Origin of the sequence: Methylobacterium tardum, from assembly GCF_023546765.1 — a bacterium.
GTDB classification, from domain to species: domain Bacteria; phylum Pseudomonadota; class Alphaproteobacteria; order Rhizobiales; family Beijerinckiaceae; genus Methylobacterium; species Methylobacterium tardum.
This window is the reverse complement of the sequence record NZ_CP097484.1, coordinates 1,516,703-1,571,304: the sequence shown is the minus strand read 5'-3', so window position 1 is coordinate 1,571,304 and position 54,602 is coordinate 1,516,703. Positions and strand designations below refer to the sequence as shown.

57 protein-coding genes and 4 pseudogenes (1 of these 61 cut by a window edge) are annotated in these 54,602 nt (G+C 68.3%); 33 read left to right on the top strand and 28 right to left on the bottom strand.

Going from position 1 to position 54,602, the window contains the following annotated elements:
- Nucleotides 1-216: 216 nt before the first annotated feature.
- The 3 genes from M6G65_RS07455 to M6G65_RS34190 form a co-directional block, all read right to left on the bottom strand.
- The gene (locus M6G65_RS07455) at nt 217-399 is read right to left on the bottom strand and encodes a hypothetical protein (protein WP_238199699.1); all 183 of its coding nucleotides are present in this window, start codon (nt 397-399) and stop codon (nt 217-219) included.
- 2 nt (nt 400-401) lie between these two features.
- Nucleotides 402-596 (bottom strand): hypothetical protein, encoded by a 195-nt coding sequence (locus tag M6G65_RS07450; protein WP_238199698.1) that lies wholly within the window; start codon nt 594-596, stop codon nt 402-404.
- A gap of 285 nt (nt 597-881) precedes the next feature.
- Entirely contained in the window at nt 882-1,142 is a 261-nt protein-coding gene (locus M6G65_RS34190; RefSeq protein WP_488600464.1) for a hypothetical protein, read from the bottom strand.
- A 354-nt stretch (nt 1,143-1,496) separates the two neighbouring features.
- Here M6G65_RS34190 and M6G65_RS07445 point away from each other — a divergent pair, with 354 nt between their 5' ends.
- From M6G65_RS07445 to M6G65_RS07435, 3 genes are all read left to right on the top strand, one after another.
- Complete coding sequence (locus M6G65_RS07445) at nt 1,497-1,871, top strand: phospholipase A2 family protein (RefSeq protein WP_373323911.1); 375 nt, start codon at nt 1,497-1,499, stop codon at nt 1,869-1,871.
- Between the two features lie 1,224 nt (nt 1,872-3,095).
- Nucleotides 3,096-3,443, top strand: a complete 348-nt coding sequence (locus M6G65_RS07440) for an ATPase inhibitor subunit zeta (RefSeq protein WP_238199695.1) — start codon at nt 3,096-3,098, stop codon at nt 3,441-3,443.
- Nucleotides 3,444-3,793: 350 nt separating this feature from the next.
- Nucleotides 3,794-4,009, top strand: a complete 216-nt coding sequence (locus M6G65_RS07435; protein ID WP_250103766.1) for a hypothetical protein — start codon at nt 3,794-3,796, stop codon at nt 4,007-4,009.
- A gap of 110 nt (nt 4,010-4,119) precedes the next feature.
- Here M6G65_RS07435 and M6G65_RS07430 read toward each other — a convergent pair whose 3' ends face one another.
- The 4 genes from M6G65_RS07430 to M6G65_RS07415 all read right to left on the bottom strand — a co-directional run bounded on the left by M6G65_RS07430 (nt 4,120) and on the right by M6G65_RS07415 (nt 7,047).
- A complete protein-coding gene (locus M6G65_RS07430) occupies nt 4,120-4,332 on the bottom strand; it encodes a hypothetical protein (protein ID WP_250103765.1) in 213 nt (70 codons plus the stop codon).
- A gap of 179 nt (nt 4,333-4,511) precedes the next feature.
- On the bottom strand, nt 4,512-4,754 hold the full coding sequence (locus tag M6G65_RS07425) for a hypothetical protein (RefSeq protein ID WP_238199691.1): 243 nt from the start codon (nt 4,752-4,754) through the stop codon (nt 4,512-4,514).
- Between the two features lie 237 nt (nt 4,755-4,991).
- Complete coding sequence (locus M6G65_RS07420) at nt 4,992-5,552, bottom strand: tellurite resistance TerB family protein (RefSeq protein ID WP_238199690.1); 561 nt, start codon at nt 5,550-5,552, stop codon at nt 4,992-4,994.
- A gap of 433 nt (nt 5,553-5,985) precedes the next feature.
- Nucleotides 5,986-7,047, bottom strand: coding sequence for an ion channel (locus M6G65_RS07415; RefSeq protein ID WP_250103764.1), 1,062 nt, complete (start codon nt 7,045-7,047; stop codon nt 5,986-5,988).
- 326 nt (nt 7,048-7,373) lie between these two features.
- On the opposite strand from M6G65_RS07415, the gene M6G65_RS07410 reads away from it, so the two are divergent.
- Nucleotides 7,374-7,589, top strand: coding sequence for a hypothetical protein (locus tag M6G65_RS07410; RefSeq protein WP_308445238.1), 216 nt, complete (start codon nt 7,374-7,376; stop codon nt 7,587-7,589).
- Nucleotides 7,590-8,015: 426 nt separating this feature from the next.
- The gene (locus M6G65_RS07405; RefSeq protein ID WP_238199688.1) at nt 8,016-8,342 is read left to right on the top strand and encodes a hypothetical protein; all 327 of its coding nucleotides are present in this window, start codon (nt 8,016-8,018) and stop codon (nt 8,340-8,342) included.
- A gap of 362 nt (nt 8,343-8,704) precedes the next feature.
- Here M6G65_RS07405 and M6G65_RS07400 read toward each other — a convergent pair whose 3' ends face one another.
- Nucleotides 8,705-9,067, bottom strand: a complete 363-nt coding sequence (locus M6G65_RS07400; RefSeq protein WP_238199687.1) for a response regulator — start codon at nt 9,065-9,067, stop codon at nt 8,705-8,707.
- 358 nt (nt 9,068-9,425) lie between these two features.
- Between M6G65_RS07400 and M6G65_RS07395 the strand changes: the two genes are divergently transcribed.
- From M6G65_RS07395 to M6G65_RS07365, 7 genes are all read left to right on the top strand, one after another.
- Complete coding sequence (locus M6G65_RS07395; RefSeq protein ID WP_238199686.1) at nt 9,426-9,614, top strand: hypothetical protein; 189 nt, start codon at nt 9,426-9,428, stop codon at nt 9,612-9,614.
- A gap of 1,730 nt (nt 9,615-11,344) precedes the next feature.
- Nucleotides 11,345-12,007 (top strand): hypothetical protein, encoded by a 663-nt coding sequence (locus M6G65_RS07390; RefSeq protein ID WP_250103763.1) that lies wholly within the window; start codon nt 11,345-11,347, stop codon nt 12,005-12,007.
- A 178-nt stretch (nt 12,008-12,185) separates the two neighbouring features.
- Nucleotides 12,186-13,508: a glycosyltransferase gene (locus tag M6G65_RS07385; RefSeq protein ID WP_250103762.1), complete on the top strand. Its 1,323-nt coding sequence runs from the start codon at nt 12,186-12,188 to the stop codon at nt 13,506-13,508.
- 75 nt (nt 13,509-13,583) lie between these two features.
- On the top strand, nt 13,584-14,402 hold the full coding sequence (locus tag M6G65_RS07380; protein WP_238199683.1) for a GNAT family N-acetyltransferase: 819 nt from the start codon (nt 13,584-13,586) through the stop codon (nt 14,400-14,402).
- Nucleotides 14,403-14,635: 233 nt separating this feature from the next.
- Nucleotides 14,636-15,037: a hypothetical protein gene (locus M6G65_RS07375; RefSeq protein WP_238199681.1), complete on the top strand. Its 402-nt coding sequence runs from the start codon at nt 14,636-14,638 to the stop codon at nt 15,035-15,037.
- Nucleotides 15,038-15,179: 142 nt separating this feature from the next.
- Nucleotides 15,180-16,628: a cytochrome P450 gene (locus M6G65_RS07370; RefSeq protein WP_238199680.1), complete on the top strand. Its 1,449-nt coding sequence runs from the start codon at nt 15,180-15,182 to the stop codon at nt 16,626-16,628.
- Between the two features lie 144 nt (nt 16,629-16,772).
- Nucleotides 16,773-16,952 (top strand): ComEA family DNA-binding protein, encoded by a 180-nt coding sequence (locus M6G65_RS07365; protein WP_238199679.1) that lies wholly within the window; start codon nt 16,773-16,775, stop codon nt 16,950-16,952.
- 1,009 nt (nt 16,953-17,961) lie between these two features.
- Here the strand turns inward: M6G65_RS07365 and M6G65_RS07355 are convergent.
- The 3 genes and pseudogenes from M6G65_RS07355 to M6G65_RS07345 all read right to left on the bottom strand — a co-directional run bounded on the left by M6G65_RS07355 (nt 17,962) and on the right by M6G65_RS07345 (nt 20,434).
- Nucleotides 17,962-19,126, bottom strand: a pseudogene (locus M6G65_RS07355) (glutathionylspermidine synthase family protein).
- Complete coding sequence (locus tag M6G65_RS07350; RefSeq protein WP_347710495.1) at nt 19,126-19,425, bottom strand: DUF1190 domain-containing protein; 300 nt, start codon at nt 19,423-19,425, stop codon at nt 19,126-19,128. The pseudogene M6G65_RS07355 and the gene M6G65_RS07350 overlap by 1 nt, the downstream one beginning before the upstream one ends.
- A gap of 70 nt (nt 19,426-19,495) precedes the next feature.
- Nucleotides 19,496-20,434, bottom strand: coding sequence for a pirin family protein (locus tag M6G65_RS07345; RefSeq protein ID WP_238199677.1), 939 nt, complete (start codon nt 20,432-20,434; stop codon nt 19,496-19,498).
- Between the two features lie 357 nt (nt 20,435-20,791).
- On the opposite strand from M6G65_RS07345, the gene M6G65_RS07340 reads away from it, so the two are divergent.
- From M6G65_RS07340 to M6G65_RS07315, 5 genes are all read left to right on the top strand, one after another.
- Nucleotides 20,792-21,538 (top strand): transporter substrate-binding domain-containing protein, encoded by a 747-nt coding sequence (locus M6G65_RS07340; RefSeq protein WP_238199676.1) that lies wholly within the window; start codon nt 20,792-20,794, stop codon nt 21,536-21,538.
- Nucleotides 21,539-21,994: 456 nt separating this feature from the next.
- Nucleotides 21,995-23,206, top strand: a complete 1,212-nt coding sequence (locus M6G65_RS07330; RefSeq protein WP_238199675.1) for an ABC transporter substrate-binding protein — start codon at nt 21,995-21,997, stop codon at nt 23,204-23,206.
- Between the two features lie 134 nt (nt 23,207-23,340).
- Nucleotides 23,341-24,213 (top strand): branched-chain amino acid ABC transporter permease, encoded by an 873-nt coding sequence (locus tag M6G65_RS07325; protein ID WP_238199674.1) that lies wholly within the window; start codon nt 23,341-23,343, stop codon nt 24,211-24,213.
- 38 nt (nt 24,214-24,251) lie between these two features.
- Entirely contained in the window at nt 24,252-26,300 is a 2,049-nt protein-coding gene (locus M6G65_RS07320) for a branched-chain amino acid ABC transporter ATP-binding protein/permease (protein WP_238199673.1), read from the top strand.
- Complete coding sequence (locus tag M6G65_RS07315; RefSeq protein WP_238199672.1) at nt 26,293-27,015, top strand: ABC transporter ATP-binding protein; 723 nt, start codon at nt 26,293-26,295, stop codon at nt 27,013-27,015. The genes M6G65_RS07320 and M6G65_RS07315 overlap by 8 nt, the downstream gene beginning before the upstream one ends.
- A gap of 168 nt (nt 27,016-27,183) precedes the next feature.
- Here M6G65_RS07315 and M6G65_RS07310 read toward each other — a convergent pair whose 3' ends face one another.
- Complete coding sequence (locus M6G65_RS07310) at nt 27,184-28,011, bottom strand: alpha/beta fold hydrolase (protein ID WP_250103761.1); 828 nt, start codon at nt 28,009-28,011, stop codon at nt 27,184-27,186.
- A gap of 167 nt (nt 28,012-28,178) precedes the next feature.
- Between M6G65_RS07310 and M6G65_RS07305 the strand changes: the two genes are divergently transcribed.
- On the top strand, nt 28,179-28,610 hold the full coding sequence (locus M6G65_RS07305; protein WP_238199669.1) for a hypothetical protein: 432 nt from the start codon (nt 28,179-28,181) through the stop codon (nt 28,608-28,610).
- A gap of 253 nt (nt 28,611-28,863) precedes the next feature.
- Here M6G65_RS07305 and M6G65_RS07300 read toward each other — a convergent pair whose 3' ends face one another.
- Nucleotides 28,864-29,697 carry an outer membrane protein gene (locus M6G65_RS07300; RefSeq protein ID WP_250103760.1) on the bottom strand — a complete coding sequence of 278 codons (834 nt, stop codon included), beginning with the start codon at nt 29,695-29,697 and terminating at the stop codon, nt 28,864-28,866.
- 500 nt (nt 29,698-30,197) lie between these two features.
- Between M6G65_RS07300 and M6G65_RS07295 the strand changes: the two genes are divergently transcribed.
- Genes M6G65_RS07295 through M6G65_RS33405 form a run of 3 tightly spaced genes read left to right on the top strand, consistent with a single transcriptional unit; the run spans nt 30,198 to nt 30,861 of the window.
- Nucleotides 30,198-30,449, top strand: a complete 252-nt coding sequence (locus M6G65_RS07295) for a hypothetical protein (RefSeq protein ID WP_238197342.1) — start codon at nt 30,198-30,200, stop codon at nt 30,447-30,449.
- Nucleotides 30,450-30,487: 38 nt separating this feature from the next.
- Nucleotides 30,488-30,730, top strand: coding sequence for a hypothetical protein (locus M6G65_RS07290; RefSeq protein ID WP_238197341.1), 243 nt, complete (start codon nt 30,488-30,490; stop codon nt 30,728-30,730).
- Nucleotides 30,730-30,861, top strand: coding sequence for a hypothetical protein (locus M6G65_RS33405; RefSeq protein WP_283214881.1), 132 nt, complete (start codon nt 30,730-30,732; stop codon nt 30,859-30,861). The genes M6G65_RS07290 and M6G65_RS33405 overlap by 1 nt, the downstream gene beginning before the upstream one ends.
- 82 nt (nt 30,862-30,943) lie before the next feature.
- Here M6G65_RS33405 and M6G65_RS07285 read toward each other — a convergent pair whose 3' ends face one another.
- A complete protein-coding gene (locus M6G65_RS07285) occupies nt 30,944-31,225 on the bottom strand; it encodes a thioredoxin domain-containing protein (RefSeq protein ID WP_238197340.1) in 282 nt (93 codons plus the stop codon).
- Between the two features lie 255 nt (nt 31,226-31,480).
- On the opposite strand from M6G65_RS07285, the gene M6G65_RS07280 reads away from it, so the two are divergent.
- Complete coding sequence (locus tag M6G65_RS07280) at nt 31,481-32,770, top strand: cystathionine gamma-synthase family protein (RefSeq protein WP_250103759.1); 1,290 nt, start codon at nt 31,481-31,483, stop codon at nt 32,768-32,770.
- A gap of 69 nt (nt 32,771-32,839) precedes the next feature.
- Here the strand turns inward: M6G65_RS07280 and M6G65_RS07275 are convergent, their stop codons facing one another.
- Nucleotides 32,840-33,727, bottom strand: coding sequence for an alpha/beta fold hydrolase (locus M6G65_RS07275; RefSeq protein ID WP_250103758.1), 888 nt, complete (start codon nt 33,725-33,727; stop codon nt 32,840-32,842).
- Nucleotides 33,728-33,827: 100 nt separating this feature from the next.
- Here M6G65_RS07275 and M6G65_RS07270 point away from each other — a divergent pair, with 100 nt between their 5' ends.
- Both M6G65_RS07270 and M6G65_RS07265 read left to right on the top strand, forming a co-directional pair.
- Nucleotides 33,828-34,847, top strand: a complete 1,020-nt coding sequence (locus M6G65_RS07270; protein WP_238197337.1) for a LysR family transcriptional regulator — start codon at nt 33,828-33,830, stop codon at nt 34,845-34,847.
- 456 nt (nt 34,848-35,303) lie between these two features.
- Nucleotides 35,304-37,118, top strand: a complete 1,815-nt coding sequence (locus tag M6G65_RS07265) for a cation:proton antiporter (protein ID WP_238197336.1) — start codon at nt 35,304-35,306, stop codon at nt 37,116-37,118.
- Between the two features lie 215 nt (nt 37,119-37,333).
- On the opposite strand, the gene M6G65_RS07260 is transcribed toward M6G65_RS07265, so the two are convergent.
- From M6G65_RS07260 to M6G65_RS07245, 4 genes are all read right to left on the bottom strand, one after another.
- Nucleotides 37,334-38,281 (bottom strand): PDR/VanB family oxidoreductase, encoded by a 948-nt coding sequence (locus tag M6G65_RS07260; protein WP_238197335.1) that lies wholly within the window; start codon nt 38,279-38,281, stop codon nt 37,334-37,336.
- 4 nt (nt 38,282-38,285) lie between these two features.
- A complete protein-coding gene (locus tag M6G65_RS07255; protein ID WP_238197334.1) occupies nt 38,286-38,855 on the bottom strand; it encodes an MOSC domain-containing protein in 570 nt (189 codons plus the stop codon).
- A complete protein-coding gene (locus tag M6G65_RS07250) occupies nt 38,852-39,244 on the bottom strand; it encodes a RidA family protein (protein ID WP_238197333.1) in 393 nt (130 codons plus the stop codon). Before M6G65_RS07250 ends, M6G65_RS07255 begins: the two co-directional genes overlap by 4 nt.
- 96 nt (nt 39,245-39,340) lie before the next feature.
- Nucleotides 39,341-40,654 carry an MFS transporter gene (locus tag M6G65_RS07245; protein ID WP_373323811.1) on the bottom strand — a complete coding sequence of 438 codons (1,314 nt, stop codon included), beginning with the start codon at nt 40,652-40,654 and terminating at the stop codon, nt 39,341-39,343.
- A gap of 187 nt (nt 40,655-40,841) precedes the next feature.
- Here M6G65_RS07245 and M6G65_RS07240 point away from each other — a divergent pair, with 187 nt between their 5' ends.
- Both M6G65_RS07240 and M6G65_RS07235 read left to right on the top strand, forming a co-directional pair.
- Nucleotides 40,842-41,453 carry a helix-turn-helix domain-containing protein gene (locus M6G65_RS07240; RefSeq protein WP_238197332.1) on the top strand — a complete coding sequence of 204 codons (612 nt, stop codon included), beginning with the start codon at nt 40,842-40,844 and terminating at the stop codon, nt 41,451-41,453.
- Nucleotides 41,454-41,659: 206 nt separating this feature from the next.
- Nucleotides 41,660-41,932: pseudogene (locus M6G65_RS07235) on the top strand (EscU/YscU/HrcU family type III secretion system export apparatus switch protein); the annotation flags it as partial.
- Nucleotides 41,933-42,013: 81 nt separating this feature from the next.
- Here M6G65_RS07235 and M6G65_RS07230 read toward each other — a convergent pair.
- A pseudogene (locus M6G65_RS07230) lies at nt 42,014-44,160 on the bottom strand (malate synthase G).
- Nucleotides 44,161-44,305: 145 nt separating this feature from the next.
- On the opposite strand from M6G65_RS07230, the gene M6G65_RS07225 reads away from it, so the two are divergent.
- Complete coding sequence (locus tag M6G65_RS07225) at nt 44,306-45,205, top strand: LysR family transcriptional regulator (protein WP_238197330.1); 900 nt, start codon at nt 44,306-44,308, stop codon at nt 45,203-45,205.
- 227 nt (nt 45,206-45,432) lie between these two features.
- Here the strand turns inward: M6G65_RS07225 and M6G65_RS07220 are convergent.
- From M6G65_RS07220 to M6G65_RS07200, 5 genes and pseudogenes are all read right to left on the bottom strand, one after another.
- A pseudogene (locus tag M6G65_RS07220) lies at nt 45,433-46,235 on the bottom strand (class II aldolase/adducin family protein).
- Between the two features lie 207 nt (nt 46,236-46,442).
- Nucleotides 46,443-47,726, bottom strand: coding sequence for an amidase (locus tag M6G65_RS07215; RefSeq protein ID WP_238197328.1), 1,284 nt, complete (start codon nt 47,724-47,726; stop codon nt 46,443-46,445).
- A 51-nt stretch (nt 47,727-47,777) separates the two neighbouring features.
- Nucleotides 47,778-48,557, bottom strand: a complete 780-nt coding sequence (locus M6G65_RS07210) for an SDR family oxidoreductase (protein WP_238197327.1) — start codon at nt 48,555-48,557, stop codon at nt 47,778-47,780.
- A gap of 90 nt (nt 48,558-48,647) precedes the next feature.
- Nucleotides 48,648-48,842, bottom strand: coding sequence for a hypothetical protein (locus M6G65_RS07205; RefSeq protein WP_238197326.1), 195 nt, complete (start codon nt 48,840-48,842; stop codon nt 48,648-48,650).
- 220 nt (nt 48,843-49,062) lie between these two features.
- Nucleotides 49,063-49,200, bottom strand: coding sequence for a hypothetical protein (locus M6G65_RS07200; RefSeq protein WP_238197348.1), 138 nt, complete (start codon nt 49,198-49,200; stop codon nt 49,063-49,065).
- Between the two features lie 221 nt (nt 49,201-49,421).
- Here M6G65_RS07200 and M6G65_RS07195 point away from each other — a divergent pair, with 221 nt between their 5' ends.
- Nucleotides 49,422-49,676 (top strand): hypothetical protein, encoded by a 255-nt coding sequence (locus tag M6G65_RS07195; RefSeq protein WP_250103757.1) that lies wholly within the window; start codon nt 49,422-49,424, stop codon nt 49,674-49,676.
- Nucleotides 49,677-49,733: 57 nt separating this feature from the next.
- On the opposite strand, the gene M6G65_RS07190 is transcribed toward M6G65_RS07195, so the two are convergent.
- The gene (locus M6G65_RS07190; RefSeq protein WP_238197324.1) at nt 49,734-50,204 is read right to left on the bottom strand and encodes a hypothetical protein; all 471 of its coding nucleotides are present in this window, start codon (nt 50,202-50,204) and stop codon (nt 49,734-49,736) included.
- Nucleotides 50,201-50,710: a hypothetical protein gene (locus M6G65_RS07185; RefSeq protein WP_238197323.1), complete on the bottom strand. Its 510-nt coding sequence runs from the start codon at nt 50,708-50,710 to the stop codon at nt 50,201-50,203. The genes M6G65_RS07190 and M6G65_RS07185 overlap by 4 nt, the downstream gene beginning before the upstream one ends.
- A gap of 1,084 nt (nt 50,711-51,794) precedes the next feature.
- Between M6G65_RS07185 and M6G65_RS07180 the strand changes: the two genes are divergently transcribed.
- The 5 genes from M6G65_RS07180 to M6G65_RS33400 all read left to right on the top strand — a co-directional run bounded on the left by M6G65_RS07180 (nt 51,795) and on the right by M6G65_RS33400 (nt 54,195).
- Nucleotides 51,795-52,007, top strand: a complete 213-nt coding sequence (locus M6G65_RS07180) for a hypothetical protein (protein WP_250103756.1) — start codon at nt 51,795-51,797, stop codon at nt 52,005-52,007.
- A 132-nt stretch (nt 52,008-52,139) separates the two neighbouring features.
- Nucleotides 52,140-52,406 carry a PilZ domain-containing protein gene (locus M6G65_RS07175; RefSeq protein WP_192711157.1) on the top strand — a complete coding sequence of 89 codons (267 nt, stop codon included), beginning with the start codon at nt 52,140-52,142 and terminating at the stop codon, nt 52,404-52,406.
- Between the two features lie 321 nt (nt 52,407-52,727).
- Entirely contained in the window at nt 52,728-53,069 is a 342-nt protein-coding gene (locus tag M6G65_RS07170; RefSeq protein WP_238197321.1) for a hypothetical protein, read from the top strand.
- Nucleotides 53,070-53,637: 568 nt separating this feature from the next.
- Nucleotides 53,638-53,904 carry a hypothetical protein gene (locus M6G65_RS07165; protein ID WP_238197320.1) on the top strand — a complete coding sequence of 89 codons (267 nt, stop codon included), beginning with the start codon at nt 53,638-53,640 and terminating at the stop codon, nt 53,902-53,904.
- 159 nt (nt 53,905-54,063) lie between these two features.
- Nucleotides 54,064-54,195 (top strand): hypothetical protein, encoded by a 132-nt coding sequence (locus M6G65_RS33400; RefSeq protein WP_283214880.1) that lies wholly within the window; start codon nt 54,064-54,066, stop codon nt 54,193-54,195.
- 125 nt (nt 54,196-54,320) lie between these two features.
- On the opposite strand, the gene M6G65_RS07160 is transcribed toward M6G65_RS33400, so the two are convergent.
- A protein-coding gene (locus M6G65_RS07160; protein ID WP_238197319.1) for a hypothetical protein crosses the window boundary here: on the bottom strand, nt 54,321-54,602 show its 3' portion. Its footprint extends 21 nt past the window's final position; 282 of the gene's 303 nt are visible here — the last part of the coding sequence; its start codon lies beyond the right edge, outside the window — the gene reads right to left on this strand; its stop codon occupies nt 54,321-54,323.

Sequence of the window (54,602 nt, the reverse complement as noted above, 5' to 3'; positions counted from 1 at the left end):
GAGCCTGCGGCGTCCCGCTCCTCATCGCAAAGCCGTCCGCCTCCGGGCGCACGAGCGCCCGGCGTGCAATGCCTGCTCTCGGCCGGGCAGGCCGGCACGTTCGGCAATCTCGGTGGCGGTGGGCGGCTCGGGCGTGAGCGCCGCCAGGACGCGCGGGCGGACGTCTAGGCGCGGGCGGGCGCAGCGGGGCGATGGGGCCTTCGGCATGGCGCCGGGCTACCGTGACTCGCCGTTCCCGACCAGCCCGCGTCTGAGGGCGAGGCGCCACAGGCCGGCATCCGAGAACGTCAGGTCTCTGACCTGCCAGCGGTCGAGCTCGTTGCCGATCGGCGCCACCGCGACGCCGGCGGCCCGCAACGCTGCTACAGCCTCGAGGACCAGGTCGGCGATGTCGCTCATCGCTAAGCCAACGCAATGGCATCCAGGCGCGCTTTCGTCGCGATGTCATACGCCGGCGACCACGGATCCCCGGCGACGACGCGATTCATGATCTGCCGAGCGTCCTGGCTGGTCATGCCGATGCCCTGGATGAAGCCGCTCAGGCGCTCCATCACGCGGTTGCCGACGAGCTCGTGTTTCGCGGTTTCGTCGCTCATCCCTGGACCGGACAACCCAAGATCACGGTCGTCTTCACCATCATCAGATTGGGCGGTGGGGTCATCAACTTGGCGAGGCAATCGACCGGCGGTAACGATCGGTTAACCATAAAGGTCGAGGTAGCTGTCAGCGATCGGCTGGGGGCTGAGCGTCGGAAGAGCAGCACCGAGACCCGGATGTACGGTCTCGCGGTGCGGCCTCGCCGGCGCAGTCGCAACAAGCCCGCACCTGGAACACCAGGGCGGGCTTTTCTCATTGGATCGGGCGGCGGGGCAGATGCAGGGCTATGTCAAAGCCTGCGGATGTAAGGATGGCTGGCCGGTGTACGTGTCAGGCTTGAGCGGACAGCCATTGCGCGCCTTGCGGTGATAGAGGCTGCGGCGAACGCTCGGTCCGCTGTACGTCCCGTTGAGCGCCACACGCCCGTTACAGGCCGGACAGCGTTTGACGGCCATGATGTGCTGGGACGCGGCTTCGTCCAGACTGACGGCAATCCAGGCGCACCCGATCTTCACTTCACAAGTCTGCGGATCAGGGTTCGGCATAGTCCTGACCTGCCATGCCGGAGCGCGGGTCGCCAGCGCCTCGGCGCCACACTGCTGTTCGCCTCCCTGTAACCTGGGCAACCCCGCTTGCGGGGTGCGGCAGGCCGCCAATATTCACGCTCATCAGAGCCTGGCGGGTAAGAGTAGAACAAGCGCTCGCACCGAACAGGGTGGCCGTTAGGGCTCAGGTGCCTCTCTGGGAGGCCACGACGATGAAGCTGCTGCGAGAGCTTGGGTGGCCCTGGGTCTGTGATCTTTATCACAGCGCATAGTGAGGCGCCGTGCTCTTCTGCTCCGAGCACATCGTCACCGTGTGACTTCGCGTGGCGTCGGTGCTGGAGGATCATCACCATGATGTCTCGCGCTGTCTTCGTGGCGGCGGCTACCCTCGCCGCCGTATGCGCCGGTCCGGCACTCGCTCAGCCTGCCGCCAACGGCGGACCGAAGTTCCTCCTTCACGGCAATTACTGCGGCCCAGGCAACAACGCTCCGCTACCACCGATCGACGCTCTGGACGCTGCGTGTGCCCGTCACGACGACTGCACGCCGGATGTCGGCCTACCCTCGAAGGCCTGCAATCTCCGGCTGGAGCGGGAAGCAGCGGCAGTCGCTCGCGATCCACGCCAGCCAGAGGATGTGCGTTCCTTGGCAGGCCTCGTAGCCTCTTTCGCGGCTTCTGCTGCGTCGAGCACGGCCCCGTCAGTGCTCCCGGCAAGGCTGGCCCGCTGAAGGATTGGGCGTCGGAGTCCCCGTCTACCCTCGGCTCAGGACCTCCCCATCAAACGGGCTGCCGCCGGCGAAGGCTGAGCCACGCTCGCGCCGTGCGCACAGCCCTCGCCGCCCTGGCTCTCGTCGTCGCTGCCGGTGGGGCGGAGTCGAGCGGTGTCTGAAGGTCGGCCGGCCGCCAAGTGAGGCGGCCCGCCGAAGCCAAGGCGATGCAACGGGGGGAGCTGGCGGCCAGCCTTGCTGACGTGGCACGCTCGGAGCAGAGCATCGCCGGTGCGAAAGCCCAGGTGAGCGCATCAGAGGATGCGCTGACGCAATCTCTTGGACTTCTGATCGGGACCAGGCCGGGCAGGCCTGCCGGCTGTCGATCGCCATCCCGAAGGCGCGGCAACATCGAAAGCTGTCGTAACGACCACGGGCCCGACTATCGTGGTAGCCCGTGCACGAACGCTGCAACAATCTCGGCTTCCCATACGTGAACCTGAGGCATCAGCAGAGTTTGTCCGGCGACAGCCACCGCGGCAGTGCCTGCTACGAAGATGGCAATATCGGCGATGTGGCTGATCCGGGGCATGGCGCAGGCCTCGCAGTGTCGCGCTTGGCTTCACGGCACTGCGGAGACCTATTCTGATTTCGTTGGATCCGATGTGCCCGGCGTCACATCAGTGTTCTTGCTTGAGCGCCGATTTCAGTCGCCGCGAAGGAGCGAGGACTGTCTCGACACCGACACCGCGATGGCTATCTTGCGGATATGCGCGGCACCATCGCTGCTGGGAGGCGCGCTCTGCACGAGGCGGAGTGATCATGAAAAGCGCCGTGGTCAGATGCCTCATTGTGGCGCTTGCAGGCCTCGGCAGCACTGAGGCTGTTGCCCAACGCAGTCGAGCCCACAGATCGCTTCCTCGCGAAAGACCCGAGGGGCCAAAGCCGTTCGCCTTCCCGCGCGTGCCGGCCACGACGTTGCGGCCCGCGGACGACGGCATCATCCACTGGAATACACCGAACAAGGACGGCAATCTCGGCGGCCCCGGGACGGGTGGAAGTGGCGGTGGCGGAGGCTGACCGACCCCGCTTTCCATCGACCGCCCGTGGTTCTGCCCGATGGCGCGGAAGAGGCTCCCCCACTCACGCCTGCCCGTTGTCTATAGATCTTGCTAAGATTTCCAGTATTGCGGCGCTTCAAAATAGGCGTATGAGTACCGGCTGTAACTCAATGAGGGCCTGGCCATGCTGAGGTCATTTGAGGACCGCGAGCGCGCGGCTGAGTTCATCTACATTCATGGCGAGGAGATGCGGTTCGTAAACCACATCTCGGGCATCCGAGCCGTCGCAGGCTTGGCGATACGGATGCTGGGTCTCGATGGAATGACATCGGAGGCCTATGCCCAGACGCTGATTGCCGCGAGGATCGACGGTTTGAAACCTGATGCCCTGCTGGAGCGCGTCCAAGCGGATCTCGCTGCCAACGGTGTAGAGGTCACCCTTGCGGAACTGCGGGCCGAGTTGGACCGGACCTCTGCGCAGCACAGCTTCGGGGACAGCCGGATGCCGGACCGCGCGCCTGCACACGGCTAGCGACGACCGAGAAGGAGCAGCGAAGCTTCCTCGCCGCCGACTCCTGCCCGTGGTTCTGCACGATGTCGCGACAGAAGCGACGCGCCCCGCCAGGAGCGCGCCGCAAAGCCGCTCGCTGTTCAACTGACGCGTCTGAGGCCTTTTGGCGAGGCGCAGGCAAAGCCACCGGGCGGCAACCGCGTCAGCGGCGCCGAATCCGGGGATGAAGCGTCGCGTAGACCCGATGATCTGCCCTGCGTTGTCCCAGAGCATCGCGGACCCCGTACGGTCGCATCGTCCCTGCGCTGCATTGTGGCGGCCTGCGCTTCGCGGATCTAAGGTCGATGACATCTCGAACCGGGGTGCACGCCATGCGCACGTTCCTCGTCACCTTCCACAAGACCGTTTCGGATGGTCGCGGCCACGACCACCGGGTGCTGCAGCAACAGACCGTCGTGCCCGCCAGCTATGGGGAAGCCGCAGCCGACGCCGCCAAGGCGCTGTTCTGTCAGGCCGCCAGCATCGCCGACTGGCGACTGCGAGCCGACACCTGCGAGGTTGTCGAACTGGCCGAACTGGCCGTCTGAGCGCATGTAAAAACCCGCCCGGATCGGCCGGGCGGGCATCTCACGCATCACATCTCGTCAGGGTCGTTCTCGTGATGCGGAAGGCGGCCGAACGGTTCCCGGGACAAGGCTCATCGATCGGCGACGTAAGCTGCCAGCTCAGCGAGCCCATGCAAGCAGGATCGGTCATGCTTGCCGCTGCTTGAACCCAGTCCTGCGGCCAGCATTTCGAGCTGGGTCTGGAGTATGCCGATGCTCTTCCGGGACAGGTCGGCCGGAAGCAGTATGGTCACGTCGCCTTCGCCGAGCCTGATCGTTTGTCGGGTCGCTGGAGCGTAGGACATCTGACCCTCCGCCGGATGTGTTGGTTGCTCTATCCGGAGCATAACATCTCATGAAACATAGACGCCCGCGGTGCCCCCGCGCACGCGATTGAGAACTGATTAACCCAGCCCGACACTAGAAAACCCGCCACGGCGAACCGGGCGGGATCTGGAAGATCGGAGATCCGCGCGGGAAGCGACTAGAAGCCCCCGCGGCGCCCGTACCCGTAACCATGGCCATATCCGCGACCGTAGCCGCGGCCATACCCACGGCCATAGCCGTAGCCGCGCCCGCGGAAGTGCGGGCCGCCATAACCCCGACGACCGTAACCGAAGCGCGGGCCGCCATAGCCATACTGCACGTCCTGCACCGAAGAGGCGGCCTCAGGGACCGCCCCGATGCCGATCTGAGCTGCAGATGCCTGGACAGGCGCGAGAAACATGCTGGCTGCGAACAGCCCAGCCGTCAGTGCCGGTGCTTTGAACAAACGCTCTCTCCTGGCCACGTTCGCGGGCGTGCGGCAGTGGCTTAGGCAAACCCGACAGGTTCTCGCACCGTTCCGGGCTACGCACCCGCCGGAGCCATCGTCCTCTCCGGAGCAGGACATCCCTGGAGCGGTTGCCGGAAGCGGGACAGCGAGGGCGCGTGCGCCGCTCGAAGGACCTCATGCGGTCGGATCCTAGCCGCCAAGTTCTTGTTCCAGCCGCGCTGTGGCCTCACCCGGCAAGTCGAGCGCCTCGGCGAGCATCTTGAGGAATTGCCTTTCCTGCAACGTATCCGGATCGATCGCGAGCCGGGCTGCAGCATAGATGCGAGCGGCTTGCTCCGGGCCGCTCACCCTGGCGGCGAGTTCATCGACGCCGGCTGGCTCGGTCAGTTCCTTGTCCAGCCAGGCGCGGCCAGCATCGCCGATCTGGGCAGCAGCAAGGGCGCCGTAGAGCCGCTCCCGTTCCGCGGCATCCATGAGTCCGTCCGCCAGCGTGGCAGCGACCATGGCCCGCAACATGGTTCGGGCCTCGTCCTCGCTGACCTCTGTGTGATCGAACGGCGTGCGAGGCGCCGCAGGCGGGCTTGTGTCGTGAGATGGACCTGCCGAGTCCTGCACGGGCCCACGCCGCGGGAGCGCCCGCAATGCCAGACCGACGATCAGCGCAACGCCGCCCAGTGCGGCTGTCGCGGCGATGGTGCTGCCCTCCCGGCCGCGAACCAGCGCGTCGACCATTTGCTTTGCCTCAGCCACGGTGACCTCCTGGTGCCGCACGATCTTTCGTGCTGCAACGGCTCAACCGCGAGGGTGGTTCAGCAACCGTGTCAGGCCCATGGTTGACGCCCTCTTCGCTTCGGTCCGGGCTGAGGGCGCGTTTTCTGGGGCCGGGTCAGGTAAGGTCAGCGTTCAGCGGCACCAAGCAGCAGCTCCACACCACCGGATCGGCGCTTGGTTGATCGCGCCAGTCACCGTGGGATCAGCAGATGGCAGACGCGCGACCGCTGGTTCGGCGGGCCGATTGGCCTCCACCAGCATCGCGGCCGAGAAACAGCAGAGCGCGAGGGCAGCGATCCAGAGAGCGCCTCTCAGGGTTCGGATCGTTCGCTTTGACATACCCGCGACGGTGACGGCCGTCGGTTACCGAACCCTTGCACCGTCCGTGACGCCCTGGCTCGGATCCTTGCCCTCATGCTGTTCTGCGATGCGCCAGCTCGCCGAGCAGCTTCTGGAGCGCCGCACTCGTGGGCCGTTGCGTCTCGCCGACAAGCACGAACAGCGCCCCGGCGACGACAGCGGTGTGCGGGGGCGGGTTGCTGTGTGGTGTCCCCTGCGCATCCGCATAGCCGACTGGCGTGCCGAAGTTCTGGATCAAGACGGCCGTCACAATGTCGGCCCAGGCGACGCCATCGACCTTCACGTCGAAGCGAAGGCACTCGTCACCCTCGCTGGAGAACAATCGCTCGATGATCCACTCCGTACCGGGCGCGACAATGGCGCGGACGATCATCTCAGGGTAGCCGCGCAGGGGCCTGACGATGGCCGACGCGCCTGCCTTCCTGAGGCGCTCGCGGTTCAGGTCATCGACGCACTCAGCGATGATGCGGGCTTTGATCCCACGTTCGCGCAAGCGATGGATGATGTCGAACGTGCGGCTGTCGGACAGGCGCTCACCTTCCTGCTCCGCGAGGATGACGAGCACGCGGGCGTCGTCAACGCCGGCGGCTTCGAGGGCGGCAGGATCGCCGAAGCGGCCCTTCAACTGGACGATGAGCGGATCGTCCTCAAGATCGGGCGGTAGGCCGTCCGGAAAGGCTTCGGTCAGGATCAAGGAAGGCACGGTGGCAAAGTTGGCGTGGGACCGGTGCAACTGGTCGAGGAGGCGCCGCAGATAGTCGCCGGGCTCATCAGCGGGCGCGTTCACGAAAACGATGTGGTCGCGCATGCCCCACCTCCATTCGCCTCGACGCTTGCGCTCGCGCCGGAGGATCCGAAATTCGAAGAACGCGCCCCCGGCCTGGGTGAGTAGGAAGATGCCGGACAGGTAGATCAGTACGATGGTTGCTGCTCGACCTGCGGGCGTCTTGGCGGAAAGGTCGCCGTAGCCCGTGGTGGTAATGGTGGTGAAGGTCAGCCACACCGCTTCACCCAAGCTGAGGCCCTCGAAGGCCATCATGGCGGCGACGTGCAGGCCGATCAGGATCAGCAGTCCGACGAGAGCGAAGCGGATGCGGTTCCGCAGGTCGCGCACGACGCTGCGGCGAAAGCGGAGTGGCCTGCTTCGAGCCCGTGCTGGGCGCATCACCGTCGAGACCTTCATCCCTGGGGAAGCTGGATCGCCTGCCGAGCCGTTCGGCATACCGTCCGGGCTCGGACCGTCACCGCAGGGCCGCCCGCTGCCCCTCGGCAGCTGTTCGACGGCTTCGCTGAAGGCCGGCGGATGATAAGCTGTTCTCCGAGCGCGACCGCGCCGGAAAGGCTCATGTCGGCCGGGCGGCACGGACAAGTCAACGTGGATGGGAAGCGTCCGACCTGCGGAGCGAAGAGCAGCGCCCTCAATCAAGGACAGCGTTGGCTGTGTGCGTTGCCCTTGCCATCGCGCTGGCCGGCATCGGTACGATCGGCTGGCGCTGGTATAGCTATGTGACAGCCGGTCCGTCGCCCTACGACGAGGTCGGGATCGAGGTGAACCGGCGCTTGCCCGAGCCAATGCGCGCCTGGGGCTGCATGCGCATCAAGGAGCGGTTTCCGCGCGCTGTGCCACCCTATGGGTGCCAGCCCGGACAGGTCTGAGCCGGCTCTCTGAGACCCCGCTCCTCCATACCCGCCAATCCGGTGCGGCCGAGCTTGCTGACGGATCGGTGGCACATGGCCAAGCACGTGAAGCAGCCGCCTCAGGATCGCGGCACTGTCTTGTTCGCTGTCATCGCCGAGGAATGCAGTCGCGCCTCCAACCGGCGTGGGCCTGTGGAGCGCTGAGCAAGCCGAGGCGCGGACCGCGGACGCACGCGCATGGCTGCGGCGCAGGCATGACTGCGTGGTCAGCGCGTTTGGTGCACTGAACGTCGAGGCGACTGCGTCGAGGACACCGTGGGGGATTGCTTCGTGGCTGCGGCCGTGACGACAATGCTGACGCACCCTGGCAACCTTCATGACCGCCGGGCGGCAGCCCAGCCCCGAGAGGCGGGGTGCCAGCAGGCCGCGGCGGAGGGATCAGACATGACCGTCCAACCTCCCTCCCCTGAACAGCTGTCCGAGGTCCTGCGCCTCTGCACCGTGCTGTCCGACCGTGCGCTCGACGCGAAGATCATGGGGCGCGAAATGCCCGCGGATCAGATGACCGCCTTGGCGAAGGCCGCACGCCTGCTGCAGGATCATGGCGTGGAGTGGCCGCCTCTCCTGACGCAAGTGCTGCATGAGGCGGCAGACAGGGCCGATCACCAAGCGTCAGAGACGCGGGCTCAGGCCGAGCTGCCAGCAGATATCGACGCGCAAGGGCTGACCCGTTTCTTCGCCGCTCTCTGGAAAGAGAAGAGCCATAAATGATCCCCGAGACCGGCGACGGGGTCGGCATCCGGCAGCTGCAAAACCGGTCGAAGGACACCGAACAGACCGCGTCTGAGCCATCGTCCGGCCGATGTCTTCGTGCTGCACGCGCTGAACACATCACCCGGGGACCTCGATTCTCGTGACGACGTCGGTCGGTTCCTCTGCAGCAATCCGCCAGTGCCCGCAGCATCACGAACTGCTTCGCCTGATCGGGGTGTTGATCGAAGTGCATCGGCCTGCAGCGACGATGGGCGGCCCGGCACCAGAGGCGGGCGCAGCCGCTGCTGAACCGATTGCAAGCGAAACCCGCCGAGCGAAACCCGCCAAGCGAAAACCGCCTCGAGCATGCGACGACAGCTTCAATGCAGCTGAAGCGACGTGAGCGCTTCGCGGACTACCCATTCTGCGCACGGCTTGCCGATGAAGAAGGCGCCGCGCGGCAGTAGCGCGGCATCCTCAGCCGATCGTGCAGAGCAGACGATGATCGCTGTCGACGGCCAGCGTGCGACGACCTCGTGCGCCAGCTGACGGCCGTTGATGCGGCCCGGCATGTCGATGTCCGTGTAGAGAAGGGCGGTGCCGTTGAGCGCTTCGAGGAGCAGAAGCGCGTCACTGGCGGTGCTGGCCTGCAGCACGTCGAATCCGAATTCACCGAGCATGTCGGCGGCTTCCAAACGGATCAAGGGCTCGTCCTCAGCGAGCACTGCAACGGGGCGGGACATGGCGATAAGCCTCTGAGCGGCGGGCTTGCCGCAGGTCACAGGCTGAACCCGGACCGCCAGGAGGATCTGTGTCGGGCCGCACGACCGACCGGGTGCCGTGGCTCGCGACAGTGCGTTGGCGCACCGTTGACGTGGGTTCCGGGCAACCTCGCGGCACTCTGCCGGCGATGCCGCATGATCCACGACCGGCCCGAGCATCCGTGGCGGCGCTGGCGCACGCTGTTTCGCCGGAAGGCATCAGGAGACCGCTTCGACGGACGTTACGCGTACGAGATCCTCTCAGCAGGGTCATATGCGTGACGGAACGAAGCGACGCGCACCGCCGTTTCGACGGCCTGGATGGGTTTGGGAGACTGCTATGCGGATGCTGACGCTCTCGGCAGCTTTGGCTGCTCTGGTTCTCGCAGGTGCTGGCGCGGCGGAGGCAAAGGGCTGCCTCAAAGGCGCCGTCGTGGGTGGCTTAGGCGGTAAGATGGTCGGCCACGGCAAAGCAGGCGCCGCCGCTGGCTGTGCCGTCGGCCACCACCGCGCCAATAAGAAAAGCTGATTGTCATCTAGCACCGCGGCCGGCCACGTCCTGCAAGCCGAGGAGCCGGTCGCACATCAGCGTTGGGCGGTAGAAGCCGCCTGCTGATGAACCGCCCTCGTGCTTGGGTTAGGTGCCCGGCCCGCCGCGGAAACGATGAGTACGCCTGATGGAACACTTCCCCGGTTGATTTCATTAGCCATTCAGCTTGGGATAAAACAAGGCTCGCGGGCGGGCTGTTGTGGCTCATAGGGATGCGAATCCCGATCGTTGTTCTTCTTGTTCTGTTCTTGTGCAGCAGGCGGTGGAGCTCGGTGCTATAGCCAGGACAGTCCACGCGGGTCGTTTATGTTGGCGGCAAGGCCGGTCGTGTCGTGGGCATCTTGCCGCGGCGGACCGCGGGCGCCGATAAGGCTCCACGCTGCGCTGCTCTGTTTGGTTCTCGACATCAAGGGCTTCACGGTCGCATCGCGTACCGAGCAATTGGCCGAGGCCGGATGAGAAGGCCATGAGCCGGCGCTTGCGGTATCCAGTTCCCCACCGCGCCGACCTGGCAACTGACGGTCTTAGTCTTCGCTGTGTGGTTGTCGCGTGCGGCCCGTGACACCACCTGCCGTCCCTGGGAGGTAGTCCATGGCCGCGTCAACGAGGTTCCTGTCCGCTGTCGCCGTCGCCTTCGTAGCCGGTATGGCGAGCACGGGCGCGTACATGTCCCGCGGCGACGCTCACAGGGACACTCCGGGAGCACCTCACGGAGCCACGCCCTCTCTCTCCGAACGCCTGCGGGCTGAAGCTCACGGGCAGTCGCTGCCCTGGTCGGAACCGGTGAGGGCCAAGCCGGCGCCGTCGAAGCTGACATTCACCCCCGAGCCGGCTGACGCGCGAGCCAAGGAGGGTGTGCGCGTGGCGGATCAAGGCCGGGCTCCCGGACCGCAGGCCAGCCCGGTTGCCCCGCCTGTCGTCCAATTGCCGGATGACGTGGGTCGGGTCGGCGACCGGCTCGCGCAATCCGACGGGCAGACCCCTTCCCCGGACGGGGATGAGGCTGATCTGGCGCCGGCCATCAAGCGTGCCCATTCATCCGAGGAGCGTGTCGCCGAAGCGCCCCGGCGTGCTCGCGCCTCGGACGCGGGTGGCAGGCGCCCGGTTGCCAGGACCGCTGAGGGGACGAGGATGGTCCGGCCGTCCGAGCAGGGTGACGAGCGCCCACGCGTAAGTACCGCGGACGCATCCAGGCGCATTCGGCCCTCGGAAGAGGAAGACCGACCCCGCACCAAGACGACGCAGGCGCCCCTGCGCGTTCGCCCGCTGGGGCCGGACGAGGAGCACCCGCGCTTGAGGGTCGCGGACGCTCCCCGGCGCCTCCGGGCCTCAGAGCCTGAGAATGATGGGTATTCCCGCGTCCGCACTGCCGAGGCGCAACGCCCTGCGCCCCGATCTCGGCCGGTGCCGTCGCGGAACCTGCCATCCCTCGCCGCGGCCGACGAGATCCGGAGCGCGGTCAGGCGGGCGGAGTCGCGCCGCGATCGCGGGACGGTCGCGCCGCCGTATCGCACGGCCAGCCTTGAGGGCGGCGACGACACCCCACGCGTTCGCGAGGCCCCCGTTGTCAGGCAAGACAACGAGCCGGACGACGAACCGCGCGTGAGGGTCCACCGGAGCGTTCCCGCATCGGACGGCCTGATGCGCTGGCTCTCCGGGCCGGGCGGCCGATTTTGAGCCCTCCCCGCACCCGAACTGGAGCTCCGCGCATGCCGGTGCCAGCCCTGCCGCTGCTCTGCACCGGCCTCGTTCTGTGCTCGTTTCCGGCCCTGGCACAATCAGGGCCGGAGATGCAACGACGCACGGCCTTCATCGCCGAGCGCTATCTCGCGATCTGGTCCTCGAATGACGGTGGCGCGGTCGCGGGCGTTCCGTACATGTACGGACCGACGGTGCAGTTCTACGGGCGTCCTTATACGCAGGGGCAGCTCATCGATGAAAAGCGAGCCGCCATCAGGCAGTGGCCTCAGCGCCGCTACGCCATCCGGCCCGGGACCCTGCGCGTGACCTGCAACGTGCCGCAAGCCAAATGTGCCGCGCGCGCAGTCATCGACTTTGAAGTGGCCAACCCGGCCCGGGGTGCGCGCAAGGCGGGCTCCGCACGGTTCGACCTCGGCGTCAGCTACGCGGGCCGGCAGCCGCGCATCCTGTACGAAGGCGGAGTCTGGGTCGTCGCCGCGCGGCGACATGAACAGGCCCGGTGCAACGAACGGCATCGACCTTGGACACATTGCCCGTCAGCAATGGCCGAAAATGCCAATTCTACTGACCTCCGGCTATTTCCTTCCGGTCGAGCTCGGTCGTTACGGTCCCTCCCAGCGGCCCCACGAGCAGCCGGAGACCCCGACGAGCGTTGCGTCCGCCGCGAGTGAGCCGCGGATGGCCGGCGGTCCGACGTTACGGCTGTAACTCTCTTCTTTGCGGCTGAAATGCTGCCGTAGCCGACTGGGCGCAGACACCCAAGCAGGAGCGGAAACAGTCGCCGACCGCCGAGCATAGGCTGGCGCGGCGCGTGCGGCTGACCATCGCTTGCTCCGCTACGGGGACCGCATGAAGATCCTGTTTGCCGCCACACCGGCCGCCGGCCACCTGAACCCGCTTCTTGCGATCGCGCGCATGGTCCTGGCTCGCGGCGACGAGGCCCTGGTCGCGACGGGCGCGTACCTTCGGCCGTCCGTCGAAGCATCGGGCGCGCGCTTCGTGCCGCTCGCCTCCGGCGCGGACATCGACTTCACGCGGGTCGAGGAGGTGTTGCCCGAGCGCGCCAGCCTGCCCCCGGGGCCGGAGCAGCTCCGCTACAATTTCGAGCGGATCTTCCTCGATCCAATGCCGCCACAGGCCGAGACGCTGCGCCGGATCATCGCGGCGGATCGCCCCGATATCCTCGTCGCCGATGATCTGTTCTTCGGCGCCACGGCCTTGTTCCTGGATCGCGAGACACCCCGGCCGCCGATCGTCGCCTGTAGCATCACGATTATGGTGGCGGACAGGCCGGACGGCGCCCCGTCGATGATTGGGTTGCCGCCGGCACGCGACGAGGCCACGCGGAAGATCTACGCGGCCATGGCGGTCGGAGCCGACGACGTTTTCGGTACGCCGATCCGCGCCTATGCGGACGCGAAGCTCGCCGCCATGGGCCTGCCGCCGTTGCCGTGCTCAGTGCTGCACTCGCGCCACCTCATGGCCGACGCTTTCCTGCAGACGACCGTACCGGCCTTCGAATACGACTTCGGGCCGCTGCCTGACCACGTTCGTTTCGTGGGCGCCTTACCGCCCCCGCCGCAGCGGGATTCCACGATGCCAGAGTGGTGGCACGAGCTCGACGGGTCCAGGAAGGTGGTGCTCGTGACCCAGGGCACGGTCGCAAACGCCGATTTCGGAGAACTCGCCGAGCCGACCCTCGCCGCGCTCGGCGAGCGCGACGACCTGCTGGTGCTCGTGACCACCGGCCGCCGGCCGATCAGGAACGTGCATGGCCCGATCCCGACGAACGCTCGGCTTGCCGAATTCCTCGATTTTGCGGCGCTCCTGCCGAAGATCGACGTATTGGTCACCAACGGTGGCTACGGGACCGTACAGCTTGCCCTTCGCGCCGGCGTACCCATTGTGGCGGCGGGGCGCACCGAGGACAAGGCTGAGGTCGGCGCACGGGTGGCGTGGTCAGGGGTGGGCATCGAGATCCCGTCGCAACGGCCTGCGGCCGAAGATCTGCGCGCGGCGGTCGACCGAGTCCTGTCCGAGCCGTCTTACCGCAAGCGGGCGGCGGCAATCGCGGCGGACATGGCGGCGATCGACACGCCAGCCACGATCCTCGGCGTTCTGGACGGCCTCGTCATCCAGGCTCGCGGGACGGATCTCTCCGCAAATCAATGATCTCGCATGGCCTGCTCCCGCGGTTCTGCTGGAAGCGAACATGCCGATTGCTGCTGCGACAAGAGGTTGTCCCTCGTGAAGAATACAGATCGTCTCGCGGAGCTGATCGAGCGCGACGCATGGCTCGACCTGTTTGCCTCCGCCCCCGATCATGTGCGCGACAGCCTTGGTCTGGCCAGCACGACAGTCGCCGACATGGGGCTGCTGGGCTGTCGAGCTATCCCGATTACGGAGCTCAATCGGGCGATGGCCGTCGGTGCGCAGAGCGCACCATCAGCCGACGACCTTGATGCTGTAGCCTCTTGGCTGGACGAGCATGCGGTTTCCTGGGCGCTGCAAATCGCACCCGGTGCTCAAACGCCTGTCCTGGATGAGTATCTTGCGCGTGCCGCTATGTCGAAAGCGGGATCAGGCTGGGCGAAATTCGTCGCGACGGATGATCTTAGCCCGCGCGCTCCGAGCGATGGGCCGGCAAACATCGAGGTTTTGAGTGGCGTAGGGGCTGAGGCGTTCGGGCGGGCCGTTGTGGAGGGATTTGGCCTGCCAGCGGTGTGCGAGGCCTGGTTTGCTGCCCTTGTTGACCGTCCGTCCTGGCGATGCTTCGGCGCCCTGGTGGACGGTGATGTGGCCGGCGTCGGCAGCATGTTCGTCCGAGACGGGGCCGCTTGGTTCGGGATCGAGGCGACCCGGCCAGCCTTTCGGGGTCGCGGGATACAGCGTAGCATCGTCGCCGCACAGATGAGCGCGGCTTCGTCAGCAGGCGCTACCATCCTCACCTGCGAGACCGCGCAACCCGCTGATCCGGCGGACGAAGGATATTCCTCTTATCGCAACCAGGAACGGGCTGGCTTACTCCACCGGTACGTGCGCCCAAACTTCAAACGGCCAGCCTGACCGTGGATCCGCGTCGAACCATGATTTTCACACGATTGCTGCCACTCATCTGACAGGATGAGAATAACGTAATTTCAAGCGTAACCGAGCTGCTGATCTCTTGAAACAGAGTCGAAATCCGACTGAGTTAAAAATTTACCGGAAGGTTGGGGGACTTGGCGCTCAACATCAATGCTTAGAACCAGCCAAGTCGAAACCTGCCGGCATGATCCACCGTCGCATGGTGTTTGCGCATGAAATCCGTTGCTTCTCAGATCTACGCCGCTGGCGTGTTTTCGGCGTCCGTTGTCTGCGCCGGGTCTGTCCTGGCGGAGCCGCTGCCGCTGTCCCGCGGCAATTACGTCCAAGCGGATCTGGCATGCGGGGGCGCGCCGTTGGCTGCATTGCGGACATACGACGGGCAGGGACTGGGTGGCCCGCACGACAGCAAATGCGTCAGCAAGATCATAGACGCCCATGGCAAGACGTACAAAATAGCGACCTCCTGCGCCGCCGCCGGGGACGGAAGCCCGGTCGTGCCTACGACCACGTCCGAAACGGTGTTCGTGCAATCGCGCGCGAGCTTCAAGATCGTGGATGCGTCAGCTGGCGATCGAGGGGGCGTGTCGTTTAAGCTTTGCGCTGGAAACAAATAAGTCCAGCAGGAGTATTGGCTGGCTTTTAGCCTCCGAGATTTGGCGCACGCAGCGCACCGAAGAGTTGGTGTTTCTCCATCGCGTGTGCACGCGGGCGATGCCGGGATGTTCGGGATTCTGATGCGCTCAAACGCATGGTACCATGTATAGCACTGGCCACCACTTCGAGCCTCCGGCGCCGCCGCTCGCACCCGATCGTGTCACCGGGCTCGGCGTCCTCATGCGGCTCCGCCGCAACGCCTTCTCGGCATTCCCGGCACGGTGCTTCTCCGCGCCGGCGATCAAGTACCGCCTGGGCATCACCGACCTGATCCTCGCCAACACCCCCGACGCCATGCGTCATGTCCTGGCCGATCATCCGGATCGTTTCCGCCGCGTGCGAGCGACAGGTCGCGTGCTCGGTCCCCTTCTCGGCAGGGGCCTCGCTGCTGCGGAGGGGGAGGCCTGGCGGCGGCAGCGGCGCACGCTTGCGCCCGCGTTCACGCCGCGGACACTGCCCGTCTTGTCGCAGCATATCGCGGCGTGCGCGGAGGCGACGTGCGCGCGGATCGAAGCCTCGAGTGACGGCTCGATCGACCTCTTGTCGGCGATGCAGGACCTGAGCCTGGACATCGCGGCGCGCTCGATGTTCTCGCTCGAGACGGCCCGTTTCGGGCCCGAGCTCAGGCGCCTGCTCGTGTTCTATTCCGCCACGATAGGGCGTCCCCGCGCGAGCGATTTCCTGCTGCCATCGAAGCTGCTGACGCCGACAGATGTGCGGCGTGCCCTGTTCCGGCGGCGCTGGTCGCGGATCATCTCCTCCGTCATCGCGGAACGCCGCACGACGGCGTCGCCGGACACACCGCGCGACATGTTCGATATGCTGGTGGATGCCTATAAGGACCAGGACGAGGGCTTGTTGGCCGATGAGGTGTCGACGATGCTCTTCGCCGGCCACGAGACCACGGGACTGACACTGTTTTGGGCGTGCTTTCTCCTCGCTAACGCGCCTGAATGGCAGGACGCCGTGCGCGAGGAGGCACGCGCATGCGACGTGTCGCCGAGTACGGCCGGAGAGGCGCTCGCGCGCTTGCCGCTGACGCGGGCGGTGGTCGAGGAAACCTTGCGACTCTATCCCCCGGCCTACATGTCCGCCCGCGCAGTCATGGATCCGCACGACCTATGCGGGTTGCCGGTCCGAAGTGGCAGCCTTGTCCTCCTTCCATTCTGCATGCTGCATAGAAATCCCGCGTTCTGGGCCTCTCCATCGCGTTTCGATCCATCGCGCTTCCTCGACGCCGCGAGGCCTGACCGTTTCACGTTCCTGCCATTTGGCGCCGGCCCACGTGTCTGCATCGGCGCTCAACTTGCCATCGCCGAGAGCATGCTTGTCCTCGCCCGGCTTCTGCGCGGCAACGCGATCGCGATGGAACACGCCGATCCTGTCCAGCCGATCGGGTCATTCTCGACGCGGCCGAGCCCTGTACCGGTGTTCAAGCTGCGCCGCGGCATGCCTCGGGCGCCGGTGAAAAGCCGGCGCGCTCGTTCTATGACCGAGCTGGGCGCAACGGCGAAGGGCCGCTCCCGGTCAGACGGCAACGCCGATGTCTGACGACGAGCGGTGCCATCCGGTCTGTCGCACCAGCGGCTACCAAGGTGCCCGTCGCGTCCGCCGCATGGCGCTGGAACTGTGCTGTGACGCTCACGTTTGGTTCGCCAACCGGCCACGTCAGGCTTGTTGGGGCATGCCGAATCTATGAGACTGATCGACCTCAATAGCGCGACGGCAGAGGAACTGGACGCAATCCCAGCCTTGAAGGGCCACGGTTTTGAGATCGTGCGCTACCGGCAGGAGCGCGGTCGTTTCACCAGCCTGCGTCAACTCAACGAAGTGCCAGGCTTGGCTGGCAAAACGGCGGCCTCGACGAAGCCCTGACCGTCGCGAACGACTGAAGACACTGAAGCGCGGACCTTGCCGCGCAACAAGCAGGTTTCAGCGTTGCGACGACAAAGGCCGACGTACTCTGGCTGGAACCTGACCTTCCGCTTTCGGGTATGCCGGGTATCGAAGCAGGTGCAGGATCGCGTCCGCTGCCGCCTCGGACGGGTAGCACATACCGCGACGGACCGGCTGCATCCGCGAGACGGAAGGCGGCCGGCGGTCGTGCTCGATCAGGGATGCGCCTTCCAAGGCGATCCGCAACGCTACCGGGCGGTGACGGCGGCCCGGATGGTCTCGTAATCAGCCCGCTTCAGAACACGTCTCGTGACCAGATCCTCGACCGACGCGTAGGGCCGAAACTCGACAACGCGTTTCCCGATCATGCCCGCTCCGAGCGCATTGAGTTGCTCGATCGAGGCTGAGTTCAGGTCGACACGCCCACCCGTCGCTGATGGCTCACCGGCGCTGTTCGCCACAGCGTCCGTCCCTGAGCCTGAGCTGGGTGCGACGTCGGCGAGCCTGGTAGGCGACCCGGCATCCGTCGGCGAACGGAGGCTCCCTGGCTGAGTGGAGGCAGAGGTCGGGCTCGCAGCCGAGGGGGCCGGATCCACTCCTCCTCTGTCTTGCGGAGACGGGGTGCTGCTGAGGGCCGATCCGGTCGACGGCCCAGTTGCTATGGTCCGGACCGGCTGGCCACTGGAACCCGTCGGCCGCTGCTGGGACAGCGGCACAGGGACCGACGCCTGTTTGCCCTGGCTCATCTGCGGGCGAGGGCCATGCGAGATCCAAAGCGTCGCCGCCACGACCGAAACTGCTGCGAGACCGGCGCTTATGAAGAGCGTGGATCGGATCATCTCGCCTCCCTCCTGGACTGACGGTATGGATGCCGCCTCGCCATGGCCTCTTCGAGGCAGTCTCGTCCAGTCGACCCGCGTCGACGCCTCGCCTCTCGCAAACGTCCACGTCCATGCCCGTCTGTTGGAAAGACGGGGCCTGCATGCACTCACCCCAGGATGAGGTGAGGCACGAAGCGGGCCCGGTCGGTGGTGATGCGGCGCGTCTCCTCGCGCATGCAGAGCTCTGCGGGTTCCGCGCCGACGATCCAGCTTCCGACAAGGGCATGGCGCCCCGCGAAGACGGGCAATTCCGCGAGCGCCTGGCGCACATGACCCTCTTTCCCGTAAGGCTCGTCGTCGCGCTCGAGGACCGCGCCGTCGCGGACGAGGAGCACATTCGCGCCCTCGCGCGCGTACAGCGGCTTTTTCGCGAAGGAAGTCCCGAGGACGGCCTGGGCGGGATCGTCCTCGAAGTAGGTCGGCAGCAGGTTCGGATGACCCGGCGCCATGGCCCAGAGATGCGCCAGCATCCCCTTGTTGGACAGGACCGCCTTCCACGGCGGCTCGATGAAGCGGGTCGGTGACGGACCGATGGCGGCGCCGAAGGCATCGGCGAACATCCATTCCCACGGGTAAAGCTTGAACACGGCGCCGAGGGGGCGGCCGTCGGCGTCGAGGAAGCGGCCGTCGTCGCCCAGGCCGATCGCCTCCATCGGCACGAAGGGGGCGCGCAGACCGGCCTGGACAGCGCAATCCTGGAGGTAGGCGACCGTGCCGCGATCCTTCGGCGCGTCGGGGAAGCACGCGAAGGCGACCGTGTCGGGCAGGCCCATCTCGCGGAAGCGCGCGATCAGCCGCTCATGCAGCGCGTTGAACTGGTCGGCGCCCGCCGGCAGGAATCCGCGCGCGAGGCCGTCCTCAAGCCAGAGCCACTGGAACACCGCGCTCTCGTAGAGGGCGGTCGGCGTATCGGCGTTGTATTCGAGGAGCTTGGCCGGCCCGGTGCCGGTCCCGCCGTAGCAGAGGTCCAACCGGCCGTAGAGCGTGGGATCGCGCCGTCCGAAGCTGTCGGCGATCGCGTCCCAGGCATGCTCGGGGATGGCCAAGGATGTCAGGATGGAAGCGTCCCGGACGGCGCGCTCGGCGAAGGCGAGGCAGAGCGCGTGGAGTTCCCGGGTCGGCGCCTCGATGTCGTCCTCGATCTCGGCGAGGCTGAAGGCGTAGTAGGCGCTCTCGTCCCAGTACGGCCCGTCCGCGAAGGTGTGGAAGGTGAAGCCCGCCTCGGACGCGCGCGCGCCAATCGGGCCGCTCCGAGACGGTCACGCGGCGCATCAGCCGCCCCTGGACCCGCCTGCGTGGCCGCCGAAGGCCGAGACGGCGCGTCCCGTCCCGCCGAAGCCGCCGCGGGCGACCGTGCGCGGCGTGCTCGTCGTGGTGCGCGCCACCGCGGAAGAGACGCGGGCGACGGAGCCGCCCGACGTGAGCACGCGCCCGCCCGCACCCGTGCAGTAGCCGCTCGCGAAACCGGCGGCCCCGTCGGACGCCGGGCGCTCCTCTTCCGGTGCGTGCCGATAGAGCGGCTGGGCGGGGAGGCTCTGCGCCGCGGTGCGGCCGATCATGTAGCCGGCCATCAGCGGCACGAAGCTTAACGTGTCTCCGAACGGGACATGGGGCCGCCGGGCAGGTGGCGGTGCCGCGCCGTCAGGGATAGCGGACCGGCGGCGGATCCTCGGGCAGCGGGATGAACTCGGCATCGTTCGGCACGGTGTCGAACCGGCCCTGGCGCCAATCTTCCTTGGCCTGCGCGATCCGCTCGGGCCGGGAGGAAACGAAGTTCCACCAGAGATGACGCGGCCCGTCCATCGGCTCGCCGCCGAGCACCATGAACCGGGCCGCCTCCGACGCGCGGATGCTGATCCGGTCGCCGGGGCGGAAGACCAGCAGCTGCCCGGGCCCGAAACCGTCGCCGGCGATCTCAATCGCGCCCGCGACCGTGTAGATCGCGCGCTCGTCGTAGGTGGGATCGAGCGGCAGCACGGCGCCCGCCTCCAGCGCCACGTCGGCGTAGACCATCGGGCTGGAGGTTCGCACGGGTGAGCGCGCCCCGAAGGCCTCGCCGGCGATCAGCCGGACGGTCTTGCCCTCGCCGGTCAGGACCGGCAGCGCCGCCGCATCGTAGTGCTCGAAGGCCGGCGCCGTCTCCTCGTCCCGGGCGCTCAGGGCGACCCAGCTCTGGATGCCGAACAGCTTCGAGCCGGTCTGCCGGAGGTCCGGCCCGGTGCGCTCAGAATGGGTGATGCCGCGGCCGGCCGTCATCCAGTTCAGCTCGCCCGGCCGGATCGGCAGCTCCGTGCCGAGGCTGTCGCGGTGCATGATCTCGCCATCGAACAGGTAGGTGACGGTGGACAGACCGATATGCGGGTGCGGCCGCACGTCCATGCCCTGCCCGAGCAGGAACTCGGAGGGGCCCATCTGGTCGAAGAAGATGAAGGGGCCAACCATCCGGCACTCGGTCGAGGGGAGCGCGCGGCGCACCGCGAACGAGCCGAGGTCGCGCGATCGTGGGACGATCAGAGTTCGGATCGCGTCGCAGCTGAAAGAATCGCCCGGGACCGGGTCATCCGCACTGTGCCAGCTCATCGCTCTTGCTCCTCTTTCGGCCAAGCCCGACCGGGTGAGACGGAATGCGCCCCGACGACGCGTCGCCGGAAGCACATTGCGCGATCCTGTCAGCGTCGAATACGGAAACCGGCGAAACGCAACGTTTCCATTTCCGGGCGCAAACCCTTGTCGGCCTGGTCATTCGCCGGCTGCCCGTGCGGCGTCACGGATCAGGCACGTGCGGGGTGCTTTCGCGTGTGAGGATCTGAGGCCGGCAGCAGCCCTCACCTGCCTGCAAGACCGAGACTTCAGGTCCGTGCTCTCACGAGGTCTGCTTGCGGGATGCCTGGGAGCAGTGCTTTACGACTCCTCTCCGCGGTTCCTCTCCTCGCCAGCATGACTCTGCCCAGCGAAACCCTGGACGCGGCCGTGAAGGCCGAGCTCGCCCCGTCCGGCACATTGCGGGCCGGTCTGATCGAGGCCCCCGCCCCCGGCCTCATCTTCGTCAGCCGCTCGGCCGACGGGACGCCCGCGGGCGTCACGGCCGATCTGGCTCACGACTTGGCGCAGAGGACTGAGTTGCCGCTCGCCGTCACTCTGTTCCCGAACTCGGGTGCGGCGGCCGCGGCGCTCCAGGCTGAGGCCATCGATGTCAGCTTCATGCCGGTCGACGCGACCCGGCGGCAGGTGCTCGATTTCGGTCCGGGCTACTACGACCTGGAGAGCACCTACCTCGCCAGCGCGGCATCGGGGATCACCGACGTGGCGCAGGTGGACCGGCCGGGTGTCCGCGTGCTGGCGATCGACGGGACCACGACGTTCCGCGCCTCCGCGCGCACCCTGATGCACACGCAGCCTGTCGCCGTGCCGTCCGTGGCCGAGGCCGTGTCGCGGATGCGCGCCGGGCTGGCAGATGCTTTCGCCCTCTCGCGCGATACCCTGCGGCCGGTGGTGCAGCAGGTCCCAGGCTCGCGGATCGTCACGGGCGGCTTCCAGCAGACGCAGGTCGCCGTCGCTGTCCCCAAGGGCCGTTCCGGCGCCCTCGCCACAGTCACGACTTGGCTGGATGAGGCGAAGCGGACTGGCGTCGTCCGGAGGATCTTCGACGCCCATGGGTTCAGCGGCGATCCGGTCGCGCCCTAAGACTGTCCAGCCGGCCGACAGCCAGCGCTGGGACTGCCGGTACACGACGAACCAGGGCGGCAAGTCTTGGGGCATCAGCCGCCACGGGCAGCGGCCTCACGCAGCACGCCAGGTTAGGGCGCGACCAGCGCCTGCTCCGCGTCGGAGATGTCGGGCCGATACGTCTTGCAGGCAGAACTCATCCCCGCCCATCCGAGCTTCGGCCCGACCCAGCTCCATAACAGCCTTCGGCAGCACGGGACGTCTGTGCTCGGCTCTTAATCCGCGCGATCCGGGCATCGACGAAAATTCTGCGGCCTGTGGCTTTGTTGATAGAAGACCGTGAACAATCCGTATTGTTCGTCTTGGACATATTGGACTCGCAGCTTGACGGTCCACCCTGAGTCGGCGAGATCTTGCTTTCAGAGTGCCACGACGAAGGGCACGCGGCGCACTTGGTCGCTTGGAGAGGAAACGATGGTCTTCGCTGGTCGCACGGCTGCCGCCGTGCTCTTGTTCACGCTCGCAGCGGCGCCGGCGCGCGCCGCAGACCCGATCAAGATCGGGCTGAGCGGCCCTTATACCGGGGGGTCGTCCTCAATGGGCGTCTCGATGCGCGACGGCGCCAAGCTAGCGGCCGCCGAGATCAACAAGGCCGGCGGCGTCCTCGGTCGCCCGATCCAGCTGATCGAGCGCGACGACGAGGCCAAGAACGAGGTCGGCGCGCAGGTCGCGCAGGAGCTGATAAACAAGGAGAAGGTGGTCGCCACCGTCGGGTTCATCAACACCGGCGTCGCTCTGGCCGCCCAGCGCTTCTATCAGGAAGCCGAGATCCCGGTGTTCAACAACGTCGCCACCGGGACGATCATCACCAACCAGTTCAAGGAGCCGGATTACGACGCGAACTACGTCTTCCGGAACTCAGCCTACGACGTGCTCCAGGCCGGCCTGATGGTCGACGAGGCGCTCGCCCAGGGTCACAAGAAGATCGCGGTCCTCGCCGACTCGACCAATTACGGCCAGCTCGGCCGCGAGGACATCGAGAAGTACCTCGCGACCAAGAACGTGAAGCCGGTCGCGGTCGAGAAGTTCAACATCAAGGACGTCGACATGACGGCCCAGCTGCTGAAGGCGCAGCAGGCCGGCGCCGAGGTGATCCTCGCCTACGGGATCGGGCCGGAACTCGCCCAGATTGCTAGCGGCATGGCCAAGCTCGGCTGGAAGGTCCCGATGATCACCAGCTGGCCCTCCTCGATGCAGAGCTTCATCGACATCGCCGGCCAAAACGGCAACGGCGTGATCATGCCGCAGACCTTCATTGAGGATCAGACCCTGCCGAAGCGCAAGGCGTTCCTGGAGAACTACTACAAGACCTACGGCGTGACGAAGATCCCGACCCCGGTGGCCGGCGCCCAGGCCTATGACTCGATCTATCTCCTCGCGGCGGCGATCAAGCAGGCCGGCAGCACCGACGGACCGAAGATCCGCACCGCGCTGGAGAACCTGAACGAGAAGGTCGAGGGCGTCGTCACCACCTACGACAAGCCCTTCACCGCCAAGGACCACAACGCGATCTCGCGCAACATGGTCGTGTTCGGGAAGGTGCAGGACGGCAAGATCGTCTACGCCAAGGACGAGGACGCCAAGAACGCGGGCGTGGTCCGCGTCAAGGAGAAGTCCTCAAACTGAGGTCGTCACGGCCGCGTCCGTCCGGGCGCGGCCACCCTCCCCGACCCGGCGGTGCCTCGGCCTGTCGGCGCTCCGCAGAGCGGTCCCGCGGCGCCCGCCGCGCGACCGGACGTCCCTCCGGTGACAGCGATCCCATGGAAATCCTGCTCCAGCTCATCGCCTCCGGCGTCGCGGTCGGCATGATCTACGCCGCCATCGCGTTCGGCTATCAGCTCACCTTCGCGACCTCGAAGACGCTCAATTTCGGCCAGGGCGAGGCGCTGGCGCTCGGGGCCCTGTTCGGCCTGACCCTGGTGCCGTTCGTCGGCTACTGGCTGATGATCCCGCTGGTCCTGGTCTTCGGCTTCACCCTCGGTGCGGTGGTCGAGCGCCTCGGCGTGCGCCCCGCCGTGAAGATCAAGTCCGAGTACGGGTGGATCATGGCCACCATCGCGCTCGGCATCATCTTCAAGAACGTTGCCGAGAACGTCTGGGGCCGCGACGACCTGAAATTCCCCTCCCCGCTCCCCGAGACGGCGCTCCAGATCGGCGGCGTGCGCATCCTGCCGATGGAGCTGCTGATCGTCGCGGGCGCGCTGCTGATGATGCTCGCCGTCGAGATCTTCAATCGCAAGTCGATCTGGGGGAAGGCGGTCGTCGCCACCTCCAACGACATCGACGCCGCCGGGCTGATGGGCATCAACACCCAGAAGGTGATCACCCTCTCCTACTCGATCAGCGCCATGACGGCGGCCTTCGCGGGCGTACTGGTGGCGCCCGTGACGCTGACCGGCGCCACGATGGGCTCGGTGCTGGCGCTGAAGGCCTTCGCGGTGGCGATCATCGGCGGCCTCGAATCCGGCCTCGGCGTCATCGTCGGCGGACTGATCCTCGGCGTCGCGGAGACGCTGACCGGCTTCTACATCTCGACCGGCTACAAGGATGTGCCGGGCCTGATCCTGCTCCTCGTCGTCCTCTCCATCCGCCCGGTCGGCCTGTTCGGCAAGGCCGTCATCAAGAAGGTCTGACCGTGACCGCCCGCATGACCCTCACGGCAGCCTGAGCCATGGCGCAGACCCTCGCCCCCGCCGACGCAGCCGTCCCGACCGCCGCCCCCAGCCTGTCGCGCCATATCGGCATCCTCGGCGCCGTGCTGCTGGTCGTCGGCCTCGCCGTGTTCCCGCACGTGGTCACGAGCTCGTACTACATCCACCTGATGGTGGTGATCGCCATCTACGCGATCCTGATCCTCGGGCTCGACATCGTGGTCGGCTATACCGGTCAGGTGAGTCTCGGCCATGCCGGCCTGTTCGGCGTCGGCGCCTATTCGGCGGCGGTGCTGTTCCTGCACTTCAAGCTCGGAATCTGGTGGGGCATCCTGGCCGGGATCGGCGTCACCTCGGCCTTCGGCGTGCTGCTGGCCGTGCCGGCCCTGCGGGTCACCGGCCCCTACCTCGCCATGGTGACGCTGGCCTTCGGCACGATCATCCAGATCTTCATCAACGAGCTGACGCCGCTGACCAACGGCCCGCTGGGCATCACCCTGCCGCCGGCCCGGGTCCTCGACTTCTCGCTCCTCGGCCTCCAGGCCCCCTGGGGCGCGGCCGGGCGCAAGCTCGAATTCTACTACCTCGTGTGCCTCGCGTTGCTCGCCACGATCCTCGTGGTCAACCGGGTGGTGCGCTCGCCCTACGGCCGCGCCTTCGAGGCGCTGCGCGACTCGCCGATCGCCTGCGACTGCATGGGCGTCAGCGTCTACCGCTACAAGGTCTACGCCTTCGTGATCTCGGCGGCGCTGGCCGGCCTCGCGGGCGCGCTGTTCGCGTGGTCGGAGCGCTACGTGGCGCCGAACTCCTACGGGTTCGAGCTCACCGTGCTGTTCCTGCTGGCCGTCACGATGGGCGGCCGCAAGTCGCGGGCGGGGCCGATCATCGGCTCGGCGATCATCGTGATGATGCCGAACGTGCTCGCCGATATCGGGCTGGTGCGGATCATGGCGGGCATCATCGCCGGCGCGGCGCTTATCGTGGGCGTTCTCGCCTTCCTGCGCCGCCGGGAGAACCGGTACGCCCTGCTGGTGCCGGTCGCGCTCTGCCTCGCCTTCTTCCCGGCGACGCTCGCGCTCGAATCCGTCACCGACTTCCGGCTGACCGTGTTCGGCCTGATGATCCTGTTCGTGGTCTACTACCTGCCGGACGGGATCGTCGGCTTCCTCCGCGAGACGATCCCCGCCCTGCGCCCGGCCCACACCGCCGAGGGCAAGAGCCTCCACGCCGAGGGCGCGGCGCTGAGTGCCCAGAGCGGCGACCGGGGCGCCGACCCGCTCCTCTCCGTCGATCAGGCGCTGATGCAGTTCGGCGGCCTCAAGGCGCTGGCCGGCGTCGACCTCACGGTGCGGCCGGGCACGATCCACGGCCTGATCGGCCCCAACGGCTCCGGCAAGAGCACGATGATGAACGTGCTCACCGGCATCTACCGGCCGACCGGCGGCAGCGTGACCCTGGCGCGCGGCCAGGGCACGAAGCGCCTCGACGGGCGCACGCCCTCCGAGATCGCCGCGGCCGGCGTCGCCCGCACCTTCCAGAACGTGCAGCTCTTCCGGGAGATGACGGCGCTGGAGAACGTGCTGGTCGGGCTGCACCACAGCTTCCGCGGCACCCTGTTCGACGCGATCCTCGGCACGCCGCGCCGGCGCCGGGAGGAGCGCGAGCAGCGTGCCCGCGCCATGGCGATCCTGGACTTCGTCGGCCTCGGCGCCCTGGCGCAGGTGGAGGCGCGCAACCTGCCCTACGGCAAGCAGCGCCTCCTCGAGATCGGGCGGGCGCTGGCCCTCGACCCGGTTCTGCTCCTCCTCGACGAGCCCGCCGCGGGCCTGACCGCCCCCGACATCGCCGAGCTGACGACGATCATTCGCAAGATCCGCGACGCCGGCATCACCGTCATCCTGATCGAGCACCACATGGACGTGGTCATGGGCCTGTGCGACCGCGTCAGCGTCCTCGATTTCGGCCACAAGATCGCCGAGGGCAGCGCCCGCGAGGTCCAGGCCGATCCGAAGGTGGTCGAGGCCTATCTCGGCAGTCCCGTCGCCGACGAGGAGTTGACCCATGCTTGAGGTCACGGGTCTGTCGGCCGGTTACGGCCAGGTCGAGGTCCTGCACGGCCTCGACTTCCAGGTTCCGAAGGGTCAGGTCGTGGCGCTGATCGGCTCCAACGGGGCCGGCAAGACCACCACGATGCGCGCCCTGTCGGGCATGATCCGGCCGCGGGCCGGCTCGATCCGCCTGAACGGGCGCGAGATCGGCGGCCTCGACAGCCACGACGTCGCCCGGTTCGGCCTCGCGCACTCGCCTGAGGGCCGGCGGGTGTTCCCGACCCTCTCGGTCGAGGACAACCTGACGCTGGGCGCCTTCCCGCGGCTGACCGGATCGCGGCCGAAGGGCGACGTCGCGGCCGACCGCGAGCGGGCCTTCGAGATGTTCCCGCGGCTCAAGGAGCGGCGCGCGCAGCTCGCCGGCACGCTCTCGGGCGGCGAGCAGCAGATGCTCGCCATGGGCCGGGCCCTGATGCTGCGGCCGGAGATCCTCCTGCTGGACGAGCCCTCGATGGGGCTCGCCCCCAAGCTCGTGGAGGAGGTCTTCCGGATCATCCGGCTGCTCAAGGCCGAGCAGGTGACGATGCTGCTCGTCGAGCAGTTCGCCATGGCGGCGCTCGGCGTCGCCGACCACGCCTACGTGCTGGAGAACGGCCGGATCCGCTTCCAGGGCCCAGCCCAGCAGATGCGCAACGATCCGGCCGTGCGGGCGGCGTATCTCGGCGGCAGCCATTAGACGGCCGGTCCCGGCCTTGCGTGAGGCGGGCCGACGCCGAGCCGGTCTCAGGTGCGGCCCCCAGGCCCGACAGGGCGTGACCCTGGACGCCTTCGACCGGTACGGCCGGTCCCGGGGGCACCGCATCCGCGTGCTACCGGCCGAGGATCATCGGCGGCGCTTCCGGCATCAGGCGGCCAAGAACGCGATCAGATCCGCATTCACCTGATGCTTGTGCGTCGAGCACATCCCGTGGGGCGCGCCCGGGTAGACCTTGAACGTCGCGCCCTTGATCAGCTTCGCTTGCAGCTCGCCCGCGCCCGCGATCGGCACGATCTGGTCGTCATCGCCGTGAAGGATCAGGGTCGGGATCGTCACGCTTTCCAGGTCGTCGGTCTGATCGGTCTCCGAGAAGGCCTTGACGCAGTCGTACTCGGCCTTCAGCCCGCCCATCATGCCCTGGAGCCAGAAGGAGTCGCGCAAGCCCTGGCTGACCGTCGACCCCTCCCTGTTCGCGCCGTAGAACGGACCGGAGAGGTCCTTGAAGAACTGGGAGCGGTCGCCGGAGACGCCGGCGCGGATGTCGCCGAACACCGTCATGGGCAGTCCGCCGGGATTGGCGGGCGACTGCACCATGATCGGCGGCACGGCGCTGATCAGCACGAGCTTGGCGGCGCGGCTATGCGCGTGCTGAGCGACGTAGCGCAACGCTTCGCCACCGCCGGTCGAATGGCCGACATGGACCGCGTTGGTCACGCCGAGGGCCCCGACGACGGCGGCGAGGTCGGCCGCGTAGGTATCCATGTCGTGGCCGGACCACGTCTGGCTTGAGCGGCCATGCCCGCGCCGGTCATGGGCGATGCAGCGAAAGCCCTCGTCCGCAAGGGCCATCATCTGGTCTTCGAAGGCGTCCGAGGAGAGCGGCCAGCCGTGGCTGAACACCACCGGCCGGCCCATCCGCGGCCCCCAATCCTTGTAGAAAATCTGCGTTCCGTCGCCCGTGGTCACAAAGCTCATCGTTGTTCCTTCTCGCGTCGGTGCCGTCGTACTCTCAGCCACAGGCCGCTGTCATGGGGCCATCGGCCCGGGGATCCCGGACCGCGCGTTCCGTTTGCGCGTCTGAACGCGCGTGATGCTGAAGGGGCCTGCCGCCCGGCACCGGCAGCGTTCATGCCGCCTGTCCGGTGCCGCAGCCGCGCGGTGCCGCGAAGGTGCGGGTCTGGAAGGCGCTGTCGAGTTTCCTGGGACAGCCCCGGGCCCGCCCCGGCCTGGTGCACGACGATCGTGTCGTCCCGGTCGTTGATCCGGAACAGGAGGTCGCCCTTGACCTCCTGCCGAGACACGCCGTCCTCAGCCAACCGAACGCGTCTTATTTCTGCCTGAAGCTCGGCAACGGATGGTCAGCGGAGGCCTATACGCGTGCCGCCGAGGAGGCCTGGGTGGGCGTCACGCTCCTCAGCCTGTTCGCGGCGTCGTCGTTGCACCCAAGCGATGCCGTCCGGGTCTGCGTGAACGCAGCGCCCGACCAAGAGGTGCTTCGAGGGCCCCTGGAGACGCTGGCCGGCTTGCTTGAGGCCGGTGCGCCGCCCTCGGTTCGGTTCAGGGCCGCAGTGTGAAGCCAAGGTCCACCGCACCGGTCTCGGCGAGACGGAGCTGGCCGGCACCCGGACCGGATCCCAAACTAGAAACACCCCAGGAGCGGTTGCTCCCAGGGTGTCGCCGACCTCGCGGCCAGTTTGATCGGGCTGGGGATGCGAAGGTCAACCGGATGGCTGCTCTTCGACGGCGGAGAGCGATGAGGAGGACCAGCTACCCCTCGCCCGCCGCCGCAACTCCCGGGATAGATACCGGGAGCAGCGCGACAGGCTCTTAGTACGAGCCGAACTTGTAGTTCAGGCCGGCGCGGACGACGGCGAACTCGTCGTCGCGGCGACCGATCGGGCTGTAGTAAGCCGGGACCAGGTTGGCGGCGTTGACGACCAGGGCGCCCTGGTTGCGGTTGCCGCGCTCCAGGTTCACGTACAGACCTTCGATCTTGAACGTCACCGCCGAGGAGCGGAAGAAGTTCAGGAACGACTCGGTGGGCAGGGCGAACTCGACGCCGCCGCCGACCGCGTAGCCGGTGCGGAAGCTGTCGTTGCCGGCATAGCCGCCGAACGAACGGTCAGCGCTGCCCGAGCCGTAGGCGAAGCCGCCGGTGGCGTACACGAGGGTGCGGTCGAAGGCGTAGCCGAGGCGGCCGCGCACGGTGCCGAAGTAGTCGAGGCTCGACAGGCCGCGCGGGTCGGTCACGTAGTAGCCCGGGGCGACGGCGCCGGAGATGAAGGCGTTGTTCCGGTTGCGGCCGAAGTCGAGGTACTGGGCGTCGGCCTCGATGCCGAACACCACGCCCGAGCCCGGGGTCAGCTGCCAGTTGTAGCCGATCTGGGCGCCGCCCGAGAAGCCGTCCTGGCTGCGATCGCGGAAGGTGGCGGTGGTGCCGAGGGCGGCGTAGGGGGCGGGGACGCCGAACACCGAGCCGTTGGAGCGGCTGCTGGCGTCGAAGGCGTAGCCGGCGTTGATACCGAAGTACGCGCCGGTCCAGGTGAAGACCGGGACGGGGGTGAACACCGGCGGCGGGGCAGCGCGGCGCGGCAGGTCGGCGGCCGAGGCGGCAGCGGTCAGCGCGGTGAAGGCGGCCAGGGAGGCGATGAGCTTGGTCATTGGGTCAGGTCCAAATTTCAGTCTGGATGTATGACTACCGATCCGTGGCCGAATTGGCTGTAGTTTTACGGACACACTCGTCGACGATGGGGCAGGCCGGCATAGTAAACCGAATATGAACATGCCTGAAGTCGGTAGAATACTTCACGATCGACACGGCCGAGCGCCATAACATCTCAGCGGCGCTTTGGTTGCGTCTGGCCGATGCGTTGCCGCGGGCCTGTGGCAGATGCGCGACAGGCTGGATCAGCGGGCGTGCTGCAAAGGGGAGCATCCCACCGTGTCGTGCGCCCTGCCCTGCCGATCCGGCCGGAGCACCGCTTCGACGATCCGGACCCACGTCGTTCCGGCCGCGGCTCATTGAGATCGCGACACCTCTGACAAGGCGGACGTCAATCAAGACGCCTTCCGCCAGCGATGCCCCCTGATCGGCGGCCGGCCGGAGCATGCGCGGTGACGCCCGCGGAGGCTGCCGCGTCGGCCCTGCCGCTCTGCCGTGGATGACGCAGCCGCGCCGTGCGCAGGTCGCCCTGCCCGTCCAGGACGCGGGCTGCGGCCCGCGCGAAGCCGAGAGGATCGGGCGCGCCTACGGTCTGGCAGGCGCTGAACGCGAGGCCGTGCGCGCGCTGTCCGTCGATGCGGCCCTGCAGACATCGCCCTGCGCTCCCGTCTGGAAGCGCAGGACCTACGCAGAAAACCACATTGTTGCCGCACTGTTGCTCAAGCTTGGCCATATGCGTGACCGTGCGTGAACGCATGGCCGCCGCGATCGCCTAACCCAGGAGAGCAAATGCTGGTCAACCACGAGCGCCGTCTTCTGAATAAAGCCGCCGAGGCCCGCGACTACCGGATCTCGATTTATCGGAAACCCGACGACTCCTGGCCCAGCGATCACAGCCGCCTCACCGCACTGGAAAGCAGCGGGCATCTGGAACAGGTCGGCGGCCACGACGCCGGCGGTGAGCTTGCCACTTGGCAGATCACAGCCACCGGGCTGAGCCAGCTCCAGGCTCTCACGGTTGGAGGCGCGTGATGGCCTCGATCAAGATCCGCGCGACCGACGACGGCACTTTCGTGGTCTACCGCAACGGTACGGCCGTCGCGTCTGGCCTGACCCGCGACCAAGCTGAGCGCTGCGCAACCGTGCTCGGCTGGATCGCCTAGACGGCCCGTAGCTTCCGCGCCGTAGCCAGAGCATCGAGGCCGTCATCGAGCGGAGGCAGGGTGTGCCAGCGGACGGCGACGATCACCCTGCGTCAAGGGTCAAGCCATATCGATGCGTGAGATACGAGATGATGCGGCCACGGTTGCCGACCGCGTCATCGCCTTCGATGAGGTAAGGACGCTGCGCACGGGGCGCGGACGAAGCGTCCGAGATGTGCGTGTGGCTGAAGGGCAGCCCGGCAGATTTCAAACAGGCGAAGACCTTCAGGCCATAACCATTGTCGCCGGCCACGCCGAACAGAGCGGGATCGGAGCATGGGGTGAGCCCCGCTTCCTCCTGCACGATCGCCGTGATGCGCTGCACGCCGCCCCGAGCCAGCGAGCCCACTCGCGACGCCGGACGCTGGCTCTAACGGCCCGGATCGGGGCCACGTCCATGGTCGATCGCCCCTGAGCCAGGCGTGATAATACGCCGCCAGGGTACCTCAGGCCCTCCGAGACCGGCGCCATGTTTCGAAGCCGGCCTTGCTATGCCATGCTCCCTTGCCCGGACGTGCGGATTCGAAGCTCGACCGGGCTGCCCAGCCCCGAGCTGGAGGCGGGTCGGAGCGAGGCCAGCATGTCGGACGATCGCTACCACAAGAAGGCGCTTGGCAATCGCCCGCTCCATCCCGAAACGCTCATGCTCGGCTATGGCTACGATCCAGCCCTGTCCGAAGGCGCGGTGAAGCCGCCGGTTTTTCTCACATCGACCTTCGTCTTCAGCTCGGCCGAGCACGGCAAAGCCTTCTTCGACTACGTCTCCGGGCGGCGCGAACCTCCGGCTGGCGAGGCGGCGGGGCTTGTGTACTCGCGCTTCAATCATCCCAACAGCGAGATCGCCGAGGATCGCCTGGCGGTGTTCGAGGGAGCTGAGAGCGGGCTGGTCTTCTCCTCCGGCATGTCGGCGATCGCGACCACGATCCTGGCCTTCGCGCGGCCCGGCGACACGATCCTGCACTCGCAGCCGCTCTACGGCGGCACCGAAACGCTGATTGCCAAGACCCTGGCAGCCTTCGGCATTGCGCCGTTCGGATTCGCCAACGGGGTGGATCCGGCGAGCGTGCGCTCCGCGGCCGACCGAGCGGCCGCGGCTGGACGGATCAGCGTCATCATGGTCGAGACACCCTCGAACCCGCTTAACACCCTGGTCGATCTCCATCTGATCCGCGCAATCGCCGACGAAATAGGCGCCCGACAGGGCGGTGATGCTCCGGTCGTAATCTGCGACAACACCCTGCTCGGTCCCCTCTTCCAGCAACCGCTGCGCCACGGCGCCGATATCTCGGTCTACTCGCTGACGAAGTACGTCGGCGGCCACTCCGACCTGATCGCCGGCGCCGCCCTCGGCTCGACCGCGCGGATGAGGCCGGTGCGGCAGCTGCGCTCGGCGATCGGGACCGGTCTCGATCCGCATTCCTGCTGGATGCTCGGGCGCTCGCTCGAAACCCTTTCGCTGCGGATGGGTGCGGCCAACCGCAATGGCGAGATTGTCGGCCGCATGCTCGCCGCGCATCCGACGGTGTCGCGCCTCCACCATCTCGCGCATCTGGAGCCCGGATCGCAGCAGGCTCATGTCTACGCGGAGCAATGCGCGGCGCCCGGCTCGACGTTCTCGTTCGACATCGTCGGCGGCGAGGCGGAGGCGTTCCGAGTCCTCAACGCGCTTCAATTGTTCAAGCTCGCCGTCAGCTTGGGCGGCACAGAATCGCTCGCCAGCCACCCGGCCTCCACGACACATTCGGGTGTGCCCAAGGCCGTGCGTGACCGCCTCGGCATCACGGACGCGACGATCAGGGTATCGATCGGCATCGAGCATCCGGACGACTTGGTCGCCGACCTGCACGCGGCTCTTGCGACGCTCGGCTAAGCGGCCTGCGCGTCCGACCCTTCCTCGATGGGCACGGGCCTCCGGCGGTTGCGGCCGGTCGTCCGCACCTCAGGGGCTGCCAAGGAAGCGGCCAAGAAAGTCCCGGATCATCGGCGCCATGACGTCGAGCTTGTCTTCAAGGGCGAAGTGCCCGGTATCAAGCAGATGCAGCTCGGCATCGGGCAGATCTCGCAGATAAGGGTGCGCGCCGTCAGCCGGAAAGATGGTGTCGTTCCGGCCCCAGACGATCAGCGTCGGCGGCTTGTGCGCGCGGAAGAAGGCTTGGAATTGCGGGTAGAGCGGAACGTTGGTGCCGTAGTCGCGGAAGAGATCGAGCTGAATATCCTTGTTGCCCGGCCGATCGAGAAGCACTTGGTCGTGCAACCAGGTGTCGGGATCGATCCGGGTCACGTCGGCCACGCCGTCGACGTACTGAAACTTCGTCGTTTCCGGCGCGACGAGGAAGGCGAGAGCCTCGCGCCGCTCCGGGGTATCCTCTCGCCAGTAGGCCTTGATGGGATCCCAGAACGCCTTCAGGCCCTCCTCGTACGCGTTGCCGTTCTGGACGACCAGCGCGCTGACGCGTTCGGGATGCTTGAGGGCCAGCCGATAGCCAACCGGAGCACCGTAATCCATCACGTACATCGCGTAACGGTCCGCCCCCAATTGGGAGAGCAGGCCGTCGGCGAGATCGGCGTAGTGCGCGAACGTGTAGGCGAACGTCCGGTGGTCGGGCGCGTCGCTGCCGCCGAAACCCGGATAATCGGGTGCGATGACGCGGTAGCGGTCCGCGAGGAGCGGGATCAGGTTGCGGAACATGTGCGATGAGGTCGGGAAGCCGTGCAACAGCAACACGACCGGTGCGCCCGCCGGGCCGGCTTCTCGGTAGAAGACGTTCACGTCCTCGACCTTGGCGGTGCGGTAATAGGTGACCGGAATGCTCGCGGGATCAGTCACGTCGCCCCCTTCACATCGAACAAGACGATGGAAGCTAACGTATTGTGATCGAAGCCAGAATGCCTAAGCTGCGGAATCCTTGATTTCGCGGGGCGCAACAATGATCGACCGTCTCGATGCGATGCGGGTGTTCGTCACCGCCCTCGACGAAGGCAGCCTCGCATCCGCTGGCCGACGCCTCAATCGCTCACCCGCCGCCGTGACGCGGGCCATCGCCGCCCTTGAGAGCCATGTCGGAGTTCAGCTCCTGCACCGGACGACGCGACGGCTGCAATTGACCGAGGCTGGCGAGCCGTACGCCGCCGCCTGCCGTCGGGTGCTGACGGATCTGGAAGAAGCCGACCTCGCCGTTGCCGGGACCCGGGCTGCACCGCGTGGCGTCCTGACCGTCACCGCCCCGGTGATGTTCGGGACTCGGGTCCTGCGCCCGATCGTGGGTGAATTCCTGAAGGCATATCCCGCGATGCAGGTCCGTTACCTGCTGCTCAATCGCATGACGAACCTCCTCGATGAGGGCATCGACGTCGCGCTCCGGATCGCCCCGCTGCAGGAGTCCAACCTGATAGCGGTACGCATCGGCGAAGTGCGCCGCGTGCTGTGTGCATCGCCCAAGTATCTGGCCGACCGGCCGCCGATCGCGTCTCTGTCCGATCTGGCGCAGCACGACGTCATCGGCATCGAGCCCACGAGCCCGGACGACATCTGGAGCTTCCCGCCCGTCGCCGGAGGCAGAATCCCCCGCACGGTCCGGGTCAAGCCCCGCCTGATGGTCAACACCGACGAGGCCGCCGTCAGCGCGGCGGTCGACGGCGAAGGCATCGTCCGGATCTTCTCCTATAAGGTACAGCACGAAGTCTCGGCCGGCAGCTTGGTCGTTCTGCTTCCGGAGGACGAGCCGCCTCCGGTGCCTGTACATCTGGTCACGTCACTGGATCGGATGTCCCTCGCTAAAGTGCGAACCTTCATGGACTTCGCTGCCGTCCGCCTCAGGGCCGACTTCGACCGCGTGTCGCCGCACCCCGCGGACCAACGGTCCTGCCGGGAACCGCTCGACGCCAAGATCTTGCGCCGACGCGTGTTGCCGAACCAGGATGCCGCCCCTTCGTCGGGCTCGCCCTGACCGATCGCCGTGTGGAGCGCGCGGCGTTTCCGCCCGTCACCGCCCCAACCGGGGATCGCCCTGCGTGACGCCGCGTCCAGGCTGGACCGGGCGCGGAGGCGGCCGCTCTGCCGGTCGGACAGCCCGAGTTCGAGCCGGTTCAGGGCGTCATGCCCGTCGGCCCGCCGTCCAGACAGCCTCGGGGCAAGAGCTTGGCGCTGTCGTGCAAGCCGTGCCGCGTGTGCAGCGAACCGGCGCCTCACTGATCGGCGCTGGGTCTTGAGACGCCCTCTCACGCGCCGCCGAGGTGGGAACCGCGGTGCAGCCGCGCGATTGGCGTAGGCGCACGTGCCGAGCTCCGCGCCCGTCCGGGCACGGGCTGCGCGATCCTCAACGGCCCCACCCACGATCCCCTTGGTTCGGCCGCCCTGGCGCGAGGCCGGATACCGGTCCGACGCGTCGCGCATGGAACAGAGTGTGACGACAGCGGTCCTTTGTATCGTCGGCGGCGGCATCGCCGCCCAGGTCCTCGCAGCCCGGCTGCGCATCCCCGCGATCGTCCTCCTGCTCGCGCTCGGCTTTCTGGTCGGGCCCGTGCTCGGTTGGCTGCACCCGTCCCGCGACTTCGGGCCGAACCTGCGTCCGCTGATCGGCCTGGCGGTGGCCATCGTGGTGTTCGAGGGTGGCCTCGCCCTCGACTTCCGTGAATTGCGGGCGGCGGGCGAGGGCGTGCTCCGGCTCACGGCCTTCGCCCTGCCGATCAACTTTCTCCTCGGCACGCTGGCCGCCCACCTGATCGGCGGGATGATGTGGGGACCGGCCTGCGTGTTCGGCTCCATCCTCGTCGTCACGGGGCCGACCGTGATCCTGCCGCTCTTGCGCAACGCCCGCCTGGAACGGCGTTCGGCCGCCTTCCTGAAGTGGGAGGCCATCATCAATGATCCCGTCGGGGCCATCCTCACGGCCGTCGTCATCGAGATCCTGGTGGGTGTGCCCCACCCAGCCGGCGAGGATCCGGCGGCCGCCCTGATGCTGCACCTCGCCGAGGGTGTGGTGGTGGCGGGCGTCCTCGGCGTCGGCTCAGCCCTGCTGGTGGCCTGGGCTTTCCGACGCGATCTCATCCCGGAGACCTTGAAGACCCCGGTGCTGCTCGCGCTTGCGCTCGTTGCCTACGTTGTGCCGAACCTCCTCATGCACGAGGCCGGGCTGATCGGCGCGACATTGTTCGGCATCGCGCTCGCGAACCGGCACGTGCCGGGATTGACCGAACTCCGCCGCTTCAAAGAGGCGCTGGTCGTCCTGCTCGTGTCCTGCCTGTTCGTCGTGCTGACCGCCGACCTCGACCTCGCGGTCCTCAATAAGCTGTCCGTGCCGATTCTCGGGCTGACGGCGGCCATTCTGTTCGTGGTTCGCCCGGCGGCGATCTGGATGGCCACCCTGCGCAGCGACCTGTCGCTGCGGGAGCGCCTGTTCGTCGGATGGATCGGCCCGCGCGGCATCGTCGCGGCGGCGGTCGCGGGCTTGGCAGGTCCCCGCCTCAGCGAGGCGGGCTATGCCGGCGGCGACCTGATCCAGCCCACCGTGTTCGCCGTCATCGTCGCGACCGTGATCGCCCACGGCTTCTCCCTGGGGCCGCTCGCCCGCCGGCTTCGCCTGTCGACCGCGGCCGACACGCAGCGTCTCGCCGTGATCGGAGCATCCCCGTGGGCGAGCGATCTGGTCATTGCCCTGGACCGGGCGGGCGTGCCGGTCGTGCTGGTCGACACCTATCCCGGTGCGCTGCTCACCGCGCGGAATGCGGGTGTGCCGACGCTGCAGGCCGAACTCCTGTCCCGACACGCCGAGGAAGGCTTGTCGGACCATCCGCCGGATTACCTGCTCGCCGCGACCCGGGACGATCTCTACAACGCCCTCGTGTGCACGCGGCTGGCCCCGGAGATCGGTCGCGAGCGCGTCTACCAGCTTGCCCCGTCCGAGACCCACCTGCTGCACGAGGACACCGGCGTCAGCCGGGATGCCCGCGGAAAGGTATTCGGGGACGCCGACGCCACCTTCGATGCATTGGCCGGGCGGCACGAGGCCGGTTGGCGCTTCCAGGTCGCTGCGTCGGAAGCCGCCGAGCAGACGGACGCGATCCGTCTGCTGACCATCAGGGCCGACGGCAGTCTCGACTTTGTCTCCGTTGATCACCCGGCGAACGACGTGGCCGCGGGCGACCGTCTGCTCATCCTGACGTCCGTGCATGCGGCGACAGCCAAGCCGGCAGCCCACATGGCCACCGTCCCCGCCTGAGGTCGACGGTCGGGATTGCGCCCGTCCCGGCCTTCGGCGGCCGTCGCTGCCATCTCCGAAGCGGCGAGCGGCCCTCGGCGGCCGACCCGCGCATCCCCCTGACGTCGTGAGCTGGGCGACGGCCTCAAGCGCGGATGGCGCTCGATCACTGAGGCGGGCGCACAGCGGCGCCTGTCCCTGTCTCGGACCGAACGTAGCTCATCGCGAGCGGCCGCTCAGAGATCCAGCGTAACCGTTCCGCGGGCCCGGGAGACACAGGGCATCATCCGGTCCTGCCGCTTGGCGACCGGTAGCACGACGTCGCGATGGATCACGGTGCCGCCGCGATAGCCGCACTCGCAGGAGCCGCACACGCCGATCTCGCAGGAGGAAGGCATCGCAACGCCGTGTCGTCGCAGCATGTCGAGAAGCGAGACATCCGCAGGGACGTGAACGACCGCCCCCGTCGAGGCAATCAGCGCGTCGAAGGGTTCGGGTTTGTAGTTCTCGTCCGCCATCGGCACGAAGTGCTCGACATGCACGCGCTCCTCCGGCCATCCCGCAGCCGTCAGCCCGGCCTGCACGGCGTCCGTGAGCCCGTGCGGCCCGCAGGCATAGGCATGGATCCCGTCGTCCGGCGCCCCCAGGGCCGCGGGATCGAAGCGCGCGCCTTCCGAAGAGAACCAGCAACGCAGCCGATCACCGCAGACCGCCCGCAACTCGGGCAGCAGAGGCGCCTGTTCGGCTGAACGCGCGCACACGTGGAGCGCGAAGTCGGCGCCGGTCGCGGCGAGGCGCCGGGCCATGGCGGCGAGCGGCGTCACGCCGATCCCGCCGCCGATCAGCAGATGGCGCCGCGCGTCGGGGGCGAGACCGAAATTGTTGCGCGGATGCGAGACGTGCGCGATGGCGCCCCCGGTCAGGTTGGCATGCGTCCACAGGGAGCCGCCGCGACCCGCATCCTCACGCTTGATCGCCAGAACGTACCGGCCCCGGTCGGCCGGATCGCCGCAGAGCGAATATTGGCGCGTGCGGCCATCCGGGAGGCGCAAGTCGACATGCGCGCCGGGCTCCCAGGACGGAAGCTCGGGGCGCTGCGGGTGTACGAGCGTCAGGCGCAGCACCTCCGGGGTGGTGGCGATGGCCTCCACCACCGTCAGCTTCATGACGATGCGGGCGGACACCGGCTCAATCCACCAGCGCGATCGCGTCACCCGAGCGGATGATCCCGCCACGCTCGATCTCGCAATTCAGGCCCGAGCGGTTGTAGAGCGGCAGGTAGACCGGCGATCCGAGCAGTTCCTCCAGGTACTTGCACGGGAAGTTGAGGCGCCCGCCGCGCAGGATCACCTCACCCACGCGGAAGCGGCGCCCGACAAGGTGGTTGAGCGGCACGCCGCGCACCGTGAGATTCCTGCGGTGATCGATGGGCGCGAGATGGATGGGCCCGCCCTGGAGCGGCGGATCGTTTCGCGCGAGGGCGTCGAGCGCCTCCTGCTCGATGAGCGTCACCTCGCGGGTATCCGGCTTGGGCGAGTAGGTCCCCGTCCCGAGGAAGTAGCGGTCACCTTGGATGCCGCGGCCGGCGACGCAATGGGCCTCGGCCAGCTCCTCCATCTCGTAGCCGGCCGCCGGCGCGATATGGATGTTGAGCAGCGTGCCCTGCCAGCCGGTCGCACCGCCCGGCACGCCCGTCGCGACCGATCCGGCAGCGTGGGCGAAAGCCCCGACATGACGGGGCACGGACGTGTCGCTCATCGTGCCGATCCCGTCGCGAGCGCGATCGCCTCGACCTCGACCAGCGCATCGCGGGGCAGACGTGCGACCTCGACGGTCGAGCGCGCCGGTGCGGCGCCGGGGAAGTGCTCGGCGTAGACGGCGTTCATGGCGGCGAAGTCGTTCATGTCCTTCAGGAACACGGTGGTCTTGGCCACGCTCGCGAGGCTGGCGCCTCCAGCCTCCAGGACCGCGGCGAGATTGGACAGCGAGCGGCGTGTCTGCGCTTCGATGCCCTCCGGGAACGCTCCCGTCGCCGGATCGATCGGCAATTGCCCCGAGGCGAACACGAGATCGCCGACGCGGGTCGCCTGCGCGTAGGGGCCGACGGCCGGGGCTGCGGCCTCCGTGGCGATGATGGTCCTGTCCAACTCCGTCTCCCGGTCTCGCAATGGCTTCCAGCGGTATTCCATTTCAGTGGACATACGTCCACTGTCTGAGGCGCGTTTCAAGGGCCGCGAAGCCCTTCAGTCGATCGGCCGTCGCGCCGTCTCGGGCGCCGCGAACGTCGCCACGAGGGTGATGCAGGCGAGCGCGATGAGGTAGGCCGAGATCGGCCACGTTGCGCCGCCGCTCCAGGCGAGCAGGGCTGCGGCGATCAGCGGCGTGAAGCCGCCGCTCAGCGCCGCGCCGACTTGGAAGCCGAGCGAGGCGCCGCTGTAGCGCAGGCGGGCGTCGAACAGTTCGGACATCCACGCCGCCCCGGTCCCGAACATGATGCCCTGCCCGAAGCTCAAGGCCACCGCGACGGTCAGCGTGATGATCGTCGGGTCGCGGGTGTCGAGGAGCGTGAACATCGGGAAGGCGAAGGCGATCGAGAACAGGCAGGCGGCGACGAACAGCGTCTTGCGCCCGTAGCGGTCGGACAGCCAGCCGAAGACAGGAATCGTGAAAAGCTCGATGATGGCGGCGATCAGGATGCCGTTCAGGATCACGCCGCGCGACAGGCCTAGTTGGCCGGTGACGTAGGAGATCGAGAACACGGTCACGACGCTGACGTAGGCGATCTCGGAGACCTTCAGGCCGACGGCCTTCAAGAACATGCCGGGATGCTCGGTGAGGATCTCCATGACCGGCAGCCGCGCCGTCACCGCCCGCTCCTTGATCCGCCGGAACGCCGGGGTCTCGTGAAGCCGCAGGCGGATGAACAGGCCGACGCCGACGAGGAGCGCGCTCGCCAGGAACGGGACGCGCCAGCCCCATGACAGGAACGCCGCCTCCGGCATCAGGCCGGTCAGCGCGAAGGCGCCGATCGAGAGGATCACGCCGATCGGGTATCCGAGCTGGACGATGCTCCCGAAGAAGCCGCGCCGTTCCGCCGGCACGCTCTCCACCACCATCAGCACGGCCCCGCCCCACTCGCCGCCGATGCCGATGCCCTGGACGAGGCGCAGGGCCACGAGGAGGATCGGTGCGAGGATGCCGATCTGCCCGTAGGTCGGCAGGCACCCGATCAGGAAGGTGCCGAGGCCCATGATCATCAGGGTCAGCGACAGCATCGCCTTGCGCCCGATCCTGTCGCCGAAATGGCCGAAGACCGCTCCGCCCAGCGGTCGGGCCAGGAACCCGACGGCGTAAGAGCCGAACGCCGCGATCGTGCCGACCACGGGGTCGATGCTGGGGAAGAACAGCTTGTTGAAGACGAGGGCGCTGGCCGTTCCGTAGATCAGGAAATCGTACCATTCGACGGTGGTGCCGATGACGCTCGACCAGACGATCTGGCGCCGTTCCGCGGTCGTGACCGCGCCGGACCCGGCGATCCGGATCGCCTCCGATGGCAGGACAGCGTCGAGTATGAGCGGGCATCCACTTTGAGAGATGAATTTCCACTCATCCCGATACAAGCGGCGTGCCAACCGTTGTGGTCGGCCGTCCGGGCGCACCCCCATCGCCTGTGCTAAGCACCGACCGATCAGCCTCCAGCGCTCACCAACGAGGACATGGCCGGGGGATCGGGACGAGACGCGAATGACGATCACGGCAGAGGGGCGGCGGGTCCAGATCGAGGCTGAGACGCGCTCTCAGATCCAGGTGCTTGCCGAGGAGGTCCGGCGCAGACGGAAGGAGCAGGATCTCTCCCTCGAAGCCTTAGCCTCCTTGTCCGGGGTGAGCCGCTCGATGATCTCGAAGATCGAGCGCGGCGAGGCCGTGCCGTCGACGGCTGTCCTCTCACGCCTCGCCGAGGCGCTGGGCGTGACCTTCTCCAGGCTGATGGCACCCACCACCGAAGTGGAGGTGCTTCTGATCCCGGCGTCGCGCCAGCCGGTGCTGCGCGATGAGGCTTCGGGCTTCCTGCGCCGGTGCCTCTCTCCGGTGCTGCCTGGGCGTGGGATCGATTGGGTGCTCAACACGCTCCCGCCGGGCGCAACCACGGGAGAGTTCGTCGCCCACCGCCGCGGCGTGTCGGAGTACATCTTCGTGCTGAAGGGACGCCTGCGCGCCACGATCGGCGATCGTGCGGTCGTGGTCGAAGAGGGCGACAGCTTGTATTTCGAGGCTGATGCCGGGCACGCCTTCACCAATCTCGGGGCGGAGGCGTGCCAGTATTTCCTGGTGATCGACGCCACGCGGCTGCGCTGAGGCTTCGCCGCCGAAAGTGCGCCCCGCTCGGCTGACGCGTGCCGATGGGGCCGTCGACCGACGGGCGGCGATCGTCGGGAGCCACACATCTTGCGGATGGCAAACCACGGGGTAGGCCAACGCGCTGTCGCGAGCGAGGCGGAGGGGCGTGCGGGCCGCCCGTCCTCCAGATTGTTCTCGATCGGCGCCGTACGGCTCAGGGCCACACCGTGATCCTGGCCAATCCCACGCATTATGCCATCGCGCTGCGCTACGACCAGGGCGAGAACGATGCCCCGATGGTGCTGGCCAAGGGCAAGGATCTCATCGCCCTGCGCATCCGAGAGATCGCCGAGAAGCACCGGATCGAGGTCGTGATAGACAAGGCTCTCACCCGGGCGATGTACGACCATGTTGAGGTCGATCGCGCGATCCCGGCGGAGTTCTACCGGGCGGTGGCGAACCTCCTCGTCTACGTCATCACGCGCAAGGGACGCTGAGACGAGGGCGGGCGCTCCCGCCCCCGTCCGGCCGGCGCCGGAGCGACCATGTCCGATCGACCGGCGCCGAGGCGGCGCGCCTCACGCGGCCCGGCGCTTCGCCTCGCGGCGGAACCGGTGCAGCACGAACTCGGTGTAACCGTTCGGCTGCTGTGCTCCCTCGAACACCAGGGCTTCCGCCGCCCGGAAGGCCGGCCCGTCGAAGCTCGGGGCCATCGGCCGATAGGCCGGGTCGCCGGCGTTCTGGCGGTCGACCACGCCCGCCATCCGCCGCAGGGCCGCCTCGACCTGCGCGCGGTCGACGATCCCGTGGCGCAGCCAGTTGGCGATGTGCTGGCTGGAGATCCGCAAGGTGGCGCGATCCTCCATCAAGCCGACCTCGTGGATGTCGGGCACCTTCGAGCAGCCGACGCCCTGGTCGATCCAGCGGACCACGTAGCCCAGGATCCCCTGGCAGTTGTTGTCGAGCTCCTCCCGCACCGCGTCCGGCGCGAAGGCGCCCTCGGCGAGCGGCAGGGTCAGCATGGCGGCCCGGGTCGCGGGCGCCCGGCCGGCGAGGTCCGCCGGCGGGCGCGCACGTCGGTCTGATGATAGTGAAGCGCGTGCAGCGTCGCGGCGGTCGGGGACGGGACCCAGGCGGTGTTGGCCCCGGCCTCGGGATGGCCGCCCTTGGACTCCAGCATCGCCGCCATCCGGTCGGGGGCGGCCCACATGCCCTTGCCGATCTGCGCGTGGCCGGGCAGCCCGCAGGCGAGGCCGGCATCGACGTTGCCGTCCTCGTAGGCCTTGATCCAGGCGGTCGCCTTCATGGAATCCTTGCGGACCACGGGGCCGGCTTCCAGCGAGGTGTGGATCTCGTCGCCGGTCCGGTCGAGGAAGCCGGTGTTGATGAAGAACAGCCGGTCGGAGGCGGCCGCGATCGCCGCCTTGAGGTTGAGCGTCGTGCGCCGCTCCTCGTCCATCACGCCGATCTTGAGCGTCCGCGGCGCGAGGCCGACCAGCGCCTCGACCCGGCCGAACAGCTCGACCGCGAAGGCGACTTCCTCGGGGCCGTGCAGCTTGGGCTTGACCATGTAGACCGAGCCCGTCCGGCTGTTGCGGAGCGGACCGGTGCCCTTCAGGTCGTGCAGGGCGATCAGGGCGGTCACCGCCGCGTCGAGGATCGTCTCGGGGATCTCGGCGCCGTCGAGGGTCACGGCATCCGTATACATGTGATGGCCGACATGCCGGACCAGCATCAGCGACCGCCCCGGCAGGGTCAGGCTGCCGCCGTCGGGGGCCGTGTAGGTCCGATCCGCGGCGAGCCGCCGCTCGACGGTGCGGCCGCCCTTGGACAGGGTGGCGGTGAGGTCGCCGCGCATCAGGCCGAGCCAGCTCCGGTAGACCGCGACCTTGTCGGCCGAATCCACGGCGGCGACCGAATCCTCCATGTCCATGATGGTCGAGAGGGCCGCCTCCAGCACCACGTCAGCGATGCCGGCCGGGTCGGTGCGGCCGATCGGGCTCGTCCGATCGATCACGATCTCGACGTGCAGGCCGTTGTGGCGCAGCAGGAGTGCGGTCGGCGCCTCGGGGGTGCCAGTGAAGCCCGCGAAGTCCGCCGGGCCGGTCAGGCCGGCATTACGGCCGGCGCCGAGGTCGATCGCGAGGCGGCCGCCCGTCACGGCAAAACCCACGGCATCGGCCCAGGAGCCGACGCTGAGCGGCGCGGCCGCGTCGAGGAACGCCTTGGTCCTGGCCACCACCGCGGCACCCCGGATCGGGTTGAAGCCGGTGCCGGGGCTGAGGTCGCCGTCCTGCGGGATCGCGTCAGTGCCGTAGAGGGCGTCGTAGAGGCTGCCCCAGCGGGCATTGGCGGCGTTCAGCGCGTAACGGGCATTGGAGATCGGCACGACGAGCTGCGGCCCGGCGACGGCGGCGATCTCCGCGTCCACGTTCTCGGTGGTCACCTGCACGGCCTTGGGCTCCGGCTGCAGGTAGCCAATCCGCGTCAGGTAGGCCGCGTATGCCGCCGGGTCGTGCGGCTGGCCGCGATGGTCGCGGTGCCAGGAATCGATGTCGGCCTGCAGGCCGTCGCGCTGGTCGAGCAGCGCCCGATTACGCGGCGCGAGATCGCGGACGAGCGCCGCGAAGCCCGACCAGAACTGGTCGGCCGAGAGGCCGGTTCCGGGCAGCGCCTCCTCGGACAGGAAGGTGCGGAGGTCCTCGGCGACGACGACACTCGACATGGCAATCTCCTGGGATGCGGCGGGCACCGAACGTCAGAAAAAGTCGAACGGCCCGTGAAAAATTTTTGAGTTCACCCTCGATAGACCCCTTGGCATCCGCGAAAAAGGCGGCAAAAGGGATTTGATTCTTTCTGCAGCGTTGAGAATGCGCGATCAGAGCGACCTGGAGATCTTTGCCCGGGTGGTCCGGACCGGCAGCCTGACCCAGGCCGGGTCGGAACTCGGCCTGTCGGTGGCGGTGGTCTCGAAGCGGCTGAAGCGGCTGGAGGAACGGCTCGCCGTGCGCCTGCTGCACCGCACCACCCGGCGCGTGGCCCCGACCGATATCGGGGCGGCCTTCTTCGAGCGGATCGCCCCGATCGTCGACGCCATCGCGGAGGCCGAGAGCCTCGTGTCGCAGAATGCGACGCGGGCCCGTGGCACGCTGCGGGTGACGGCGCCGAGCTCCTTCGGGCGGCTGCACATCGTTCCGCACCTGCGGGCCTTCTTCGCCCTTCACCCGGACCTCGTGCTGAACCTAGAGCTGAGCGACGATTTCGAGTCGATCGTCGAGCGCGGCTACGACCTCGCGATCCGGGTCGGCGCGCTGGAGAGTTCCGGGCTGACGGCGGTGCGCCTCGCGCCGGTGCGGCGGGTTCTCTGCGCGCGGCCAGGCTACCTCGACGCGGCGGGGCGGCCGCAGAGCCTCGACGACCTGCGCGGCCATGTCTGCCTCGCCACCGAGAACCAGAATCCCTGGCGGCTCGTCGGGCCGGAGGGGCCGTGCACGGTGAGCGCGTCCGGTCCCCTGCGCACCCATTCCAACGAGGTGGTGCGCGAGGCGGTGATCGGCGGCCTCGGGATCGCGCTCCGCTCCACCTGGGACGTGCATGCGGAGCTGCGCGACGGTCTTCTGGAGGTGGTGCTGCCCGCCTACACGGCCGCGGCTTCGGCGGGCATCTTCGCGGTCTATCCGAGCCGGGCCTTCGTGCCGGCCAAGACCCGGGCGTTCATCGCGTTCCTGAAGCAGACCTACCGGTCGAGCAGCGCCTGGGCGGAGGGGTGAGGCGCGTGCCGCGGTCTCCCTCCCCCGCAGGGAAGGAGACAGCCGATTGACGCCTCCGACCGTCTCCGGTCGGTGATTGCGGCACCGCCGTCCTTGCGAGCGGAGCGAAGCAACCCAGGGACGCGCATCGTCCCGGGAAGTCCCGCTGCTCTGGGTCGCTTCGCTGTGCGCGCTTTGACGGAGAGGCGCGCATCGACCGAGCTGGTCAGCCGGCGACCGTCCCGCCCTCACCCATGTGCGAAGAAATCCGGATCCGTCCGCGCCAGCATCCGCTTGAACGCCTCCCACTCGTTGTCGGGGGCGCCCTGGACCACGACGCGGTCGTAGCCGGCGGCGTATTGCCCGGCGGTCTTGGTGGCGATGGCGGAGGAGGGCCGGATCACCGGCGCGCCCGCCGCCTGGATCGCCAGCTGCGCCCGGCACGAGCGCTCCATGTTGTGCATCAGCCGGAACGCCTCGCCGACCGTGCGGCCGCAGGTCAGCAGGCCGTGGTTGCGCAGCACCATCACGGGCTTGTCGCCGAGATCGGCCACCAGCCTCTGCCGCTCGTCGAGGTCGAGGGCGATGCCCTCATAGGCGTGGTAGGCGACGCGCCCCGTGAACTGCATCGACCACTGGTTCAGGGGCAGGAGCCCCTCCTCCTGGCAGGAGACCGCCACGCCCGCCACCGTGTGGGTGTGCAGCACGCAGATCGCGTCGTGGCGAGCGGCGTGGATGGCGCTGTGGATCGTGAACCCCGCCGGGTTGATGCCGAGCCCCATCGGATCCTCAAGCACCCGCCCGTCGATATCCACGGTCACGAGGTTCTCCGGCGTCACCTCCTCGAAGCGCATCCCGTAGGGGTTGATCAGGAACCGGTGCCCGCCCCCGGAAGCCGCGCCGAGATGTGGGTGTAGATGCTGTCGTCGAGGCCCAGCCGATGGATCAGCCGGTAGGCGGCCGCGAGATCGACGCGCATCCCCTGGATTTCGGCCTGATCGGCGGGACCCGCGTCCCGGTCCGCGACGATCGACTGCGTGGCTGCGCTCATGCGACGGTTCCCTGCCGGTCGGCCCAGTCGGCTCTCCGGGACCGCCGCCCGGCGCAGGCGGTCCCGCGATCCGGGCGCTACGGGGCGGAACGAGGCGAGGCCCGGGCCCGGAATCACCCGCAGGGTGCACCACGGGGGAAGGCCGGGCAATGCGCCGCGCGCAGGTCGGCGCGCGCCCGCCGCCAATGCGGCGGGGCGACAACGGCCTCAGCCCGCCAGCGCGGCCTCGATCCCGGCCCCGATCGCCAGCAGCCGGCGGTCCTGGCCATGCCGGGCGAGCAGCATCAGCCCCGCCGGCCGGGACAGGCCCGGCATCGGCAGGGACAGGCCGGTGAGGTCGAAGAAATTGCCGAAGGCCGTGTTGCGCAGCATCAGGCGATTGGCCGCCAGGAAGGCGGCATCGTCCGCCTCCAGCGGCGCGATCAGCGGTGCCGTGGTGGCCGTCGCCGGGAGTACCAGCACGTCGAGCGGGACGAGCCGCCGGTCGAAGGCGGCGATCAGCTCGGCCCGCCGGCGCATCGTCCGGATATAGCCCGCGGCCGAGGCGGTCCGGCCGGCCACGATCCGGCGGTGGACCCGCCTGTCGTAGCGGGAGGCTTCGCTGTCCAGCCAGTCGGCGTGGATCGCCGCGGCCTCGATCGCCGCGATGGAGCCGTCCGGCAGTGCCGCATCCATGGCGGCGAGAAGGTCGTCGACCGGGTGGTCGACGATCCGGGCGCCGCTCCGGGACAAGAGGGCCAGCACCCGCTCGAACGCCTCGGCGACGAGCGGCTCCGTCTCGGTGAACAGCAGGCCCCGCGGCACGCCGATGCGCAGGCCGGCCACGGCGAACGCCTCCACCGGCACGGGCTCCTCGCCCGCCAGCACGGCATCCGCGGCCGCGCAATCCGCCACCGTCCGGGCGAGGGGGCCGAGGGAATCGAGGGAGAACGACAGCGGGAAGGCGCCGTCCAGCGGCACGCGGCGGGCGGTCGGCTTGAAGCCCACGACGCCGTTCAGCGAGGCCGGGATCCGCACGGAGCCGCCGGTGTCCGACCCGATCGCGATGTCGCTCGTGCCCTGCCCCACCGAGACGCCGGCGCCCGAGGACGATCCGCCCGGGATGCGCGCCGGATCGGCGGCGTTGCCGGGGGTGCCGAAATGCGGGTTGAGGCCGAGCCCCGAGAAGGCGAACTCGGACATGTTGGTCTTGGCCAGGATCACCGCCCCGGCCCGGCGCAGGCGCGCCACCACCGGAGCATCGGCCCGCGCCGGGGCCGCGTCCGCCAGCAGGATCGAGCCGGCGCGCGTGGTCTCGCCCGCCACGTCGAACAGGTCCTTGATCGAGACCATCGCGCCGTCGAGGGGCCCGAGGGAGATCCCGTCCCGGCGCCGCGCATCCGCGGCATCCGCCGCCGCGCGGGCCTCGGCCGGGTAGAGCCGGGTGAAGACCGCCGGGTCCCCCTCCCCGATCCGGGCCAAACGCTCCTCGACGGTCTCGCGTACGCTCATGATCCTCACCGAATGACAGACCTGCCCGACCATGCAAGCGGGAGGCCCGCCTCAGAACGTGCCGGGATAGGCGCCGCCATCCATCAGCAGGTTCTGCCCGGTGATGAAGCCCGCCTGCTGGCTGCACAGGAACGCGCAGGCGGCGCCGAACTCGTCCGGGTGGCCGAAGCGGCCGGCGGGGTTGTCGCGCGCCCGGGCCTCCAGGAACGCCTCCACGGTGGTCCCCGCCTTGGCGGCGCCCGCCTCGGCGTTGCTGCGGATCCGGTCGGTGTCGAAGGGACCGGGCAGCAGGTTGTTGATCGTCACGTTGTGCCGCACGGTCTTCCGGGCGAGGCCGGCCACGAAGCCGGTCAGCCCCGAGCGGGCGCCGTTCGACAGCCCGAGATGCTCGATCGGCGCCTTCACGGCGCCGGAGGTGATGTTGACGATCCGGCCGAACTTCCGGTCGATCATCCCGTCGACCGTCGCCTTGATGAGCGCGATCGGCGCCAGCATGTTGGCGTCGAGCGCCCGGATCCAGGCGTCGCGGTCCCAGTCGCGGAAATCGCCGGGGGGCGGGCCGCCGGCATTGTTGATCAGGATGTCGGGCTCGGGGCAGGCGGCCAGCGCCGCGGCCCGGCCGGCCTCGGTGGCGATGTCACCCGGCACGATGGTGACGGCGGCACCCGTCGCGCTGCGGATCTCCGCGGCGGTGCGCTCCAGAATTTCCGCATTGCGGGCCGTGATCGTCACCGCGACGCCCTCGCGGGCCAGCGCCAGGGCACAGCCCTTGCCCAGCCCCTTGCTCGCCGCGCAGACGAGCGCCCGGCGCCCGCTCAAGCCGAGATCCATGGGAAGCCTCCGTGAACCGGCCCTCGCCGCGAGGGCACCGACCGCGTCATAGCGCGCCCGCGCCGGCCGTCGAAGACCGTGCGGCGCCGTTCAGGCGACCTCGCTGTAGCCGGACCGCTCGGCCTCCTGGCGCGCCAGGCTCAGGACGCGCCGGCGCGCCTGGCTGTCGCCGATCGCCAGCCAGTGCCGCACCAGGGCGAAGAGCTCGCCGGCATCCCCGTCCGGTGGCTCATCCAGGAACGTCTCGGCCGGGACGTTCAGCTCGCGCGCGAGCTGTTCCAGCAAGGCTCCCTGGCGGCCGACGGGGCGGTCCCGCACGGGCCTGCCGGGCTGCGGCGGAGCCGAAGGCACGATCGTGAACACGGTCATCCCCTAGCAATGACGGCGGCGCCGAAGGGTTCTCGCCCCCTCGGCGCACGGTGAAAACATCCTTGCGGCGCCCCGCGAAACGCCCGTCCACCCGGGACCGTCTCCGACCCCGCAGGTGCGGCGGGCAGCTCAGCGCCTACCACGTACGCAGGTCGCGGATGCTTGGCGCGTCGACGAACTCATCCATCTTCGGAGCGACGAAGCCGGCCCACAGCAGGGCCGCCGCCCCGGTGACGAGCGCGAGCGCGGTGCTGAGGACGAGGCTGAGTGTCACGGCCATCCTGCCGGGCAGACGGCGTCGAACTGACGCGAGGCAACCTCAGTGTGTCAGGAGATGCGTTGTCGCGAGCTTAAATAGGTTGGTCGCATTGCGGTTGCCATCGGGCCGTCGTCGACGATCGCTCCGGCCGGGCGGCCGGGCGGCTCCCTTCATCGGGCTGTTACAGGGCGGGACTACGCGCAGCCGGCGCGGACCTTTCCGCGGGGAATCGCCCGATGCCGGCCCAGTATTGCAGCAACCCGCTCGATCCGGGCACGGAGGAGGCGGTGCTCGTGATCGACGAGGACGACCGCCCGCTCGCCACGATCCGATCCGTCGCCGACGCTGCCGGGCACGACCTGCTGCCGACGCTGTCCGACGCCTGCATCCGGAACCTGCAGCTCGAGATCGCGGTGTATCACGGCCGCATCGAGCCCTATGCCTGGACGCAGCACGCGGTCGACGTCGTGGCGCCGCCGGCAGCCGCGTAGCCGAGCCGCGTCACGCCGCCGGGGGCGTCTGCTGCCCGAGCCTGCGCCGAGATCCGCTCACGGTTCGGGGACGTCCTGGGTCAACGCGCCGAACTCGCTGACCATGCATTCGTGCATGCGGCGCAGCCAGGCGCGGGCCTCCGTGGTCTGCGCCTCCGCCCGGTCGGCCCGTTCGCCCGCCGTGCGGGCCTGCTCCTCGGCGCGCTCCGCCCGTCCGACCGCCTCGCGCAGCAATCCCTCGGCGTGCCGGGCCCGGTCCTCGGCCGCGCGTGCCGCCGTCTCGGACTCGCGCATCGCGCGCTGGGCCTCGCGGACCGAATCCTGAGCGCTCTTCTGCAGAGCGCGCACCCGGGTCGCGACACCCCGCACGGCGGCCAGGGAGGCCGACCAGTCCTCGCCTTCGGCGGGCGCGGCGGGCGCGGGACCCGAGAACAGCGCCACGACCCGATCGATCGGGTCGGGTGTGCTGCCGCGCAGCCCGAGAGGGCCGGCCGGTGACTCGATCGCAGCTCTCGCCAGGCTGCTCATGCCGCGGCCTGATTGGCCAGATCCGAAAACTCGGCCACGATCGCGTCCTGAACCCGCCCGAGCCAGGCCTCCGCGGTCCGGGCCCGCTCCTCGGCGACAAGGGCGCGCGCCTCGGCCGCCTTGGCGCGCTCCTCGGCTGCGATGACCTGCGCCTCGGCGCGCACCTGAGCGTCGCGGGCCTGCATCTCGGCGATGCGGGCGCGCTCGTTGGAGGCGTTGATGTCCTCGCGAACCCGCTCCAGCACGTGCTCGATGCGCTCTTCCCGCTCGCGGGCCTGCGCCTCGATCTCGCGCGCCTGGCGGGCTGCGGCCTGCACGCGATGGATGAGCGCGTCCCAATCCTGCGGCGGCGATTGCGGCGTCGGGATCCCGGTCTGCCCGTGCATCGAGGTGACGACCCGCAGGACGTTGCCGAGATTGGCTTCGGACGCGGCGCTCGGTTCACGCGTGGTCTTGTCGACGGGCCGAAACCGAGGATCGCTCAGAAGCTTCTGCAGCTCACTCACGGAACCCGTACTCCATGCCCCCAAAAATCTAAGCTGACTAAACCGTTTAAAATGGTTAACAAACCGTTAATAGAAGGATCGTGTAGTACCGGACGCTTAACGAAGGCAATTTTCGGTTCGTCCGCGGCCCGCTTCGTTGGACGCGCGGCGCGGCCCGTGGCCGGCGCAGGCCCGGGGGCGTCGACCCGGTTGCGGACGTGCGTCTCGGAGCGGCCCGCACGTCGCAGCCTCACGCGACGTCAGGATGTCGGAACGCGCTGCCCCCTCCCCGGCCCCGCGGCTGCGATGCGGAGCGTGTTCGCCCGCACGCGGTTGCGGCCTCGGCAGCCATAAGTGTTTGGCCTGGCCCGAAAACGCCCGGCGAGGTCCGCTATGACCGCTCCACAAGTCGTCGCAACGATCTTCTTCATCATCTCGATCGGATCGGTCTCTGCGCTGGTCCTGATGGCGGCTGCCTCGGCGATGCTGGACGCGTTGGACGCGGCCTGCGGCCCCCGTCGATCGGGCGGCCGAAGCGTCGGCCCCTGGTCGCCTTCGCATTGGGCCTGTCGGGTGCGCCAAAGGGCGCTCGCTCGTATCGAACTGCGGTAGCGGAGCGCCCCGCGGCCGCGCGCCTCCGGGCCGCTGTCTCTGCTGATCCTGCTCCAGAGCCGGTCGATCCGAACGCTTGGGCGGACCTTGGGGGCAGCCGCGAGCATTGACCCGCGCGATGGCGGCGGTGATTCGCCGCCGCGTCCCCGTTCCGCGCCTTCGACCCTCGTCGCAGCACGGTTCGAACCGTTTGCCGTCCAACACGGTTCGCCTCGCAGGAGGCATGACCATGGCCGATGACTCGAAGGGAACGAAACCCGAAGACCTCACGCCTGACCGCCCGCGTCTGACCCCACAGGGTCATGGCAGCGGCTCGGTGTCAGGCGAGGACAGCACGGACCCGAATGGCGGGGCCAAACAGGGCCAGGGCGACAAGGCGGAGGGTTGAGAGCCTGCCGAGGCCGATCCGGGCGGATCCGTCGAATTGGCGGGATCCACCGAACGCTCTGGTCAGGGATCGCATGCTCAGGATCTGAGCGGGGAGATTCGAGTCATGACGATGTCTACCTCGATCAACACGGTCGGCGTGGTCCGTGCGACGGAGATGATCCAGTCCGCGCGTCGCGACGCGGCGCTCGCGCGTGATCCGCGTCCGCATACCGTTTCGGTCGAGATCCCACGCCTCTCCGACACCCTTGCGCTGGAGCGGGATGCCGGGCGACCACAGCCAGGTTCGCAGCGGCGCCTGGTGGATATCACGGTTTAGATGAGCAGGTTGATCGTCGGTATTTGTTTTCAATTAAGCGTAGTGCGAGAGATTTAATCGATCGAAATCTGATCCTAACGGGTTCTGAGGAGAGGATCTATTTTGATACCCTCGGCCGCGTCAGGAGTCAGGATGTCGAGCGAAAAACGCCTTTCAGGCAGAACAGAGTGCTTCAGCGCCGGACACATCGTCGCCGAAGGTCACGGCAGGCGGCTGCGGTGCCTTGTCTGGAACATGTCCGATACCGGCGCCCTGGTCGAGGCCGGCGAGGATGATGCCGTGCCGGAGACATTCACCCTGGTGACGGCGATCGACCAGGGATCGCGGCGCTGTGCCGTCGTCAGGCGTACCGGCGCACGGTTCGGCGTGGTGTTCACGGATGCCGAGGCTGCATCGTGATCCATCCCCGGTTCGGGTGAGGCCGCCCCGTCCCGTGAAGCGCTCGCGGTGACGCGCCTGGCGCAGGCTGAAGCGTGGGGGCTGCCCTCATCCGTGCCGGGCGGGTTCGCCCCGATCTCCCGCCACGCGCCGCGGCGCGGGCAGGCGGGATCACAGGCACGACACTCTTCGTGCCCGGGTTGGACGGGTCAGCGATGGGCTCGTGCGGCGCGCGGATGGCGTCGCCGGCGCGGCGGCGGGAGTGGCTGCGGAGCGCCTTTCGTCCTGTTTCCCGCAGCGTCGGCGTGAGGCCGGGGCGGATGGTTGCCGGGGCATGTCGGGATGTTTGAGGCGGTCTCGAACGTCTACTCCCTGCAGCTTCGTGCCGCCCGCGTCGGCGAGGCGGCACGCGAAGGAGCGGCTTCGACACGCATGGCGGTGTTCCCGATGTCGCGCGACACGCTCGTATCCCTCGTCCTGGCGGCAGCCTTCACGCTGGGCTGCGTCGGCATCCATGGTGCGCGCAAACATCCGGACGCCGTGACTCTGGCCTTGATCCTGCTGCTGGGCTTCCTCGCGACCGTGTATGTCGGCCGGCACGTGACGCTGGATGCGCGTCATCCCACCTGGCAGCACGAGGCCTCGCACCCGTGGGTACCGCCGGCCTCGCATCCGACGATGTGAACGACCCGGCATGGTCCTGCCGGTCCGGTCGATCGCCCCAGGACCCGCCACGGGGACAGCGTGCCGCGCGGCGCGACCGTTCGGGATGCACGGCCGCGTAACCCGGTGGCCGCTACGATGACCGTCCGAGTGCGGGCGGCCCTGGGTGTTCCGCAGCTCAAGGCGGCTCATTCGGCAGATTGCAACGGCGAACACTTCGAGCGGCGCAGATTTCAGCTGCAACAGACAGGACATGGCCCTGTAAGTCGGAGCCCTTACGCCTCCATCTGAGCCCGCAATACAGCGGCAGGACGGAGGGCATCATGCTCAGGGATCAGGCCACGACAACCCGGACCGCAGCACGCCCTGTGCTGGCTCATGAGCGCGCGGTCCGACATCCCTCCCGACGCACAATAGCCTTCGATTGTGCGTGCCTCGGACTCGCGTTCTTCGGAACCGCAAGCACGGTGGCGGCGTGGCAGGCCCCTCCCCGCCCGTCGGCGACAGAGCTGATATCGGATCGCCGTCGTCCGACTCTCTCGATCTCGGCGCGTTTCTCCAGATCGCTGGCCGCTGAGGGAGCCGGCCGATGAACGCGATGCTGACGGGTCTCTTCCCGCTCCTCATCGTCGCGACGTGGGGCGCCGGTTCTGTCTTGGTCGAGCGCGCTTGGCATCAGCGCGCGCCGGCCGGCCAGATCGTGGCAGCGCTGCTCTGCGTCGGCTTTTGCTTTGCCGCCATCGCGGCGCTGGCTTGGGCGATGCCGCAGCCGGATCAGAACTGGTCGGATGCTCCGATGGGCCGCATCGTGCGGCAGGGCCCGTCCGCCCTGGAAGCGCCGATCCCGGGCCATTGAAGCGCGTTCACGCCGCCCCGCCCTCGCCGCTGGCGGCGCGGGGTCGGCATGACGCGCAATCGCCGACGCAACACGCGACGCAATCACCGCGACATCGAGCTTGACCATACTTTCCCCCAGGGCAGCCGGGCAGCGGCCGCTGAACCGAGGGGATGCCGGATGGCCAAGAGCGCGATGACCAAGGGAATGAACGCGACCGATCGTGCGGTCGGTTGGACAATGGTGGGCAGCTTGGCGTTCGCCTTGGTCCAGTATGCGCAGTTCATGGCGCTGCCCGCACACTTCGTCTGAAGCCGGCCCGGCACGCCGCTGCCGCGCACCGGAACCGTCCGCGCGCCGCGGCCGGCATGCGCGCGGGCCGCTCGGCGCCGGCCATGCGCAGGGTCGTCCTCCTGTGGGCCAGCACCGGGCGCGCGTCAGCTCAACACGACGTTGCCGACTTGGCCCGTGATCTCCGCGCGCACCGAGGCGGACATCTCCGCCATGTCCTGCGCCGCCCGGGGCAGGTCCTGCGCCAGCCGCATGGCCCGCCGGTCGAGCGCGTCGCAGACTTCGACGATGTCCGAGGACGCCAGAGCCTGGCGCTCCACGAGGGCGCGAATCAGTTCCGTTGCAAAGAAGATCGTCGCCATCTTGAGGTGCAGCGCGGCCCGTCCTCCGGCGACGTCGGCCAAATCCTGGATCGTGTTGCTGAGCGT

What these genes read in the sequence shown, in the direction of transcription:
- M6G65_RS07455 (WP_238199699.1), bottom strand. Translation starts at nt 399, where the DNA reads ATGAGCGACATCGCCGACCTGGTCCTCGAGGCTGTAGCAGCGTTGCGG.
- M6G65_RS07450 (WP_238199698.1), bottom strand. Translation starts at nt 596, where the DNA reads ATGAGCGACGAAACCGCGAAACACGAGCTCGTCGGCAACCGCGTGATG.
- M6G65_RS34190 (WP_488600464.1), bottom strand. Translation starts at nt 1,142, where the DNA reads ATGCCGAACCCTGATCCGCAGACTTGTGAAGTGAAGATCGGGTGCGCC.
- M6G65_RS07445 (WP_373323911.1), top strand. Translation starts at nt 1,497, where the DNA reads ATGTCTCGCGCTGTCTTCGTGGCGGCGGCTACCCTCGCCGCCGTATGC.
- M6G65_RS07440 (WP_238199695.1), top strand. Translation starts at nt 3,096, where the DNA reads ATGCTGAGGTCATTTGAGGACCGCGAGCGCGCGGCTGAGTTCATCTAC.
- M6G65_RS07435 (WP_250103766.1), top strand. Translation starts at nt 3,794, where the DNA reads ATGCGCACGTTCCTCGTCACCTTCCACAAGACCGTTTCGGATGGTCGC.
- M6G65_RS07430 (WP_250103765.1), bottom strand. Translation starts at nt 4,332, where the DNA reads ATGTCCTACGCTCCAGCGACCCGACAAACGATCAGGCTCGGCGAAGGC.
- M6G65_RS07425 (WP_238199691.1), bottom strand. Translation starts at nt 4,754, where the DNA reads ATGTTTCTCGCGCCTGTCCAGGCATCTGCAGCTCAGATCGGCATCGGG.
- M6G65_RS07405 (WP_238199688.1), top strand. Translation starts at nt 8,016, where the DNA reads ATGACCGTCCAACCTCCCTCCCCTGAACAGCTGTCCGAGGTCCTGCGC.
- M6G65_RS07400 (WP_238199687.1), bottom strand. Translation starts at nt 9,067, where the DNA reads ATGTCCCGCCCCGTTGCAGTGCTCGCTGAGGACGAGCCCTTGATCCGT.
- M6G65_RS07395 (WP_238199686.1), top strand. Translation starts at nt 9,426, where the DNA reads ATGCGGATGCTGACGCTCTCGGCAGCTTTGGCTGCTCTGGTTCTCGCA.
- M6G65_RS07390 (WP_250103763.1), top strand. Translation starts at nt 11,345, where the DNA reads ATGCCGGTGCCAGCCCTGCCGCTGCTCTGCACCGGCCTCGTTCTGTGC.
- M6G65_RS07385 (WP_250103762.1), top strand. Translation starts at nt 12,186, where the DNA reads ATGAAGATCCTGTTTGCCGCCACACCGGCCGCCGGCCACCTGAACCCG.
- M6G65_RS07375 (WP_238199681.1), top strand. Translation starts at nt 14,636, where the DNA reads ATGAAATCCGTTGCTTCTCAGATCTACGCCGCTGGCGTGTTTTCGGCG.
- M6G65_RS07370 (WP_238199680.1), top strand. Translation starts at nt 15,180, where the DNA reads ATGTATAGCACTGGCCACCACTTCGAGCCTCCGGCGCCGCCGCTCGCA.
- M6G65_RS07365 (WP_238199679.1), top strand. Translation starts at nt 16,773, where the DNA reads ATGAGACTGATCGACCTCAATAGCGCGACGGCAGAGGAACTGGACGCA.
- M6G65_RS07350 (WP_347710495.1), bottom strand. Translation starts at nt 19,425, where the DNA reads ATGGCCGGCTACATGATCGGCCGCACCGCGGCGCAGAGCCTCCCCGCC.
- M6G65_RS07345 (WP_238199677.1), bottom strand. Translation starts at nt 20,434, where the DNA reads ATGAGCTGGCACAGTGCGGATGACCCGGTCCCGGGCGATTCTTTCAGC.
- M6G65_RS07340 (WP_238199676.1), top strand. Translation starts at nt 20,792, where the DNA reads ATGACTCTGCCCAGCGAAACCCTGGACGCGGCCGTGAAGGCCGAGCTC.
- M6G65_RS07330 (WP_238199675.1), top strand. Translation starts at nt 21,995, where the DNA reads ATGGTCTTCGCTGGTCGCACGGCTGCCGCCGTGCTCTTGTTCACGCTC.
- M6G65_RS07325 (WP_238199674.1), top strand. Translation starts at nt 23,341, where the DNA reads ATGGAAATCCTGCTCCAGCTCATCGCCTCCGGCGTCGCGGTCGGCATG.
- M6G65_RS07320 (WP_238199673.1), top strand. Translation starts at nt 24,252, where the DNA reads ATGGCGCAGACCCTCGCCCCCGCCGACGCAGCCGTCCCGACCGCCGCC.
- M6G65_RS07315 (WP_238199672.1), top strand. Translation starts at nt 26,293, where the DNA reads ATGCTTGAGGTCACGGGTCTGTCGGCCGGTTACGGCCAGGTCGAGGTC.
- M6G65_RS07310 (WP_250103761.1), bottom strand. Translation starts at nt 28,011, where the DNA reads ATGAGCTTTGTGACCACGGGCGACGGAACGCAGATTTTCTACAAGGAT.
- M6G65_RS07300 (WP_250103760.1), bottom strand. Translation starts at nt 29,697, where the DNA reads ATGACCAAGCTCATCGCCTCCCTGGCCGCCTTCACCGCGCTGACCGCT.
- M6G65_RS07295 (WP_238197342.1), top strand. Translation starts at nt 30,198, where the DNA reads ATGACGCAGCCGCGCCGTGCGCAGGTCGCCCTGCCCGTCCAGGACGCG.
- M6G65_RS07290 (WP_238197341.1), top strand. Translation starts at nt 30,488, where the DNA reads ATGCTGGTCAACCACGAGCGCCGTCTTCTGAATAAAGCCGCCGAGGCC.
- M6G65_RS33405 (WP_283214881.1), top strand. Translation starts at nt 30,730, where the DNA reads ATGGCCTCGATCAAGATCCGCGCGACCGACGACGGCACTTTCGTGGTC.
- M6G65_RS07280 (WP_250103759.1), top strand. Translation starts at nt 31,481, where the DNA reads ATGTCGGACGATCGCTACCACAAGAAGGCGCTTGGCAATCGCCCGCTC.
- M6G65_RS07270 (WP_238197337.1), top strand. Translation starts at nt 33,828, where the DNA reads ATGATCGACCGTCTCGATGCGATGCGGGTGTTCGTCACCGCCCTCGAC.
- M6G65_RS07255 (WP_238197334.1), bottom strand. Translation starts at nt 38,855, where the DNA reads ATGAGCGACACGTCCGTGCCCCGTCATGTCGGGGCTTTCGCCCACGCT.
- M6G65_RS07240 (WP_238197332.1), top strand. Translation starts at nt 40,842, where the DNA reads ATGACGATCACGGCAGAGGGGCGGCGGGTCCAGATCGAGGCTGAGACG.
- M6G65_RS07225 (WP_238197330.1), top strand. Translation starts at nt 44,306, where the DNA reads ATGCGCGATCAGAGCGACCTGGAGATCTTTGCCCGGGTGGTCCGGACC.
- M6G65_RS07215 (WP_238197328.1), bottom strand. Translation starts at nt 47,726, where the DNA reads ATGAGCGTACGCGAGACCGTCGAGGAGCGTTTGGCCCGGATCGGGGAG.
- M6G65_RS07210 (WP_238197327.1), bottom strand. Translation starts at nt 48,557, where the DNA reads ATGGATCTCGGCTTGAGCGGGCGCCGGGCGCTCGTCTGCGCGGCGAGC.
- M6G65_RS07195 (WP_250103757.1), top strand. Translation starts at nt 49,422, where the DNA reads ATGCCGGCCCAGTATTGCAGCAACCCGCTCGATCCGGGCACGGAGGAG.
- M6G65_RS07190 (WP_238197324.1), bottom strand. Translation starts at nt 50,204, where the DNA reads ATGAGCAGCCTGGCGAGAGCTGCGATCGAGTCACCGGCCGGCCCTCTC.
- M6G65_RS07180 (WP_250103756.1), top strand. Translation starts at nt 51,795, where the DNA reads ATGACGATGTCTACCTCGATCAACACGGTCGGCGTGGTCCGTGCGACG.
- M6G65_RS07175 (WP_192711157.1), top strand. Translation starts at nt 52,140, where the DNA reads ATGTCGAGCGAAAAACGCCTTTCAGGCAGAACAGAGTGCTTCAGCGCC.
- M6G65_RS07170 (WP_238197321.1), top strand. Translation starts at nt 52,728, where the DNA reads ATGTTTGAGGCGGTCTCGAACGTCTACTCCCTGCAGCTTCGTGCCGCC.
- M6G65_RS07165 (WP_238197320.1), top strand. Translation starts at nt 53,638, where the DNA reads ATGAACGCGATGCTGACGGGTCTCTTCCCGCTCCTCATCGTCGCGACG.
- M6G65_RS33400 (WP_283214880.1), top strand. Translation starts at nt 54,064, where the DNA reads ATGGCCAAGAGCGCGATGACCAAGGGAATGAACGCGACCGATCGTGCG.